The 45,089-nt window shown below is 38.1% G+C and carries 39 protein-coding genes; 13 read left to right on the top strand and 26 right to left on the bottom strand.

Translation table 11 applies throughout. The features are described 5' to 3' along the window. Positions 1–179 precede the first annotated feature (179 nt). From AC1DG9_RS05070 to AC1DG9_RS05055, 4 genes are all read right to left on the bottom strand, one after another. Positions 180–2,552 (bottom strand): ABC transporter permease, encoded by a 2,373-nt coding sequence (locus AC1DG9_RS05070; protein ID WP_172661639.1) that lies wholly within the window; start codon positions 2,550–2,552, stop codon positions 180–182. Between the two features lie 207 nt (positions 2,553–2,759). Continuing rightward, positions 2,760–3,464, bottom strand: a complete 705-nt coding sequence (locus AC1DG9_RS05065; RefSeq protein ID WP_337717343.1) for a DUF3823 domain-containing protein — start codon at positions 3,462–3,464, stop codon at positions 2,760–2,762. Between the two features lie 18 nt (positions 3,465–3,482). Then, on the bottom strand, positions 3,483–5,507 hold the full coding sequence (locus tag AC1DG9_RS05060) for a RagB/SusD family nutrient uptake outer membrane protein (RefSeq protein WP_172661641.1): 2,025 nt from the start codon (positions 5,505–5,507) through the stop codon (positions 3,483–3,485). 21 nt (positions 5,508–5,528) lie between these two features. After that, positions 5,529–8,654, bottom strand: a complete 3,126-nt coding sequence (locus AC1DG9_RS05055) for a SusC/RagA family TonB-linked outer membrane protein (protein ID WP_172661642.1) — start codon at positions 8,652–8,654, stop codon at positions 5,529–5,531. Positions 8,655–8,834: 180 nt separating this feature from the next. On the opposite strand from AC1DG9_RS05055, the gene AC1DG9_RS05050 reads away from it, so the two are divergent. Next, a complete protein-coding gene (locus AC1DG9_RS05050; protein WP_337717341.1) occupies positions 8,835–11,375 on the top strand; it encodes a Kelch repeat-containing protein in 2,541 nt (846 codons plus the stop codon). A 3-nt stretch (positions 11,376–11,378) separates the two neighbouring features. Here AC1DG9_RS05050 and AC1DG9_RS05045 read toward each other — a convergent pair whose 3' ends face one another. Both AC1DG9_RS05045 and AC1DG9_RS05040 read right to left on the bottom strand, forming a co-directional pair. Then, positions 11,379–13,610, bottom strand: coding sequence for a GH92 family glycosyl hydrolase (locus AC1DG9_RS05045; protein ID WP_337717339.1), 2,232 nt, complete (start codon positions 13,608–13,610; stop codon positions 11,379–11,381). A gap of 131 nt (positions 13,611–13,741) precedes the next feature. Further along, positions 13,742–14,290: a GNAT family N-acetyltransferase gene (locus tag AC1DG9_RS05040; RefSeq protein WP_477634368.1), complete on the bottom strand. Its 549-nt coding sequence runs from the start codon at positions 14,288–14,290 to the stop codon at positions 13,742–13,744. Between the two features lie 217 nt (positions 14,291–14,507). On the opposite strand from AC1DG9_RS05040, the gene ileS reads away from it, so the two are divergent. The 5 genes from ileS to AC1DG9_RS05015 all read left to right on the top strand — a co-directional run bounded on the left by ileS (position 14,508) and on the right by AC1DG9_RS05015 (position 20,107). Next, the gene (ileS, locus tag AC1DG9_RS05035; protein ID WP_337717337.1) at positions 14,508–17,900 is read left to right on the top strand and encodes an isoleucine--tRNA ligase; all 3,393 of its coding nucleotides are present in this window, start codon (positions 14,508–14,510) and stop codon (positions 17,898–17,900) included. A gap of 5 nt (positions 17,901–17,905) precedes the next feature. Further along, a complete protein-coding gene (locus AC1DG9_RS05030; protein WP_477634367.1) occupies positions 17,906–18,289 on the top strand; it encodes a TraR/DksA family transcriptional regulator in 384 nt (127 codons plus the stop codon). Beyond that, entirely contained in the window at positions 18,289–18,891 is a 603-nt protein-coding gene (locus AC1DG9_RS05025) for a lipoprotein signal peptidase (RefSeq protein WP_048907639.1), read from the top strand. The genes AC1DG9_RS05030 and AC1DG9_RS05025 overlap by 1 nt, the downstream gene beginning before the upstream one ends. 86 nt (positions 18,892–18,977) lie before the next feature. Next, positions 18,978–19,682: an SIMPL domain-containing protein gene (locus AC1DG9_RS05020; protein ID WP_048907640.1), complete on the top strand. Its 705-nt coding sequence runs from the start codon at positions 18,978–18,980 to the stop codon at positions 19,680–19,682. Positions 19,683–19,792: 110 nt separating this feature from the next. Next, on the top strand, positions 19,793–20,107 hold the full coding sequence (locus AC1DG9_RS05015; protein ID WP_048907641.1) for a hypothetical protein: 315 nt from the start codon (positions 19,793–19,795) through the stop codon (positions 20,105–20,107). A gap of 78 nt (positions 20,108–20,185) precedes the next feature. On the opposite strand, the gene serS is transcribed toward AC1DG9_RS05015, so the two are convergent. Further along, positions 20,186–21,457 carry a serine--tRNA ligase gene (gene serS / locus AC1DG9_RS05010; RefSeq protein WP_337717335.1) on the bottom strand — a complete coding sequence of 424 codons (1,272 nt, stop codon included), beginning with the start codon at positions 21,455–21,457 and terminating at the stop codon, positions 20,186–20,188. Between the two features lie 77 nt (positions 21,458–21,534). Here serS and rsmI point away from each other — a divergent pair, with 77 nt between their 5' ends. Genes rsmI through lnt form a run of 3 tightly spaced genes read left to right on the top strand, consistent with a single transcriptional unit; the run spans position 21,535 to position 24,569 of the window. After that, positions 21,535–22,245: a 16S rRNA (cytidine(1402)-2'-O)-methyltransferase gene (gene rsmI, locus AC1DG9_RS05005; RefSeq protein WP_337717333.1), complete on the top strand. Its 711-nt coding sequence runs from the start codon at positions 21,535–21,537 to the stop codon at positions 22,243–22,245. Positions 22,246–22,293: 48 nt separating this feature from the next. Next, positions 22,294–22,950 carry a PH domain-containing protein gene (locus AC1DG9_RS05000; protein ID WP_172661649.1) on the top strand — a complete coding sequence of 219 codons (657 nt, stop codon included), beginning with the start codon at positions 22,294–22,296 and terminating at the stop codon, positions 22,948–22,950. Then, complete coding sequence (gene lnt, locus AC1DG9_RS04995; RefSeq protein ID WP_337717331.1) at positions 22,950–24,569, top strand: apolipoprotein N-acyltransferase; 1,620 nt, start codon at positions 22,950–22,952, stop codon at positions 24,567–24,569. Before AC1DG9_RS05000 ends, lnt begins: the two co-directional genes overlap by 1 nt. Here the strand turns inward: lnt and AC1DG9_RS04990 are convergent, their stop codons facing one another. Further along, complete coding sequence (locus AC1DG9_RS04990; protein WP_288881838.1) at positions 24,570–26,210, bottom strand: NAD+ synthase; 1,641 nt, start codon at positions 26,208–26,210, stop codon at positions 24,570–24,572. It lies immediately after the preceding gene. 38 nt (positions 26,211–26,248) lie between these two features. Beyond that, positions 26,249–26,911, bottom strand: coding sequence for a porin family protein (locus tag AC1DG9_RS04985; protein ID WP_477634366.1), 663 nt, complete (start codon positions 26,909–26,911; stop codon positions 26,249–26,251). A gap of 62 nt (positions 26,912–26,973) precedes the next feature. On the opposite strand from AC1DG9_RS04985, the gene gldB reads away from it, so the two are divergent. Together gldB and AC1DG9_RS04975 are read left to right on the top strand one after the other, a co-directional pair. Next, positions 26,974–28,017, top strand: coding sequence for a gliding motility lipoprotein GldB (gldB, locus tag AC1DG9_RS04980; protein ID WP_172661653.1), 1,044 nt, complete (start codon positions 26,974–26,976; stop codon positions 28,015–28,017). Between the two features lie 6 nt (positions 28,018–28,023). Then, positions 28,024–28,815 carry a patatin-like phospholipase family protein gene (locus AC1DG9_RS04975; protein ID WP_288881834.1) on the top strand — a complete coding sequence of 264 codons (792 nt, stop codon included), beginning with the start codon at positions 28,024–28,026 and terminating at the stop codon, positions 28,813–28,815. Here AC1DG9_RS04975 and AC1DG9_RS04970 read toward each other — a convergent pair. Genes AC1DG9_RS04970 through AC1DG9_RS04940 form a run of 7 tightly spaced genes read right to left on the bottom strand, consistent with a single transcriptional unit; the run spans position 28,799 to position 35,713 of the window. Beyond that, complete coding sequence (locus AC1DG9_RS04970) at positions 28,799–29,527, bottom strand: 2-phosphosulfolactate phosphatase (RefSeq protein WP_477634365.1); 729 nt, start codon at positions 29,525–29,527, stop codon at positions 28,799–28,801. The two genes, AC1DG9_RS04975 and AC1DG9_RS04970, sit on opposite strands and share 17 nt — an antisense overlap. Before the next feature lie 16 nt (positions 29,528–29,543). Beyond that, positions 29,544–30,623, bottom strand: a complete 1,080-nt coding sequence (gcvT, locus tag AC1DG9_RS04965; protein WP_477634364.1) for a glycine cleavage system aminomethyltransferase GcvT — start codon at positions 30,621–30,623, stop codon at positions 29,544–29,546. A 40-nt stretch (positions 30,624–30,663) separates the two neighbouring features. Then, positions 30,664–31,866 carry a glycosyltransferase family 4 protein gene (locus AC1DG9_RS04960; protein WP_172661657.1) on the bottom strand — a complete coding sequence of 401 codons (1,203 nt, stop codon included), beginning with the start codon at positions 31,864–31,866 and terminating at the stop codon, positions 30,664–30,666. A gap of 18 nt (positions 31,867–31,884) precedes the next feature. Next, a complete protein-coding gene (locus AC1DG9_RS04955; protein WP_172661658.1) occupies positions 31,885–32,496 on the bottom strand; it encodes a ribonuclease HII in 612 nt (203 codons plus the stop codon). 34 nt (positions 32,497–32,530) lie between these two features. After that, a complete protein-coding gene (locus AC1DG9_RS04950; RefSeq protein WP_288881827.1) occupies positions 32,531–33,622 on the bottom strand; it encodes an ABC transporter permease in 1,092 nt (363 codons plus the stop codon). Further along, positions 33,622–34,758: a glycosyltransferase family 2 protein gene (locus AC1DG9_RS04945; RefSeq protein WP_288881824.1), complete on the bottom strand. Its 1,137-nt coding sequence runs from the start codon at positions 34,756–34,758 to the stop codon at positions 33,622–33,624. Before AC1DG9_RS04945 ends, AC1DG9_RS04950 begins: the two co-directional genes overlap by 1 nt. Beyond that, positions 34,736–35,713 (bottom strand): hypothetical protein, encoded by a 978-nt coding sequence (locus AC1DG9_RS04940; protein ID WP_172661661.1) that lies wholly within the window; start codon positions 35,711–35,713, stop codon positions 34,736–34,738. The genes AC1DG9_RS04945 and AC1DG9_RS04940 overlap by 23 nt, the downstream gene beginning before the upstream one ends. Before the next feature lie 43 nt (positions 35,714–35,756). Between AC1DG9_RS04940 and ruvC the strand changes: the two genes are divergently transcribed. Further along, positions 35,757–36,323, top strand: a complete 567-nt coding sequence (gene ruvC / locus AC1DG9_RS04935; RefSeq protein ID WP_477634363.1) for a crossover junction endodeoxyribonuclease RuvC — start codon at positions 35,757–35,759, stop codon at positions 36,321–36,323. On the opposite strand, the gene AC1DG9_RS04930 is transcribed toward ruvC, so the two are convergent. The 10 genes from AC1DG9_RS04930 to AC1DG9_RS04885 all read right to left on the bottom strand — a co-directional run bounded on the left by AC1DG9_RS04930 (position 36,313) and on the right by AC1DG9_RS04885 (position 43,408). Further along, positions 36,313–37,176 carry a DUF4349 domain-containing protein gene (locus tag AC1DG9_RS04930; RefSeq protein WP_337717327.1) on the bottom strand — a complete coding sequence of 288 codons (864 nt, stop codon included), beginning with the start codon at positions 37,174–37,176 and terminating at the stop codon, positions 36,313–36,315. The two genes, ruvC and AC1DG9_RS04930, sit on opposite strands and share 11 nt — an antisense overlap. 165 nt (positions 37,177–37,341) lie before the next feature. Beyond that, a complete protein-coding gene (locus tag AC1DG9_RS04925) occupies positions 37,342–37,557 on the bottom strand; it encodes a hypothetical protein (protein WP_172661664.1) in 216 nt (71 codons plus the stop codon). An 84-nt stretch (positions 37,558–37,641) separates the two neighbouring features. Then, the gene (gene atpG, locus AC1DG9_RS04920; RefSeq protein WP_172661665.1) at positions 37,642–38,523 is read right to left on the bottom strand and encodes an ATP synthase F1 subunit gamma; all 882 of its coding nucleotides are present in this window, start codon (positions 38,521–38,523) and stop codon (positions 37,642–37,644) included. 26 nt (positions 38,524–38,549) lie between these two features. Beyond that, positions 38,550–40,124: a F0F1 ATP synthase subunit alpha gene (gene atpA / locus AC1DG9_RS04915; RefSeq protein WP_172661666.1), complete on the bottom strand. Its 1,575-nt coding sequence runs from the start codon at positions 40,122–40,124 to the stop codon at positions 38,550–38,552. Between the two features lie 62 nt (positions 40,125–40,186). After that, complete coding sequence (gene atpH, locus AC1DG9_RS04910) at positions 40,187–40,735, bottom strand: ATP synthase F1 subunit delta (protein ID WP_172661667.1); 549 nt, start codon at positions 40,733–40,735, stop codon at positions 40,187–40,189. Between the two features lie 34 nt (positions 40,736–40,769). Next, on the bottom strand, positions 40,770–41,264 hold the full coding sequence (locus AC1DG9_RS04905) for a F0F1 ATP synthase subunit B (RefSeq protein ID WP_172661668.1): 495 nt from the start codon (positions 41,262–41,264) through the stop codon (positions 40,770–40,772). 92 nt (positions 41,265–41,356) lie between these two features. After that, a complete protein-coding gene (gene atpE / locus AC1DG9_RS04900) occupies positions 41,357–41,569 on the bottom strand; it encodes an ATP synthase F0 subunit C (protein ID WP_048907663.1) in 213 nt (70 codons plus the stop codon). 41 nt (positions 41,570–41,610) lie between these two features. Beyond that, positions 41,611–42,732 (bottom strand): F0F1 ATP synthase subunit A, encoded by a 1,122-nt coding sequence (atpB, locus tag AC1DG9_RS04895; RefSeq protein WP_172661669.1) that lies wholly within the window; start codon positions 42,730–42,732, stop codon positions 41,611–41,613. Positions 42,733–42,749: 17 nt separating this feature from the next. Next, on the bottom strand, positions 42,750–43,136 hold the full coding sequence (locus AC1DG9_RS04890) for a hypothetical protein (RefSeq protein WP_172661670.1): 387 nt from the start codon (positions 43,134–43,136) through the stop codon (positions 42,750–42,752). 53 nt (positions 43,137–43,189) lie between these two features. Then, entirely contained in the window at positions 43,190–43,408 is a 219-nt protein-coding gene (locus tag AC1DG9_RS04885) for an AtpZ/AtpI family protein (protein ID WP_172661671.1), read from the bottom strand. A 211-nt stretch (positions 43,409–43,619) separates the two neighbouring features. On the opposite strand from AC1DG9_RS04885, the gene porW reads away from it, so the two are divergent. Then, the coding region (gene porW, locus AC1DG9_RS04880) for a type IX secretion system periplasmic lipoprotein PorW/SprE (protein WP_477634362.1) at positions 43,620–45,089 on the top strand (1,470 nt) is incomplete at its 3' end.

The following is a 45,089-nucleotide window of genomic DNA, read 5'->3' as shown; positions in this document are numbered from 1 at the left end:
TATTATAAACAGAAGGTTCAAGATGGTAAAAACAAAATGAGTGTCCTGAATGCTGTTAGAAACAAAATAATCCACAGAATCTTTGCCGTCATAAAAAACCAAACCATTTATAAAAATGATTWGGTTTTGTCATAGAAATCGAGATGACGGAACAATGTTTGTTGAACTTGTTTCAGAACTTACTCATATTTTAATGCATCAACCGCATTTGCCTTTGCAACCTTGACGGTTTGAAAGCTTACTGTAAGTATGGCAATAAATACAGACAAAAATAAAGCAATTAAAAACGGCCAGGCAGTCATGGCAACTTTATAGTCATATTTCTGCAGCCACCTTACCGCAATAATATAAGCAGCTGGAATAGCAATCATATTTGATAGAATAACCAGTTTTATAAAATCCTTGTTCAATAGAACAAGAATACTTTTCAAATCGGCACCAAGAACCTTTCTGATACTGATTTCTTTACTTCTCTGCTCCGCAATATATAAAGCAAGCCCCAGCAAGCCTAAACAAGAGATAAAAATAGCAAAACAACCAAACAGATTAGAAAGCACACTGAGCAATCGCTCTGTTTTTAGCTTCTGCTGCATACCCTGATTAACGAACTGGAGATCTGCGGGATAAGAAGGATTGAGTCGAAGGCTAATGTCTTTGATAGACTGAACTGATTTGCTTAGCGATTGATCCGGATTAAGACGAAGCAGCAATACTTTGCTTTGAGCAATGTTGCAATAAAATACGGTAGGTTTTGACTTTGCACCCAGCTGTTCGTTTGTATAATCTTTAACAACACCAATTACATTTAGCGATTGATCGCCCCAGGTAATTTTAGAGCCCACCGGATTTTTAAGCCCCATCGTTCTCACGGCACTTTCATTTAGCAGTAATGATGTTGCTGTATCAGCAACAAATTTAGGTGAGAAATCCCTTCCCATCACCATAGTCGTACCTATCGTTTTTACAAAATCGAAACCTGTACTTCGATAATCTATTATAGAATTATCATTTGCCGCCTTACCTGGCCAGCTAATATCTCCGGTTATGGTGCCTCCCTGAGTAAATGAACTTGCAAATTCTGTTGCCGAAACAATCGCGCCAGCATTTTTTAGCTCCGCTTTAAAGATCTCCAGCTTCTGCAGCTTTAACCACTCGCCTTCCAGATCCAGTTGCACCAGGTTATTCTCGTTAAACCCTAACGGCTTATTTTTCATGAATTGGATTTGGGAATAGATCACAATAGCACAAACGATCATACAAATTGAGATGGTAAACTGCACCACAACAAGTATTTTGCGCATCGGCAATGAGGACTTACCTATTCCGGTAAAGCCTTTTAATACCTTTACAGGTGTAAAAGATGACAAATAAAACGCGGGATAGCTTCCTGCAAGCACACCTGTGAATAAGATTAGCGAGAGTAGTGTTACCCATGTGTAGGGTGACTTGTAATTGATTTGGATAGAGATATCCAGCAGATTATTAAAATAGGGCAGCACACCCTCTAGCAGTACAAATGCAATCAAAATACCAATTAATGAAAGCACAAGTGACTCCATTACGAACTGACCAATCAGCGTTTTTCTGGAAGCACCAAGTGCCTTGCGCACTCCTACTTCTCTTGCACGTTTTTCTGATCGTGCAGTTGAAAGGTTCATATAATTAATGCAGGCAATTAGCAGAACACAGAACGCCAGAAAAATGAACAGCCTTACCTGATCAATCCTTCCTCCAGCTGACTTACCATTTTCAAAATGATCATAAAGATGGTATTTGCCAAAGGGAAAAAGAAAAGCCTGGAGAGTAGTCTCCTTATCATTTTTCTTAATCAACTGTCTTACTCCAGCATCTGTAACCTCGAAGCTAGCTTTGTCTTTTAACTTGAATAAAGTAAAGCAGGTAATGCTTCCCCAACCATTGTCCTTCTCTCCGGGATGTTCCTGCTCAAAAAATGACCAGGGTTGCAGTGCTTCGAATTGATGGGTCATGTTCTTTGGCAGATCTTCTACTACCGCAGAGACCTTCAGGATCTTACTATTATCCCACTTTACGCTGCTGCCTAAAACGTTCACACTTCCAAATAGCCTCTTAGCCGCTGAGGCAGTAAGTAAAACCGAATTGGGTTCGCTTAAAGCTGTTTCGGGGTTTCCCTGAATAAACTTGTAATCAAATATCTTCAAAAAGCCAGGGTCAACATTTAGGGTAGTCAACTTAAAATTGTTATTGGCAGTACCAAATAATTTCGTTGACTCGCCCATAGCTATCCTACTGGCAGTTTCTACCGAGGGCAAGCTTACCAAAGCAGCACCTGCAAGCTTATTTGGGGTTGCGTCTGTTGTTAAAAGTTTCCCATTTACATTTAGGGTAAGTTTAGCAGCATATATACGGTCTATATCCTTAAATTGTTTATCATAACTCCATTCGTAACCCACATACATCAGGAGCATTAAACAACAGGTCATACCAATGGCTAACCCTCCAATGTTGATCAGAGAAAAACCTTTATTTTTCCAAAGGTTTCTTAAAGCTATTCTAAAGTTGATTAAAAACATATCCGGGGTTTTTCATCTCTTACGCCAAAGATATGCCATTCTCAGAAACAACTCCATACACCTAAATATCGGCCATTTATATTTATGCCGGCGATTTATTGTTCATTTCCGTACAATCTATGTACATAAATGTACAGTTAGGTTTTAAATAAGAAAAGCGGCTCAGGAAGCCAAAGCCCTCGCCGCTTAACTAACTAACCTAATAAATTATGGGGTTACTGTTATCTCTTTTACTGTGGTATAATTGTACTTTTTGAAATTATCATTTACCCTTACGCCTACCCTCACATAGTAAGTAGTGGCATATTTCATTGCTGCATTTGTGGTGATGGCAACTTCGGTATTTTCATTTGGGATAACGGTTACCAGACCATTTGCAGGATCGAAATTATTGTTGCCTACATACTTTGTAGTTGACACGAACAACCTGTAATCAGCAACGGTAGGTTTGGTTTGTCCGGCTGGCGCCTCATTTCTGCTAAACTTAAATTTAGCAGAGATCTTTTTGTCGGCGGTAACTACCAGATCACCCACCCATTCTACAACTACATACGGCACTACATGAAAATCGTGGGTTGTTGTACCCTTGACATCAATTTCCTCTGCTGTTACCGGATAAAAGGGACCCTCAATTGGGCTAATGCGATATTTGCCGGCAAATAACTTGTTGTTTATATAACTACCATCTTGTTTAATATTTAAAAACATGGGGGTTGGTGTACTGCTCCAGCTCAGTTCTTCCATTCTGATTCTGGTGTTCCCCTGGCCTTGTTCAGCCTGTAAACCCTGTCCTTTATCGTCAAGGATTGTTCCTTGCAATACTGCCGAAGGGGCCTCATAATCGTCAATTTTACAGGAATGCAATGCTGCCACTCCTGCAAAAAACAATAACATAAATAATATCTTTTTCATACCTGATTTCTGTAATGGTTAATACTGTTCGTTTTGTTTTAGCTTAGGATTTGCTGCAATCTCAGCACCCGGAATAGCTTCATAGTAATATTTAGTAGCCACGGTAAATCTTGAATTGCGCTCTTCCAGTCTGGCATCAAAAATATACTTGCCCTTTACATAATCTGGCGCTTCAGGAACCGATCCTTTAGCAAACAGGAAGGGATTAAGCTTTCTCCAGATTCTCGAATTAACTTCCAGATCGGCAGTTCTCCATCTCAGCATGTCCCACCAAAGCTTATGCTCAAAAGCAAGTTCCTTTCTGCGCTCTATCCTTACAAGCTGCAATCCTCTTGTTGGCGCCAGTACATATGACCCAACACCGGTTCCCGGTGCAAGTGCCGCACCTGCAGAAAGCTCGCCCTGATCTGTTAACAATACCGCTCCTGCCCGCTCACGAATGGCATTGATTTGTACAAAAGCATCATTTTGAAGGTCAACACCGTCTAAGTTATTTACACCATGCTGTGCAAGTTCTAACGCTGCTTCGGCACGGTTTAGCAATACTTCTGCATATCTGATTTCAATCCACGACTGAGTAGACTCATGGAGTTTGGTAAGCGCCGCTGAAACATTTGGATTTAGATATTTGCGTCCATGAAAACCGGTAACGGTGGCATTGTTTGAAGAAGTTGGGCCATCCAGGCCAGTAGGGTTAATTGACTGCCCAGTAGACAATACAATTGGCACCTGACTATTCCATGTTCCTGCCTGTTTTACGTTTGGATTATAAAATGGATTGGAAGAATAAGCTGCTGTTGAACCCTCTGGCACCAACTTTTGTATAGGGGTGGCCGGATCTATACTTTCGATAAATGTTCCGCGACGAAGATCGGTACGCAGTCCTTTAAAAGCCTGGCCCGGCAATAAAACTGTGCCTCTTAACCTTGGCTCGCAATTTTCAAAAAGCTGTTCTACATAATCATATACGATATAGGTTCCATCAGGCTTAGTGGTCTGTATCTCGCCACGTGAATTCTTTGGCAATCCATCAAAAAGCTCTACATAATCCAAAGTAGGATTAAAACGATCGCCATAAGTTGAAGTCATGTGTGGCGGCGAATAAACTGCATCGAAACTATGTACATTTTCTACAAAGGAATAACCTTTTGAGAAGATCGTTTCGGGACTCTCCGTGTCCAGAAAAAGTGCAGCATAATTATTTGCAGAAGCAATTTTATCTGTGGGCGACCATGTTTTTTTATAAAGAGAATACTTACCTTCAATCATTTTTGCAGCCTGAAAGCTTAATTTAAAATAATCATTGGCCTTTGCCGCCGGAATGCCATTAAGCATTATGCCATCAACAACATATTGAGTACCATATCTGGCCTTTGAACCGGCAAAAAGCGCAACGCGCGATTTAAATGCCGCAGCAATATTCTTATTTACACGTCCCTTTTGCTCACTTGCCTCATTCATGTTTGTAATGGCATAATCAAGATCTGCCAGTATAAAATCATAAACTTCCTGTTCACTGCTTCTTGGAATCTGCAATTCTTCTACGTTGGCATTTAAAGCCTGAACCTGACTTGTAATAGGTACTCCTCCGTAACGCTTTACCAAAGCAAAATATGTAAAAGCACGAATAAAACGTGCTTCAGCTATCCATTTATCAACCTTTGGCTGTGTTAGTGACGCGGCATAAGCAGGTAAATTTTCGATCAGATAGTTGGAATAGCGAATAACCTGGTAACCGCTTTTCCAGTACCCTCTGGCAGGATTTACAAAACCTCCGTTGTTTCGATTGGCATTTTCTCCGGTATTTAACATGGGTAAGGCGATTTGATTCCAGGTATTAAACCCTTCTGTGCCATCGCCGGCACTGTATTTAAAATCCTCAATAGGCATGCGGCTATAGAGAGCGGCCATATAGGCCTGCATTCCCGCATCTGTGAACAGATCCTTATCCTGTACAATATTTACAGGGGCAATGTCCAGTTTATTACAAGCGCATACTGCTCCAAAAAGAAGCATAAATGCTATATATTTTAATTGTTTCATAATCATTTGTCTGGATCCTTATTAAAAGCTAATGCTTGTTCCGAAATTAATTGTACGGCTGATTGGATAGATGTACCCATAAAGTTCTGAAGGGCGCTCGGGGTCTAATCCTTTAATCTTCGTAATGGTTAGCAGGTTGTATCCGTTGGCATATACGCGTAATCCTTGTATCCCTATTTTTGTAAGTATTTTTTTAGGAAGTGAATAACCAAGCTCAGCGCTCTTTAAACGCATATAAGCACCATTTTGAATCGCCCTGCGCGAATTGTCGTTAATAACCGTTCCCGTATAAGCGTAGTATCCTTGTACCCATTTATTGGCGGGATCATAAGGATCTGCTTTGGGATCAACAGGATGCCATCTGTCCATAAACATATCCAGCGCATTTCCATCGAAGGCCAATGGCTCTCTAAAGGCTTCAGGATAGGAAACATAAGACATCGCGCCGCCCTGGAAAAGCAGGTTCAGATCAAAACCCTTGTAATCGAAACCAAGGTTAAGCCCAAAATTTAGCAATGGATAGTTATGCCGGGCATCGTTTCCATCAGCACTGGTACTGTTTGGATTAATRGCAGTAGCAACTGGATAACGGTCCAGATCATCAAAAGTCCCGTCGCCGTTCCAATCCTCGTAAATGTAATCGCCAGGAAGTGTACCTCTACCGGTAAACTGGTTATAATTGGCAATCTGCTCAAATGATTGAAACTGTCCTACATACCCAAAGCCAAACCATACATCATTATAGCGGTTGAGTTTGTTGTTTCTCCAGTTTTCCTGTGAATTTCCTGCACGTCCAAGTTCTTCATAAATAATTTTAGTACGTGTTAACGATACATTTCCGCTGATGTTATAGCCCAGCTCTCCGAACCTATTTCTGTGACTTAATGCAAGTTCAAGCCCGCGCGTTTCATCACTATTCAGGTTTTCCTGTGGCATATTTGCACCAAATGAACCGGGTACAGTTACCAAACGGTTGCCTAAAAGTCCATCCCTGCGGCGTTTAAATGCATCAAATGTAATCCCAAGTTTGCCTTTCCACAATTCAGCATCTAACCCGATATTGGTTGTTTTAACCTCTACCCATGTGAGGTCTGGATTTGGTACTGCTCTAAAGCCAACTGAGTTAACAAAACCGCCATCAAACATATAACCCCCACCAAGTGCTTCTCTGTTTCCATTAAACGGATAATCGTAGCCCGAAAGGAACTGATACCTTACGTTTCCATCATCGCCCATAATACCATATGACGCCCTGATTTTCAGGTTATCGATAAATGACAGTGATGAATTATTTTTCATGAAAGATTCTTCAGATATGCGCCATCCAACAGAAGCACCCGGAAAGAACCCAAATTGTTTCTTATCAGAAAACCTCGAAGAACCATCATAACGAAAGCTAAACTCGGCAAGGTATTTCCCTGAAAAATCATAGTTCAATCTGCCTATTACAGCTCTGGTTGCTGTTTCAGATACACCGTCAATATTGGTATTTGCCACCTGGCCTAGTGCTTTTCCGGCAAATAGGTATTCAACAGGCAAGGCAAGATCACGCTGTGCAAAAAAATTATCGGCACTCGAAGTACCTTCTTCGTAGAGTACTAAGGCGTTTATGTTATGTTTCTTTATACTTTTTACATAATTCAACGAGAGTTGCAATAATGAGTTAGGTGTTGTGCTATACCTTCTAAGCAACTGATCGGGACCATTCTTATTATAGGCGGTATAAGAATCGCTTGCTGCATTATAATCATATACGTTATAACCTTTTCTATAATCCTTAAAATTGTTATTTCTGGCATCGTACGAGAACAATCCCCTTGCGGTTAATCCATCAAGATATGGCACCTGATAGTCTAATGAAAACTGGCTCTGTAACCAGCTGTTCTGGTCTTTTTGGTAACCCGATAAATCACTATCTGAATTTGCTCCGGGATGTTCGAAAACTGGCTTATACAGATAATCAGGATTATTATTTGCATAATAGGTTTCGTTTGGCTGTGCTCTCCATAATTGCGAAAACAGCTGCCAGGAAGGAACTTTAGGATTCATTTTATTCTCTAAAATACCGTTAAGTTTTAAAGAGGCTTTTAAACGATTAGAGATCTGGGCGTTTAAGTTAGAGCGCAGATTATACCTGTCATATTTTAAGGAATTGCTTTTCCAGATTCCTTCTTGCCTGGCATAACCAAGGTTAATGAAATAATCTATCTTAGTATCACCTGAACTGCCACTGGCACTAAGGTTTTGCTGGAACTGAGGTGCAAAATCACGCATTGTCATGTCATACCAGTTGGTACCTGTTTTTGTTCCATTACGATAAGGGGCAAAATCTTCATCGTTATACGTTAGTACAGGTCCATCAACTCTATGCATGGTCTTCTCGTTCATTAGCGTGAAACGGTCAATTACACCTACAGGCTCAGGCAATCCGATTGGTGTTTGCTGACCATAATAAGCAGCATAAGTAATTTCCGGCTTGCCAGATTTCCCTTTTTTGGTGGTTACGAGTACAACCCCATTAGCAGCTCTTACTCCATACACCGCAGCAGCTGCATCTTTTAGAACTGAAATACTCTCGATCTCATTAGGATCAAGACGAGTAATATTATCGCGCGGTACCCCATCAATAACAATTAACGGATTACCAAAGCCCCGGATATCAAATTGATTGGTAAAAACACCAGGCTCTGATGTTCTTTGTACAACACGAAGCCCGGGAACTTTACCGGTTAGCATGTTCTGTACGTTCTGTGTTTTGGTTGTTGAGATCTCGGCATTGGAAACAGAGGCAATGGATCCGGTAAGGGTGGCTTTTTTCTGTGTACCATACCCTACAACAACCACTTCTCCAAGGCTGTTACCGCTGTCAGAAAGTATAATATTTAATGGCCCGCCGCTTGTAACCTGCACTTCTTTAGGTTGAAAACCAACAAAGGAAATTAACAGAGAAGAACCTGTGGGAACAGAGATAGAAAACTCTCCGTTATTGTCGGCTGAAGTTCCTCCTGAACTTCCCTTCACTTTTATCGCGGCACCAATTAAAGGCCCGCCGGCGGCATCCGTAACCTTACCTTTTACGGTAATGTTCTGCGCATATGTATAGGTTGTAATACAACATGCGAGTAAGAAAAATAGTAGTCTTTTCATACTTAGTTTTGGTTTAATATTTGGTTTATTTAAACACTAAGTAATTTAATAGCCTTAAAAAAGGCTTAAAAATGTCTTAGTTGGAGAAAAAATCTTAGAAAAAATTTCATATTCCACATAGAAGCTATATTGGAAGGGGATTTGCCAAATTTGCTTATCTTAGCGAGACCAGATATGACTATGGGATTAAAATTCTACCTGACTTGTTTTGCCTTTCTTTTTATAACTCCGAAGATCACAAATGCACAGTATTATGGCCTTTGTTTTACGGGGCATGAGACTATACAGGAAAAAAGAACAGGACTGGACCTGACCGCTGCTGATCCACTATGTTTCAATAACACCTTTGAGCTATCGTTCGATTTTTCTTTTATGACAGGCCATACCGATTACTTTGGTTATATATTCCGAATTGTAGATCAGGAAAAACGAAACATCGACCTTATATACGATAAAAGCCTGGAGGCAAAAAACCATCTTAAGTTGGTTATAGGTGATAAGATGTCGAACATTGAGTTCGATATAAAACTAGACAAGCTGTTTAAAAACTGGTACAACATAAAGCTCAGGTTTGATCAGGAAAACCAGGAACTGGTTCTTACCGCTGATGGCAAAGTTTATCGTGAGAAAATCCCCTTAAAAAAGAATTGTTACAGAATCTGCTTTGGTGCCAATAATTATAAGGAACATGAAGTGAAGGATGTGCCGCCAATGAAGATCAAAGAGATAAAAATAACTGAGGATGACAAGCTAACACATCACTGGCCATTAAATGAATATACCGGATTAAGTGCAACAGAAAAGATTAAAGGAAAAAATGCCGGAGTAATTAATCCGAACTGGATTAGAAAAATGCACATTGAATGGGAACTCGTTAAATCTGCTGAGGTTGCAGGATCGGCAAGTGTTGCCTTTGATGCTGATCGCGAACGGGTATTTGTAGTAACTGAAAAATCCTTGCAGACTTACGATGTAAAAACGGAAAAAACAACTATCGCCGATTATAAATCCGGATTGCAGCCAATGCTTTATGGAAATCAATCTATTTATCAAAATGAACTGGGGCTATTAAATTTCTATGTAGATTTTTCACTAATGAGTGGGTTCAATTTTAGCAATAACACATGGGATAGCAAGTATACTGGCGAAAACGTACCTACAAATTTCTGGCATTTAAACAAGTTCTACTCTGCAAATGACAACAGTCTGTATTTTATTGGGGGCTATGGACATTATAACTATAAACGAGATGTTCAGCGCTATCATTTTAAAGATAAAAAACTAAGTTCGGTTAAAACAAGCGGAGATTTTACTCCACGCTACCTTGCTGCACTGGGTGCAACGAAAAACGGCGCTTACATACTTGGAGGATATGGAAGTACGACCGGTCAGCAGATTCTGAATCCAAAGAACCTCTACGACCTCAGCTTTTATGATGTTGAACACAAAACTTTCAAAAAGCTATTTGAGCTGAATCCCGGAAAGGAAGAATTCGCTTTCGCAAACTCCATGGTTATTGATGAGAAGGAACAATCTTTTTATGCCCTCACGTTTGTAAACCACATATTTAATTCTTCTTTGGCTATGATCAAGGGATCGCTTAAAAATCCTTCCTATGAATTTGTAGGCAGCCGCATTCCTTATACTTTCCACGACATATCATCGTTTGCAGACTTGTATTATTGTAAGGTTAGCAAAAAGTTTGTAGCCGTATTGCTTTATTATGATCAGAAAGCAAACAGTTCCTCCGTTAAGATCTATACTTTACATGCCCCTCCCGAAATACAACAGGCAGTGCACAATACCCCACCCCGTTTTACAATAAACTGGTATATGGTAATTTCAGGAGCGCTAATTCTGTGCATGTTATATTTAGGATACAAACGAATCAGAAACCAAAAGACATTAGCTAAGCCCTCAGTTAAAGTACCGGTAATAACCCTTAAAGAACCTGAACTGGTAAACATAAAGCAAGAAAATACTGATATGCCTGATGATATAAGAAATACCATGTTTCTGTTTGGCGACCTTCAGCTATTTGACAGAGAAGGAAAAGATATTACCAAGCTCTTTACCCCAGTAATAAAAGAGCTTTTCCTGCTAATATTATTGTTTACCGTGCGCTGGGGACGAGGCGTTAGTTCAGAAAAACTGGAAGAGATTTTATGGGCCGACAAGTCTGTTGGCAGCGCCAGGAATAACAGATCTGTTAGTATTGCAAAGCTGAAGCTGCTTCTGGAAAGCATGGATAGCTGTGAGATATCTAAAGAGACCGGTTACTGGAAAATGCTGATCGATTACGACAAGATCAGAATAGACTATAAAGAATATCTGAATATTGTTAAAAGCAAAACCGACATCAACAAAAACAAGATCATAGATCTTACAAAAATTGTATCTCGGGGTGGGTTTCTTTCAAATGCAGAATACAGCTGGCTGGATCCTTTGAAGTATGAAATTTCAAACGAGATCATCGATACTTACCTCCATATGGCGGCAAGCATGAAGATCTCGGATGATCCTGAATTTTTAATATCTTTAGCGGATTGTGTATTTAACTTTGATCCGGTAAATGAAGAAGCCATGGCAATTAAATGCCAGGCTCTTGTATTTTTAGGTAAGCACTCTCTGGCTAAATCTATATTCGAGAATTTCAATAAAGAATATAAAGCCATTTATGCAGAAAGCTTTAATAAAACCTTTCAGGAAATACTGGGGTAATGGTTATTTGCCGTAATTATAGTTTGGCTTACTTCCCATTGTAATTTTTAGTGTACCACCTTTCATAATATCGGCATGCTGTAAATAGCTTTCCTCATATTTTTTCCCGTTCAATAGAATGCTTTGGATATAAATATTCTTGTCGCTGTTGCTTACAGATTCAACAATGAATTTTTTTCCGCCCTCTAAATTAATTGTGGCTTTGTCAAATAACGGACTCCCGATGGCATAAGTTCCAGAGGCCGGAAATACAGGGTAGAACCCTAAAGACGAAAATACATACCATGCCGACATTTGTCCGCAGTCTTCATTTCCGATGATGCCATCTGGACGATCATGATACATTTCTTTTAAAATATGTCTTACCTTTTCAGCCGTTTTCCATTGCTGTCCACCGTAGTTGTACAGATAAGGAATGTGGTGCCCAGGCTCATTTCCATGAGCATACTGCCCAATCAGCCCCGTCATATCCTCCAACCCTCCCTCGTCCTGAAATGGTAGTGTAAAAAATTGATCAAGCCGCTGATTAAAGGCTTCTTTACCGCCCAGCAAACCGATTAAACCGTTTACATCCTGAGGAACAAGCCAGTTGTATTGCCAGGCATTTCCTTCTGAGTAAAGTACGTTTTTACTTTTAAACGGATCAAAGCCAGGAGTCCAGCTGCCGTCTGATAGTTTTCCTTTAAAGAATTTATCAGCCGGATCAAAGTATAGCTTATAGTTCTCAGCACGTTTTTTGAAGTTGTTATACTCATTTCCCTTTCCCATTTTTTGCGCCATTAGTGCAATACTTCCGTCCCCTATTGCATATTCCATTCCTTTGGCGGTTGAAGCTCCTTCTTTATCACTAGGTATTACCTGAAAGTTTTTAGCATACTCCAGGCCAAGTAAATTCACTTCTGAACTGTTTGTTAAAGCTTCAAAGGCCTTTTCGCCATCAAATTTTATCCCCTTAAGATAGGCCTCGGCAACAATCTGTCTGCTTGCCATACCTACCATTGTACCTGTTTCATTTCCCATAAGGTGCCAGATTGGTAAATGCCCTTGCTGATCATAAATGGCCAGCATTGAATTTATCATATCAGCAGCACGTTTAGGCTGTGTAAGTACATAGAGCGGATGAGCTGCCCGATAAGTATCCCAGGTTGAAAAAACACTGTAATTAGCGAACGAGCCACTTTTATATACCTTTTTATCGGCGCCACGATAATCGCCATTATGATCATTGAACAATGATGGGTTGATCATAGTGTGATACATCGCTGTATAAAAGATTTTCTTTTCTGTGATGTTCTTAGATTCAACCGTAAGCCTGGATAGTTCCTTGTTCCATTTATCATCTGCTTGTTTTACGATCTGCTCGAAGTTCCATTTTGGGATTTCTGCAGTGATATTATCAAGTGCATTTTCTGAACTTACAGGCGATATTCCAACCTTAAGTTCTAAAAGAGCAGGTGCCTGATCAAAATTAAAGAGCCCCTTTATTGCTTTATCAGTTGCCGCCTTATCTTTTAAAAGCGTATTGTTATTGTATAATGCAAAGTTCTTTATGGCTACTGACGATTTTATGGCAAAATAGATCCATTGATCTTTAGCCCAGCCAGATGATTTACGATAACCTTTGAATGTAAAATCATCAACCTGCTCAATATGGGTATCGGTAGACTGATCATTAATACCTTCTTTTAAATCGATGATCACATGTGCCTCTTTTCCTGCAGGAAAATGATAMCGATGATAACCTACCCTCTCGGACGCGGTTAACTCTACATTGACGCCGTTTCCCAGTTTTACCGAATAGAAACCTGGTTTTGCTTGTTCATTCTTATGGGAAAAAAGTGAAGCATAGCCACTTCCCGGAACCTTTTCCTGGCCCTTATCTGTTTTAGCACTTCCTGTATAAGGCATAATGGCAATATCAGAAAGATCGCCTATTCCGGTACCGCTTAAATGGGTTTGCGCAAAGCCTCTGATTACGCTATCCTGATAATTGTATCCCGAACACCAGTCCCAGCCTTTATAAAAATTATCGGGGCCAATTTGCACGCCTCCAAAAGGAACACTGGCTCCAATAAAAACGTGTCCGTGTGAGCCCGACCCAATAAATGGGTCTACAAAATCCGTTAACTTTTGACTGTTTTTGCTTTGTGCATTGGCTATGTCAGTTATTCCGAAAAGTGCAAGGACTATACAAATACTAAGTTTCGTTCTCGTTCTGCAATAAAAAAAATTCATGAATTCTAATTGATGGTTTATTAATAGGTTTACATTTGGTGAACTACACAAATAAAACATCGGGGATTAATTACATCATAATAAATCCTTAATTGTAATAGAATAATGAAAAATTTATACCGGTTTTTGAGTTATTCTGGCAATGTTAAAGAAAACGTAACCACATTATCTACACTATCGCCGTGCGAATTCGGATAGACTTTGTTATCTCTTTTAAAACCAGCCATCTTTAAAACTTTTACTGAACTGATATTATTTGCTGAAGGGAAAGCTGTTATTGTTTTTACTTTCAATTCTTCAAATCCATACTTTATCACAGCAGTAATAGCCTCTCTCATAAATCCTTTTCCCTGAAAATCGGGAAGCAGCTCGTAACCAATCTCTGCAATGGCATTTTCAGCATCAAAATTCCAGAGGCAGATGGTTCCGATTAAAGAAGGGTTGTCAAGTAAAGAAATTGCCCAGTAAATACTGGCATTGTTCTCTATGAGTTTTCCAATCTTATAAATGTGAGCCATGRCATCTTCTATACCAGTAGAAGGTGTTCTGCCAGTCATGGCCGCAATTTTAGGATCAGACCGCAGCATGTGAATTTGCAGGGCATCTTGGGCAGCTAATTCTCTAAGTAAAAGACGGGAGGTCTTTATTACGGGAAAAATAGAAAAATCAAGGTTTTTCATGAGTAAATAGGGATGTAGTATTATTTTAATAACTGCGAAAATGCAAATTTATTTTCTTTAAGGTACTTTTTGCGAACAAGGTAAACCGAGCAAATACCGAAACACCCGCCAGGAGCTATCAAGATGCACTAGGCTGTTTAAAARCTTTAAACAACACTTCAATTTCTCATTCTAATAACTTAACTTTGCATCCTTAATTTTTGGAGATACTTGATTGATGTATAGGGAATTTAAACAGTTAGAACTAGCGAAAATAGGAAAAGAGATACTTGATTTTTGGAAAGCGGAGAACATCTTTGAAAAAAGCATTTCGACCCGATCAAAATCAAACCCATTTACTTTTTACGAAGGGCCGCCTTCTGCAAATGGAATGCCTGGTATTCACCACGTAATGGCGCGTGCTATTAAAGATATTTTCTGCCGTTATAAAACTATTAAAGGATTTCAGGTAAAAAGAAAAGCAGGATGGGATACTCACGGACTTCCTGTAGAACTGGGAACTGAAAAGGAACTTGGCATCACCAAAGAAGATATAGGAAAGACCATTTCAATTGAAGAGTATAATGAGGCTTGCAAAAGAACCGTAATGCGTTATACAGATGTATGGAACGACCTTACCGAGAAAATGGGCTATTGGGTGGATATGGATGATCCATATATTACTTATAAGTCGAAATATATGGAATCGGTTTGGTGGCTTTTGAAACAGATCTACGATAAAGGTTTATTATATAAGGGCTATACCATCCAACCTTACTCTCCAAAAGCGGGAACAGGATTAAGCTCACATGAGGTAAATCAGCCGGGAGCTTATCGTGATGTAACCGACACTACCATAGTTGCCCAGTTTAAATCGTTACCTGACACATTACCTGCTTTCCTGACAGGGTTTGGAGATATACATTTCATGGCATGGACAACAACGCCATGGACTTTACCATCGAACACAGCGCTGACTGTAGGTCCAAAAATAGACTATGTACTGGTAAAAACCTTTAATCAATATACTTACCTTCCTGTAAATGTAATCTTAGCCAAGAACCTGGTAGGAAAACAGTTTAATAAAATATACTTTGAAAGCACTGCTGAGGAAGATTTCAGTAATTTCAAAGAGGGTGACAAAAAGATCCCTTATCAAATTTTAACGGGGTGTAAAGGCGCAGACCTGGTAGGTGTTAAATATGAACAGCTTTTACCTTATACTTTACCATACCAAAATCCTGAAAATGCTTTCCGTGTGATCTCCGGAGACTTTGTGACTACAGAAGATGGAACAGGTATTGTACATACAGCGCCCACCTTTGGTGCCGATGATGCTAAAGTAGCTAAAGAAGCCACACCTGAGGTCCCTCCGATGCTGGTTTTGGATGAGAATGGATCTCCGGTTCCATTGGTAGACTTGCAGGGAAGATTTACTGCTCACGTAGGTGATCTGGCAGGGAAATATGTAAAAAATGAATATTACAACGAAGGTGAGGCTCCTGAGAAATCAGTAGACGTAGAAATTGCTATCCGCCTGAAAGAAGAAAATAAAGCGTTTAAGGTAGAAAAGTATGTTCACAGTTACCCGCACAGCTGGAGAACTGATGAACCGTTATTATATTACCCTCTGGATTCCTGGTTCATCAAAGTAACTGACATTAAGGACAGGATGTTTGATTTGAACGAGACCATCAACTGGAAACCAAAGTCTACAGGAGAGGGCCGTTTTGGAAACTGGTTAAAAAATGCAAACGACTGGAACCTTTCGCGCTCTAGATATTGGGGAATTCCCTTGCCAATCTGGAGAACGGAAGACAAAAGAGAAGAAATATTAATTGGCTCTGTTGAAGAGTTATATAATGCCATAGAAAAGTCAATAGAAGCCGGCTTTATGAAAGAAAATCCTTTTAAAGGATTTGAGATCGGCAACATGTCTGAAACCAATTATGATCTAGTAGATCTGCATAAGAATGTAGTGGACGGAATTATATTGGTTTCACCTTCGGGAAAACCTATGAATCGTGAAAGTGACCTGATCGATGTATGGTTTGACTCTGGCGCAATGCCTTACGCGCAATGGCATTATCCTTTTGAAAATAAAGATAAAATTGATGAGCAAAAAGACTTCCCTGCTGATTTTATAGCCGAAGGAGTTGACCAGACTCGTGGATGGTTCTATACCTTACACGCTATTGGAGCACTGGTTTTTGATAAAATTGCCTATAAAAATGTAGTTTCAAATGGATTGGTACTCGACAAAAACGGGCAGAAAATGTCTAAACGCCTGGGCAATGCAGCTGATCCGTTTAAGACATTGGAAGAGTACGGCCCGGATGCTACACGCTGGTATATGATATCTAATGCAAATCCTTGGGACAACTTAAAGTTCGATATTGAAGGAATTGCAGAGGTACGCCGCAAGTTCTTTGGAACGCTTTACAATACCTATGCGTTCTTTGCCCTTTATGCAAATATTGACAAGTTTGAAATAGACCAGGATAAGCTCACTCCAGTTGCTGAACGCAGTGAGCTTGACAGATGGATTCTATCTTTACTGCAAACATTAATTGCAGAGGTGGATGAAAGCTATGCTGCTTATGAGCCTACAAAAGCTGCAAGAGCAATTCAGTCATTTGTGGATGAACACTTGAGTAACTGGTACATCCGTTTATCACGCCGCCGCTTCTGGAAGGGCGAAATGACTGCGGATAAGAAAGCTGCGTATGAAACCTTATATGCTTGCCTAACCAGTATCTCGCAACTGATGTCGCCTATAGCTCCTTTCTTTGCGGACTGGTTATTCCAGAATTTAACTGCAGGAGATGCTGCTAATAATGTTGAATCTGTACATCTTGCCCTACTTAAGGAAGCTGATCAGAGCTTGATTGACACAGAACTGAATGAACGCATGCATCTGGCACAAGACATATCGTCGATGGTATTGTCGCTGCGTAAAAAAACAAGTATCAATGTTCGTCAGCCTTTGGCTAAAATCCTAATCCCGGTACTTGATAATAAATTTGCTGAAAGGGTTGAATTAGTTAAAGAATTAATCCTATCAGAAACGAATATTAAGGATATTGAGTATATTACCGACACTGCTGGCTTCATTACCAAAAAGATCAAACCTAACTTTAAAGCGCTAGGCCCTAAGGTTGGTAAAGACATGAAAATGGTTGCCGAAGTAGTAAACAACTTGACACAGGAACAATTGAGTCAGTTTGAAAATGAAGGGAAATATCAAATTACTGGCACTAATTATGTTATCGAGTTGAGCGACGTTGAAATCATTGCTGAGGATATACCAGGATGGCAGGTAACTAATATGGGTAACTTAACTGTTGCTCTTGATGTTACGATAACTGACGAACTGAAACAGGAAGGATTATCGCGTGAACTAATTAACAGAATTCAGAATTTAAGAAAAGAACTTAATTTTGAAGTTACAGATAGAATTACTGTGACTTTACAAAACCATAATTTAGTAGCTGCAGCTGTAGCTCAAAATAAAACATACATTTGCTCGGAAATTTTAGCGGATGAGGTTAAATTAACAGAAAGTTTAGATAATGGAAACAAAATAGTAATCGATGATGTTGAATTACAAATTTCGATTGCCAAACAATAATTATTATGGAAAAAGCTACAAAAACAAGGTACTCTGACAGTGAACTTCAAGAATTTAAAGAATTGATTCAGGAAAAATTACGTATGGCCAGAGAAGAGTTTCTTGATTTAACGAACTCTCTAAGCAGTCYTAATTCTAACGGAACAGAAGATACCTCTGGCACTTACAAAACGCTTGAAGATGGTTCTGCAACTCTTGAAAAAGAACAATTAAACCAACTGGCTGCACGTCAGAAAAAATTCATTGAAAATTTAGAGGCTGCATTAGTGCGTATTGAGAATAAAACTTATGGTATCTGCAGAGAAACAGGTAAACTGATTCAGAAAGAACGTTTACGTGCTGTACCGCACGCAACTTTAAGCATGGAAGCTAAACTGAAGCAGTCGTAATGAAAGGCTATACAAAACCTTTATTAATAATTTTCCTGGTTTTGCTTGCCGATCAGGTTTTAAAAACCTGGATCAAGACCAATATGTTTATGGGTCAGGAGTTCAAGATCATTGGCAATTGGTTCATTATTCATTTTACCGAAAATAACGGGATGGCCTTTGGACTTGAGTTTGGCGGGGAGTTTGGTAAGCTTGCCTTATCATTATTCAGAATAGCAGCCGTTGCCGGTATCGGTTATGGATTACATTACCTGATCCAAAGGAAATACCATCGTGGTCTTATCTTAAACGTGGCATTGATATTTGCAGGTGCACTAGGAAATATTATAGATTCAGTACTGTATGGCGTAATATATGGTTATGCAGGATGGTTCCATGGAAGAGTGGTAGATATGTTCTATTTCCCCATCTGGGAAGGTCATTTTCCTTCGTGGTTTCCAATATGGGGCGGAGAGGACTTTATCTTTTTCAGACCGGTATTTAATATTGCAGACGCGGCCATCTCTGTTGGTGTAATCATCATACTTGTGTTCCAGAAAACTTATTTTAAGGAAGAATTTAAAGAAGAAATTGGCCCTAATAATGAGATAGTTGAAGAATAATTTTATGATTTGTGCTAATGATTTGTGGAATTGGTATGGTAATTTCATCTAACTATTAAATACACAAAAGAAAAACATTTATCATTATGAAAAAGTTATTAACCCTTGCCTTCGTTTCCTTATTAAGTATAAGCGCTATGGCTCAACAAGTAGATTTAAGAAAAAAGATTAGTGTTAGCGGTTCTGCGGAAACCGAAGTTACTCCAGACATTATTTACATCAGTATCTCTTTAAAAGAATATTTAAAAGATAACAACAGTAAGAAAAAGGTGGAGATCACTACTTTGGAAAGCCAGTTGTATGCTGCTGTTCAAAAAGCAGGTATCGACAAAGAAAACCTAACCATCAACAATTTATCAAGCTATGCTATAGTTACGGAGAAAAAGAAAAACCCTGATTATCTGGCTAGCAAACAGTATCGCTTAAAAGTATCTGATTTGAATAAATGGAATGATATCATTGGTTCTATTGATCCTAAAGGAATCGCTTATACCAACGTTGACAGTTATGATTATTCAAAAATTGAAACACTTAAAAAAGAACTAAAAATTAAAGCACTACAGGCTGCTAAAGAAAAAGCGTCTTACCTGGTTGAAGCCCTTGGGGATAAATTAGGTAGTGTAATTGACATCCAGGAAGTGAACAATGAACAATATCCACAGCCAATGTATCGTAATGTAATGATGATGAAAGCTGAAAGTGCTGATATGGCAGGCGCTGCTGCACCGGAGATTGACTTTAAAAAAATAAAACTGAACTATATAATGAATACAGTATTCGAAATTAAATAGTAGTAGTGACTACTTGAGTATACAGTTTTAAGGAAATACCTTTAAAAAACCTACCAATAACTTTTGGTAGGTTTTTTGTTATTTAGATAATATCACAAAATTCAAATCGTATGAAAAGATTAATTTACTCTTTAGTGCTAGTTTTCACATTGGCAATCAGCGCAAACACAGTTTCTGCCGCAGGAAAGACAGACAAGATTAAAACTGAGATGACTGCCGAGCAGCAAATTCAGCTAAAACAGATCACTGACCGTGTTCAGGAGATCCGTTCAATGGACAAATCTCAGTTGTCAAAAACTGAGAAGAAAGAGTTACGTAAAGAATTGAGAGGGTTGAAAAAACAAGCAAATGCGTTAGGTGGCGGTGTTTACCTTTCAGTTGGTGCAATCATCATCATTATTTTATTATTAATTCTTATTCTATAGAATACCTTATTTACATCTACCTATAAAAAAAGCTTCCCAATTGGGAAGCTTTTTTTGCTTATGAAGTTTTGATCTTATTTAATCAATGTATTCAAAACCTGTATATTTTACCAAAGCTTCAGGAATTTTAATTCCTTTTTCAGTTTGGTTATTTTCCAGAATAGCGGCAACAATACGAGGTAGCGCCAGTGCACTTCCATTTAATGTATGTGCCAATTGCGTTTTACCAGAAGCACCTTTAAATCTTAATTTAAGTCTGTTACTTTGGTATGTTTCAAAGTTAGATACTGAAGATACCTCTAGCCAGCGTTGTTGCGCAGCACTCCATACTTCCATATCGTAAGTCATTGCAGAGGTAAAGCCCATATCGCCACCACATAAACGCAATACACGATAGTGTAGACCTAGCTCCTGAAGCAACGATTGAACATACGCACTCATGTCTTCCAGAACTTCATAAGATTTATCCGGATGTACAACCTGTACTATTTCAACTTTATCGAACTGATGCAAGCGGTTTAATCCACGTACATGCGCGCCGTATGATCCTGCTTCTCTGCGAAAACACGGCGTGTATGCTGTGTTTTTTATGGGAAGCTCTTCTTCCTTTAAAATCACATCACGATAAAGGTTAGTTACAGGCACCTCGGCTGTTGGTATAAGGTATAAATTATCTACTCCCGCATGGTACATCTGTCCTTCTTTATCAGGTAACTGTCCGGTACCAAAACCTGAGGCTTCATTAACTAAATGAGGCACTTGCATTTCTCTGTATCCCTTTTCTGTTGCGTGGTCCAAAAAGAAATTAATAAGTGCTCTTTGCAAACGCGCGCCTTTGCCTTTATATACAGGAAAACCTGCGCCGGTTATTTTTGTACCAAGCTCAAAATCTATAATATCGTATTTAGCAGTCAATTCCCAGTGTGGCAGTGCACCTTCCGGTAAATCGGCAGGATTGCCGTGTTCATAAACAACTTCATTGTCTTCAGCTACACTCCCTGGTTTTACAAGGTGATGAGGTAGGTTTGGTAGCTGTACAATCAAACCATATAAGGCGTCTTCCACTTCTGTTAACTGATCTGAAAGGTTCTTATGCTCTTCCTTATTTGACGTAGTTTCTGCTTTAAGTACCTCTGCTTCTTCTTTCTTTCCGCTACGCATTAGTTCACCAATCTGTTTTGCAGCTGCATTGGCTACTGCGGAAAGGTTATCCAGCGAGGTTTGAACTTGTCTTCGTTCTTCGTCAATTTTAATAATTTCATCAACCAGTTCTGGGTGCTTAAAATTACGTACACTTAGTCCTTCTAAAACTTTCTCTCTATTTTCGCGGATATAGTTAACTTGCAGCATTATTTTATTTTTTAAACAAAGATAATAACTTAACTCGTCATTGCGAATGCAGTAGCACAATACGAGACCTAATAATTATGGAAGGTAAACTATTTCTTGTGCCCACCCCTATTGGAAATCTTGAAGACATGACCTTCAGGGCAATCCGGATTTTAAAAGAAGCTGATGTGATCCTTGCAGAGGATACCCGTACCAGCGCCCCTATGCTGAAGCATTTCGGGATTGATAAAAAAGCATATTCACATCACCAACACAATGAACATCAGGCAACCTCAGAAATCATTAAGTTTTTGAAAGAAGGTAAAATGGTAGCTTTGATATCAGATGCCGGAACACCTGCAATATCCGACCCTGGCTTCTTTTTGGTTAGGGAAGCAATAAAAAATGATTTGGCAGTAGAGTGCTTGCCTGGAGCTACGGCCTTTGTGCCTGCCCTGGTAAACTCAGGATTGCCTTCTGACGCCTTTGTTTTTGAAGGCTTTTTGCCCGTAAAAAAAGGACGACAAACACGTTTTAAAAAACTGGCTGAGGAAGAAAGGACAATAGTTTTGTATGAAAGCCCGCATCGGTTACTTAAAACACTTGAGGAATTTGCACAGTATTTGGGTGCAGATCGTCAGGCATCGGTAAGTCGTGAGTTAACCAAACTTTATGAAGAAACTGTGAGAGGTACTTTAACCGAAATTAAATCACATTTTGAAAACAATATATTAAAAGGAGAATTCGTAATTTGTATTGCGGGAGCTGAAGAAGTAAAAAAGAAAGCTAAGTATGATCGCGATAATTAGGGTTCAATTTTTGATAGCTCACTACTGAAATTATTATAAGAAAATAACATGATATTAATAGATAGATTTTTAAGTGACGAACAGGATCCTAAAGCTGTAGAAAAAGTTTTAGGTAAATTAAATGATATGTTAACCAGCAATGAGGAACTGATTTACATGGCTGTACAAAAAAAGCCGGCGGTAAATCTTTTACCTGATTGTATTGCAGTAAGTAACAAGCGTATCTTCTATTGTGAGCCTGGCAATTTTGGAATTACCATGAATTTTAAAGACATTTCCTGGAAGAGCATTAAAGAAGTTTCCTTTAAAGAAGAATTATTTGGTTCTAAATTCATTTGCGTGCCTTTACATGGCGAAAATATCATCACAGAATATATCCCTAAAGTGCAGGCCCGCAAGTTATATCAGGCTGCATATGAGCAATTAGAAAGTTTTAAAGAGCAACAAAGACAACTTGATCTGGAAGAAAGAAGATCATCCACATCGCCAGTAACTGTAAATACATTGCCCGCTCCGGAACCAGTGGAAGAAGACGAGCCACAAGCATTCTTTTCTCCACCCCCTGCTGCGCCTGCAATACCGGTAGAAGAACCAGAAGATGAAACTACATTAAAGCTAAGAAAACTAAAAAGCCTGTATGATAAACACCTTATTACGCAGGAAGAATATGAAGCTAAAAAAGCCGATATTTTAGACAGCTTATAATGAAATTCAGAAACACTGCTCTCCTTGCTTTACTAAGTGCGTTTTTAATGTGGCTGGCCTGGCCTCCTATTAAGTTTACCACTCCATTATTACTGGTTGGTCTTGTTCCATTACTTATTGCCTTAGAAAGAATTAAACAAAGCGAAAATCCTAAAAAAGGTAAGCGTATTTTCCTAACAGCAGGATTAACCTTTCTAATTTGGAATACCGCATCTATTTATTGGGTGTATAATGCCATAAGTTCAGTAAATGGCCCTGTGGTATCTTTCTTTGTTTCGCTTATCCCTTATGGCTTAGGAGCACTGCTCATGACTTTTGCTTTCTGGCTATATTACAGACTAGGCAGACTGGTAAATAAATACATTGCCTATTTGGGGCTAATATGCTTTTATATTGCAATGGAGTTTTTGCACCAGAGCTGGGATCTTTCCTTTCCATGGATGAATTTAGGGAATGGCCTATCGGGCATGCATCAGCTTGCGCAATGGTATGAATACACTGGTGTTTATGGCGGTTCATTCTGGATACTACTAAGTAACATTATTGCTTATGAGGCCTTTAAAGCACTTAAACCGGGTACTGCTATTGGCTTTGCCCGATTTAAATTTGCACTTCTGTGGGTTGTGATTATTGCAGCGCCGATTGCATTGTCCCTAACCTTATACTACGAGTACGAAGAAAAAGAGGTTCCTGTTAACGTAGTAGTTGTACAACCCAATATAGATCCTTACAAAAAATTTGGTGGTATTTCTTCAAGTGAGCAGCTTAAAATCCTTACTCATTTATCCGACTCCGTTGCTCAGCCAAGTACCGAATATTTTATATGGCCTGAAACAGCAATTTCAGATCGCTCTGATGAAGATAGAATCCGCACCAATTCTGAATTCCTGGATGCTCAGAAATTCCTTGAAAAATACAAAAATGGCAGTATTATTAGTGGCATTGAGAGTATTAAGTTCTACAACGACAAACAAACGCCTTCGGCCAGACAATATGATAATAGCACCTATGTTGATGTTTTTAATGCCGCATTACAGATAGAGAACTCTGCTAATGTACAATTCTATCACAAATCTAAATTGGTACCAGGAGTAGAGAAAATGCCTTTTCCCACAGCATTATCAGTATTAGCACCGGTTTTTGAAGGTTTTGGAGGAACAGTAGGTGGTTATGGCTGGCAAAAAGACCCTCAAGTATTTTATTCGTATGGTGGAGTAGGTGCTGTACCTGTAATTTGCTATGAATCGATCTGGGGAGGTTGGGTGGCCCAAGCTGTTAAGAATGGCGCACAGTTTATTGCTATTGTAACCAATGATGGCTGGTGGGGAAATACATCAGGAAAGGACCAGCACTTGTTATATGCCAAACTAAGAGCTATAGAAACCCGCAGGTATGTTGTAAGATCAGCCAATACGGGTATTTCTTGTTTCATTAACCAGAAAGGCGATATTATACAGCAAACCAAATGGTGGACCAGAACAGCCATTAAAGCAGATATCAATTTAAATGATGATCTTACTTTTTATGTAAGAAATGGCGATTTTATTCCTAAAATTCTATCTGTATTGGCTGGCTTGCTCGCACTAATTATTCCTTACAGAAAGTGGGTTAAAAAGTAACTAAGAAAGGTACTTTCCAACTATGGGCATTCTGCGGCCCATACCAAATGCTTTTGGAGAAACCCTTAATATCGGCGGTGTTTGATAACGCTTGAACTCTGCCGTATTTACCATTTTAATGATCCTTCTTACCAGCGCATCATCATAGCCTTGTGCAATGATTGCTGATGAACTTTGCTTTAGCTCTATATATTGAAACAGTATCTTATCAAGGATATCGTAATCAGGTAATGAATCTGAATCTTTTTGGCCTGGCCTAAGTTCTGCCGACGGTGGTTTAACAATGGAATTTTCTGGTATTACCACTCCGTCTTTATTAATATAATTAGCCAGTTGGTAAACCTGGGTTTTGTATACATCTCCAATTACGCCAATTGCGCCACACATATCACCATATAGTGTACCATACCCTACCGCGCATTCACTTTTGTTTGATGTGTTTAGAAGGATATAGCCAAACTTATTAGACATCGCCATCACAATGATCCCTCTGCATCTTGCCTGAATATTCTCTTCAGTAAGGTTAAAAGGTAATCCTTTAAAAGCAGCCGCCATCATATTGTCAAACGCATTGGCCGCCTCTTTAATTGGAATGATTTCATGCTGACAACCAATATTTCTAACAAGATCAAGTGCATCCTGAATAGAATGGTCAGACGAATATTTTGAAGGCATTAACACCGCCATTACATTTTCCGCTCCTAAAGCCCTACATGCCAGGGCGCATACAATAGCCGAATCTATACCTCCTGAAAGGCCCAACACTGCTTTTTTAAAGCCCGACTTTACAAAGTAATCTTTAATACCCAAGACTAACGCTTCGTAAATCTGCTCTATGTCGGTAATAGTTCTATGTATTTTGGGCGTATATCCTTTAATTAAATCACCTTCAACTTCATAGATCTTTAACTCTTCTTTAAAATAAGCCATTTCATCCAGAAGATTACCTTCTTTATCAAATGCCAGTGAACCGCCATCAAATACGATTTCAGTTTGCGCACCTACCTGATTAACGTACAATAAAGGAAGTTTATATTTTTTAGCATTATCTGCCAGAACCACTACCCTTTCATCATCATGGCAATATGAAAATGGCGACGCCGCAATATTAATCATCAGATCAGGGTTTTGCTTAATCAATTCATCCATCGGATTGGAAACATACAATGGATTGTTGTTGATGTTCCATAAGTCTTCGCAAATGGTTAGGGCTATTTTACGGCCCTTAAAAGTTATGCATTCGAATTGAGTGGCAGGTTCAAAATAACGGTATTCGTCGAATACATCGTAATTTGGAAGCAATGCTTTTTTTGCAATGGCTTTTACCTCTCCTTCCTCTATGAAATATGCCGCATTGTATAAATCTTTTCCTGCAAGCACCTCGTTTTTAACAGGCAAACCTACAATACAGGCAATCCCTTTACAATGAGCTGCAATTTCTTGTGCAGCAGTTTCGCACAGACCAATAAACTCATCAAATTCTAAGAAATCACGTGGTGGATAACCACAAATAGCCAGCTCAGCGAATACAACCAGGTCGGCTCCTTTATCTTTTGCCAACTGAATGTTGTCGATTATTTTTTTTGTGTTGTATTCAAAATTACCAATGTGATAGTTGAGTTGCGCCAGTGCTATATTCATGAGCTTGTAATTGTAGAAAGTACTGCTAAGTAAGTTTATTAAAAGAAAACGCCAAAATTAATACCAAGATAATGATTGCGGATATTATTATTTTTATCGGTGGTAATGTCGGTAAAGCCATTGTTATACGTTAGTCCTGCTGCAATACTTGTATTTCCACTTAGGTCAAATTCTGCTCCTGCACCTAATATCAGGCCGGCACGATATAGCTTAATTGTTTTCGAAATATTCTCATCGCGCAAGCTTGATTTTCCTGCGGCATCGGCATCCTGTTTGGCTCCGATATTAAAATCATTTGATAAACCAAATTGGCCATACCAGCGGATATCATTAATTTTAACAGTTTTTAGTTTAACTGTAAGTGGCACTTCGATATATTGAAGCTTATACTTAAGTTCATAGGGTATTTGAGTTGGAGGAGTAGTTTCTTCAGTAATTATCTGCGTGCTTTTACCATTAATTGTAGTGATGGTAACACCCGTTGCAAAACTATAGTTCTCAGCAAAATTAAAGTMCCCCATTAAACCATAGGAAAATCCAAGAGCAACTCCATTACTTTTACCCACCTGTGGTTTTACCCAACCTATTGTTGGATGAGCGGTTAATCCAAGTCTGAAACCGTAATATGGAGATAAAGAATCTTGTGCAAAAACGCTTCCTGTTACAAACAATAATAATATCGCGATAAATGTGTGTTTCATATAAATATATTTTCCTTTAATGCCTATGAAGCTTGAATAAACTTACTTTATATTTGTTTACAATGATATATAACGTAAAATTCCACCAAAGCTATCTATTTTTTCTATTTGTGTCGGCTTTTTTTTCGTCACTACTTGTTTCGTGTACCCAAAGTACTAAACCTGATGTTAGCGCAATACATTTAGATGTCAAAATTGCCCGGTTCGATAGAGATTTATATGCCGGAAAATCTAAAAATCTAAGTGAGACCAATGCGTTCCTAACAAAGAAATACGGTACTTTTTACGATGACTATGTGCATAGGATGGTTGGTAATTTTGACTATACAAATCAAGAGATCTTAACCACCCTATACCAGGATTCTGCGTACTCAGATTTAAACAAAGAGGTGGATAGTGTTTTTAAAGACATAACACCAATAGAAAAAGACTTATCTGAAACTTTTAAATACGTCCTTTACTATTATCCTAAAGCAAAAGTTCCTCAGTTTATATCATTTGTTTCTGGTTTTGCTGTGCAGACGCCAATTGGCGATAATTACATGGGCATTGGGTTGGATATGTTTATGGGAAAAAACAACCAATTTTACAAAGCCATAGTGCAAAGTGTACCAACTTACCTTTCCCGACGTTTTACTCCTGAATACATTGTTCCGCGAATAACTGAGACTTATGCACGAGAAGAACTATTTCATGAACGGGACGAAGACAGAACCTTACTTTCAAAGATGATTCATAACGGAAAAATTTTATACTTTATGGACAAGGTGCTTGATGAGAAAGTTCCGGATTCAGTTAAAATAGGATATACTCAAAAACATATAGACTGGTGTAAGACTTTTGAAAGCGACATTTGGGCCTATTATCTACAGAACAACCTATTATTTGAAACCGATTACCAGAAGATACAGGTGCTTTTGAGCGAAGGCCCTTTTACGCCCGGACTTGGAGAGAAGAACGAGTCAGCTCCTAAATTAGGTATCTGGACCGGATGGCAGATTATAAGAAAGTACATGCAGGAAAATAAAGATGTTACCTTACAGCAATTGATGGCTGAACAGGATGCTCAAAAAATATTAAATTTATCAAAGTACAAACCTAAATAATGCTAAATGACTAAAATAGGAATCGTATTATCTGGTGGCGGAATCAGAGGAATTGCACACCTGGGTGTTTTAAAGGCATTTGGAAATGCCGGCATTAAGTTTAGTCACATTAGCGGAACCAGTGCAGGTTCAATTGCAGGAGCCTTATTTGCTTCAGGCATCGATCCTGAAGATGCTTTAAATATTTTTATAAAGACCAAACTCTTAAAATTCCTTCGACCTGCGGTAGGCTCACTAGGCTTAATTAATATTGAAAATACATCAAGCTTATTTAAAGAATACTTTCCTGATGATAGAATTGAAAGCCTAAAAATCCCACTTACCATTGCTACAACTAATTTCAGCAAAGGAGAATTGGTATACTTTGACAAAGGGCCCCTGATCAGGACCATACAAGCATCTAGCTGCATTCCGGGCATATTTAAACCGATTATGATAAATAATGAGATGTATGTTGATGGCGGCATTTTAAATAACTTTCCGGTTGAACCTTTATTAAATAACTGCGATTTCATTATCGGATCGTCATGCAACCACTTAAAACCCGTTGAAAAAATCACCAAGATTACGGCGTTAATGGCAAGAGCGGGGCTGATGTCTGTAAATAAAGATATGGAAGAAAAGGCCGCCTTCTGTAATGTGCTAATCGAGCCAAAAGGAATGGGTGAGATCAGTACTTTTGACATGAAAAAAGCCGAAACTATCTATTGGCTCGCATATGAAGAAACGTTGAAAACCATTAAAAGTAACGAAAGCCTAAAGAATCTGATAAAGGTTCCGATTAAAGAACTGGAGTAGCTTTTAAAGAAACTAAAGCATCACCATCCATAACTGGAATCGCCTGACAAAGGTTTAACTGCAAGCAGAACCTTACATCTTCTTCTATATTTAATTCAGCTAGTCTGTGGCTATGGGAAGATTTATGAAGATAACTTCTAAGGTCATCTTTGGCCAGTTTATATAAGTCTTCTGCAGCTACAGAAGAATCATCGAAATGAGTAAATTCCTTACGCAATTCAGCAACTACAGCTCCGGCAAACAGGGTATCTTCCAGATTGAATTTATCTTTCCATCCTGCACAAAGTAACAAAACACTTTTATCCTGAATTTTAAGCCAGTTGCATAGGGCCTGTAGATTTAAAAAAGAGCCCATCACTACCTGATGCGCTCGTTTTCTCGCCATATGAAGGGCTTTTGTACCATTAGTAGTTGTAAGCACTACAGTTCTGCCACCAACCTTTTCAGTTGTATAGGAGAAAGGTGAATTCCCGAAGTCATATCCTTCTACCACTTGTCCGTCACGCTCTGCTGCCAGTAAAAATCCTTTATCAGAATAGTTAAGACAATCTTCTACGTTTGCTACCGGTATAATTGCAGTTGCGMCGTTATCTATTCCATACACGATGGAAGAAGTCGCTCTGAGCACATCAATAACTACCACAATGCTATCTTCAATAGCATACAGATCTAATAATGCGGGCGTTAAACAAACTTCTATACTTTTTTGCATCGACAGGATATGGCTTTTATTTATAAAAAGGGAATTTAACTACTTTGGCTTTAATTTTATTATTACGGATATTGATAAAAATCTCGGTTCCTTCTTTATCCATGCCTTTTGAAATGTATCCCATTCCTATTGCCTTTTGTAAAGACGGAGATTGAGTACCAGAAGTAACCTTACCTATTACGTTCCCTTCGGCATCCACTATTTCATAGTCATGACGAGGGATCCCCCTGTCAATCATTTCAAATCCTATTAGTTTACGCGCAATACCAGCTTCTTTTTGAGCTAATAAAGCATCAGAGTTGGTAAATTCCTTAGTGAATTTAGTGATCCATCCTAATCCTGCTTCAATTGGAGAGGTAGCGTCATCAATATCATTTCCGTATAAACAGAAACCCATTTCTAAACGCAAAGTATCACGGGCACCTAAGCCAATAGGTTTCATATTGAAAGGTTTACCTGCTTCAAAAATAGCATCCMAGATTTTATCGGCGTGTTCGTTATCAAAATAGATCTCAAAACCTCCGGCACCAGTATAACCAGTTGCAGAGATCACAACATTATCAACACCTGCAAATGTACCTTTTACGAAGTTGTAATATTCCATAGAAGCGAGATCAACATCAGTTAAACCTTGCAATGCTTCGGCCGCTTTAGGTCCTTGTATCGCAAGTAAAGATGTTTTATCAGAAATATTATGCATTTCTACACCTTTATCATTGAATTTCTGAATCCAGTTCCAGTCTTTATCTATGTTAGATGCATTAACAACCAGCATATAGGTTTTTTCATCTATACGATAAACCAACAAATCATCAACAATGCCTCCGTCTTCGTTTGGAAGGCAAGAGTATTGTACTTTTCCATCATAAAGTTTTGAAGCATCATTACTGGTAACACGTTGAATTAAGTCTAACGCATTCTCGCCCTTTAAAATAAATTCGCCCATATGGCTAACGTCAAAAACGCCAACGCCGTTTCTAACCACAGCATGTTCTGCATTTATACCGTCGTACTGAACTGGCATATTATAACCTGCAAATGGCACCATTTTAGCCCCTAAAGAGATGTGTTTATCTGTTAATGCGGTATTCTTCATATTATATATCTGTAAAAACGTGGGCAAAGGTATATAAAATTTAAGCACTTACTAACTTTTGGTAGATATTCAACATCCTTTTAGAGATGGAAAAAAAGTCGTGATCACGCTCTACCGTTTTTCTCGCATTTTCACCTATTTCACGCCATTTTTTAGGGTTGGTGATGCATTGCAGTATAGACCTGTAAAACTCGTCGGCAGTATTGGCTATAAGAATATCTTTACCATGTTCGCACTTGATTCCTTCGGCGGCCATGCTTGTTGCAATGATACATTTGCTCATGGCCATACCTTCGATAATTTTTACCCGCATCCCACTGCCAGACAACAGCGGAACTATCATAATCGCTTTAGAATTAATAAATTCTATTGCGTCAAAAATTTCACCTTCTACTACCAGGTTTTCAGAGTCATACTCAAAAAACTCTCTGGGCATGTTTTTTCCAGCGATATAAAATCGCAGCTCACTACTCAATTTTTCTATATCCGGCCATATTTCATCAAGAAACCATTCCAATCCCTCTTTATTTGGTCGCCAATCCATAGCCCCTAAATGAAACAACGTAGGAAAGCTGGTTTTAGAGGGGTCGGTAACATATTTTTTAAAGTCTAGTGCTACCGGAAAAACTTCAAGAGCTGTTTCACAACCAAACCGAAGAATACTTTGCCTGTCTTGCTCGCTTATAGCAAAAACCTGGTGAAACCTGTTCATCTGTTCGGTTTCATAAACCTTTAAACGACGCGCAAGAAATTGTAAATACATCCGTCTTGGTGTAAACTTTTCGGTTCTTGCAATACGCTCCCAAACATCAAACTCTATATTATGCGCCCTATAAACCACTTTGGCCTTACTATTCGCTTTAACAATATCCAGATAAGGCACCACAAACAGCCCCTCGAATTGAATAATATCAAATTCATTTTCCCTTAAAATATCTTCAAGCAGTTTAGCCGCCTCATCATCAAAATATCTTGAAACGTTATAAGACTGATTAGAGAAAACATTAAATAACGCTCCCCAAACATTAACCTCGGTATCCAAGCTAAAGGAATGGAATTTTATGCTGTCAAAAACAGGGTCATAAATATCATCCACATCAACTCTGTGTTTATTAGTGTTGATGCTAAATAAGGTTATTTCGAGGCCAAGTTGTAGCAACCCCTTAATAGTGTTATAAACTACTATGGGATATCCACTATTTGGCGGAAAGGGGACCCTATTTGTCAGAATTAATATTTTCAAATCACGTGAAAATACTAATTATCCTTCGTTTTCGGAAAATAGGGCCAGTTGCGGATTGCTAATTGTGAAAGTTTTACGGTGAAATGGCGACAAGCCGTGCTCTAAGGCAGCCATCCGATGTACTATTGTAGGATACCCTTTATTTTGATGCCACTGATAATGAGGATATTGGATCGATATATTTTCCATAAATTCATCTCTATGGGTTTTAGCAAGAATAGACGCTGCTGCAATATTTAAATATTTACCATCTCCTTTCACAATGCAGGTATGAGGAATGTTTGGGTATGCTTTGAAACGGTTTCCATCTATGCTCAGATATTCTGGCTTTATGGCTAACTTTTCTACTGCTCTATGCATTGCAAGAAAGGATGCATTGAGGATATTAATCTTATCTATTTCCAGGTGATCAACTTCTGCTACAGCCCAGGCAATTGCYTCCCTTTCTATAATTACCCTTAAATTACAACGCTGTTTATGAGTAAGCTTTTTAGAATCAGTTAACTCTCCGGCAATAAAATCAGGAGGTAAAATTACAGCAGCAGCAAATACTGGCCCTGCCAAACAACCTCTCCCTGCTTCATCACATCCGGCTTCTAATAATTCATTCTGGTAACAGTTCAATAGCATATTACAACAAAGTTAGTAAATTTAATAGTTGTGCCTATACAGAGATATTTTGCGACTTTACATCAAATGCATCTCTTAGTCCAATAGCTAATAAATTAAACGCATATACGGTAAGCATAATTGCAAGTCCAGGTAGAATAGCCAGATAGGCAGCATCCATAATAATATATCCGTAATGCTCCTTTATCATACCTCCCCAGCTAGCCATTGGAGGTTGTGCCCCAAAGCCTAAAAAGCTTAATCCTGTTTCTAAAAGTATTGCCGAAGCGAAATTCGCAGAAGCAACCACAAGTATTGGACCGGCAATATTAGGTAGGATGTGCTTTATGATGATTCTTGGAGTAGAATATCCAAGTGCTTTTGATGCTTCTACAAATTCTACCTCCTTTAATGCAATTACCTGTCCGCGTACCAAACGGGCAACATCTACCCAGGTAGATAACCCAACCGCTATAAATATTTGCCAGAATCCTTTACCGAGGGCAAACGAAATTGCAATGACCAGTAATAGGGATGGTAGCGACCAGATCACATTCATAAACCAGCTGATTGCAGCATCAGTTTTACCTCCAAAATAACCTGCCAAGGCCCCTAAACTAACTCCAATAAAAAGGGAAATAAGTACAGCCATTAACCCTACCGACAATGACACGCGAATTCCCAGGATCAATCTGCTTAACAGATCTCGTCCATAAACATCAGTGCCTAGCCAAAAAGTCTGCGTATAGCGGTTAGTACCTTTAACTAAAGGGAAACTTGTTTCCTCCGCTTGCTCATCATCGCCAATATATTCTCTTGCATAAACTTTGCCCTGGCTTTCACGGTAAGAAGTGATAGGTACACTCTTAAAGTCTGCCTCCTGGCCATAAAGCATCTTCTCAAAGAAATTAACTTTCCTAATGTTCTTGTTTTTACTGACAATTAAAAAATCAAAGGTTCTTCCTGGTTTTTTATTTGTAAGCTGAAGATGCATGGTATTCGCATTCGGGGTTTGATCAGGAGTAATTGCATAACCAAGAATACCCATAATGATAAGCGTAACAATAAATAACAACCCACCAAAGGCTAGTTTATTCTTTCTAAACCGTTTCCAGACTTTTCTTGAAGGGCTATTGTTTGCTTCCACTACTTTACCATTCTCCCTTTCCAGTTATATTTTCCGGAGTTGCCGGCAATACCAATATAAACGATGTATATCATGTGCAATATGTTTAACACAGGCAGCAGAAGCAATAATTTTCGCCTTCTTGCAAAACCAGTTACATCATATAAAAATAAGAATTCGACTATTATTTTTGCCAGTATTTGAAATACAGCCAATTTAAAATAGAACCCTATAAACAAACCAATACCCAGGTTCATAAGTACACTTAGGTTGAACAACCATATGCAAACACCAAGAACAATGATCGACTTGTTTTTGTATCTGGTGCTTTTTGAAGCCCAACGTTTCCTCTGCTGAATGAATTCCTTTAATGTGGGCTTCGCATGTGTATAAACGATAGCATCTCTATTCTTTAAAAATCCAACATTGTTATCAAAGCGAGCTGCTATTTTATGCAAAAGTAATTCATCATCACCAGAAGCGAGATCATCAATTCCTTTAAATCCACCTACTTCATAAAAGGCTTCCTTCTCATAGGCCAAATTGGCACCATTGCAGGTAGACGGTTGTTTGTTCCCTATGGTTGAAGCACCCAAGCCTATTAAATAAAGAAACTCCAGCGATTGTGCCCGCTCAAAGAAACTTTTTTCCTGAAAATAAGCAACAGGTGAGGAAATCATTTTATAATTTCCTGCCTCATAAAACTGGATTATCGTTTTTAACCAGTCTGGCCCCATTCTGCAATCAGCATCAGTAGTAATTATCAATGTACCGGTCGACTGTCCTATAGCTGTTTGTATCGCCTTTTTTTTATAGGAGTTTAAAGCTTGATCCTCATTAAGGCAAATTAATTTTACACCTCTGCTTGCATACGATCTTATAATTTCAGCGGTTCTGTCTGTAGAATGATCATCGATGAAGATAATTTCCGTGAGTTCCTTATTATAATTTTGAGCAAGCAGGTCATCAATAGTATTTGAAATATTTGTTTCTTCATTACGTGCGGCTACCAAAATGGACACCCTGGTTTTTCCTTCACCCTCAGAAGTCTTAAAATATATAAGGCTATGCCACCCTTTAATAAAGGCTATAACCACTATTACATATAAAATAGTTAAGAAAGAGGAGAGGTAACTAACTGCGCTGAATATTTCCAAAGAAATTAAGTTTAAAAACGAAATAAGTTCCTAATATAGCAGGAATTATAATATTTATTAGCCAGATACCAGCAGTGCACGCTATAACTGCAATATTCTGATCTGTTATGAAGCCAAAAAAGTATGATGCCGTAACACTCCTAACCCCTATATCAAAAAGATCAAGAGAAGGTAAAGTCGATTGCACAAAAAACAGAATACTCACCATCATCATGATATCAAGATAATGTAATTCAGGTATTAGCCAATAGAAAAGGATAAAGTATTGGGTACTAAACACAACGTATCTTGACAAGCAAAACAACAATATGTTTAGCAGCTCCCTTTTCTGATATCTTGCAAGAATCCCATAGAATCTTTTGTATTTACGTGTAAAACGCATGGACACCAAAATTCCATTTAACCATTTTATATTAAAATAAAAAATGATAAAAAACAAGCAGAACATTATTGAAAGGATTACCAGGGCATAAAACAAGCGGTAATCTATATTTACAAACTTGTAGATGAAAATACATAGTGCTATTGCGCCAAACACGTTGGTAAGTACCATTTGGCCTATATTCCCAACCGCCATGGCCACTACACCTACAATCCTTCTTTTAGGCGACAGGAAGAAGACCCGGCCACCATATTCTCCAATTCTGTTGGGTGTGAACACTGCCCAGGTTAATCCACAGAATACAGATTCAATAGATCTCCAAATGCTAATTTTCTCTATGCCTGAAACTAACCTTCTCCATTTTAGCGCTTCCAGCCCCCAGTTCAAAAGCATAAGAACAATAACCGTAGTCATCACCAGGATAATTTCTGATTCAGGAATTTGCTTTAATAAATTTTTAAATGAGTTTAAATTCTCATTATTTGACAGTTTGTTGTAAATGATCCAAAAGGCAAATACAACAATTGCTGTTTTAATAAAGTAGGAAAGTATTTTTTTGTACCGCGATGTCAACTTTTTTGTATTTACTATCTGCAAATATGCTTAATATTGTTTTATGTTGGCTGAAAAAAAGGAAAGGGTGATCATGGGTATAGACCCGGGAACTTCAATAATGGGATATGGAGTAGTGTTAGAGAAAGGAAGTAAAATTGAATTAATCACCATGGGGATCGTTAAAATGGATCATATGGACGATCACTTTTTGAAATTACAGCGCATTTTTGAAAAAACCATTCTCCTTTTGGATGAGTTTAAACCCGATGTTCTGGCACTTGAGGCTCCTTTTTATGGGAAAAACATTCAGGTTATGCTAAAATTAGGTCGGGCACAGGGTGTAGCAATGGCAGCTGCCCTATCCAGAAATATCCCCATTGCAGAATATGCACCCCGGAAAATCAAACAATCCATARCAGGCAACGGAAATACCAGTAAAGAACAGGTAGCCGCCATGTTACAGCGACTATTAAATTTTAAGGAAACACCCGAATTTCTAGATGCAACCGATGGTCTAGCTGTTGCTGTTTGCCATTCTTTTCAGAGGGTAAGCACCAGCGGAGCAGGTAAATCCTACTCCGGCTGGGAAGCATTTGCCAAAGACAATAAAAAACGTCTTAAGCAGTAACCTGATTTGCGTTAACTACTTTTCTTTTACGATAATATTTAAAGCCGAAATACGCTGCTGTTCCAATTAATATCCAAACCCATAAGTTCATTGCAACAAGTATAACTTCTTTAAAGATGTACCATCCGTTCTGAAAGCTTAATCCCAATCGGGTAAAGAAATTTGGACGATAGCTATACAAATCATCATTTCCAACAAGAATGCTCTTAACAGTATTGTTCTGATAAAAATTAAGGGTAATTGTACTGTACTGAACTTTACTRTCAATCATCAGATTCTCTATCTTTTTATCTACGTAATCATCTTTAAGAGATAGCGAGGTTTCTACATTATTACTTTTCTTATTGGCATGCTTATTAAGTTGTTCTACAGCCTCAACCCTATTTTCATTCTTTAATTTATTGCTCAAATAGACAATGCTTTGATCGTCCATTTTAAGCGATTGCTGATCTATAAAAACAGCAAACTTTGCTACTTTATTGGTGAACTCATCCAGCTTATCTGAAGGAACCTTTGCTATTATAAATCCTTCCGTGCGGTAGGAAGTAAGCTCCAATAATGAGTCTGTAGAATATTTTACCTTTTCTGTTTGTTGGATATTGCTTTGAACCGTGAACTCTGCAATGGTTCCTCCTTCGGCTTTTATTGCTGAGCTTAATTTCTCTTTCGTATTCTGAACGTCCTTAACCCTGAAACGCATATCTGCAGTCTTGATGATCTTTTCAGCTAGAAGTGAATCTGTTGCCTCCAGATTGGCACTTGCGGAGTCAGAATTTTCTAATTTTGAATCTTTATTACTGTTGCACGAAAACATGGCTATTGCGAATACACAATAGATTAAATATTTTTTCATAGTATTAATGATTAGGTTTTTTCCTTAATACCAAATATTAAATTAGGTAACCTAAAAATTTCAATAAATAAGATCAATTTTAATGTAAATCATATAAACGTTACAAAAAAAAACGTCCTCACCAGCTTTTGCTAATGAGGACGTTTCTAAAAAAATATTTTTATACTATGCGTCTAATATTTTGAATACACCTTTACAAGCGATTATAGAACCGATTAAAAGTATTGCCCATGAAATAATAGACAATGTGGTAGAGTCACCAGCAAAGCGTAAAAATACGCCCAAAATACCAACTAAAATCCCAACGGTCATCAACTTATAAATTGAGATCTCGTTAGCTCTTTTCATGCTTTCTGTATTGTGTTTTGGTGTCTGTTCCATTTTACTGTTTTTATGTACTGCGCAAAAATAATATTTTTTAAACTAATACAGCATATAACGCTGATCTTTTTATATCACTCAATTCTACCCATTCAAAGCAGCTGCACCACTTACAATTTCTGTAAGCTCTGTGGTAATTGCAGCCTGACGAGCCTGGTTGTACGAAAGCTTTAAAGCTTTCAACAAGTCGCCTGCATTTTCAGTTGCTTTATCCATTGATGTCATACGGGCACCATGTTCAGAAGCATGAGAATCCAATACAGCTTTGTATAATTGAATTTTAATTGACTTAGGAATTAACTGCTCAACTATTTCTTCCTGAGAAGGCTCTAAAATATAGTCTACGTTAGTAGATTTCTCTTCTGTAGCATCCTGGCCATTAGTTAATGGAATTAATTGTTCAGTAGTTAAAATTTGAACAGCAGCATTTTTAAATCTGTTGTATACCAGTTCAACTCTATCATACTCACCTTTGGCAAAGCCTACCATGATAGCATCAGTGATTTTGGTAACATTTTCGAAAGTAAGTTCAGAATACACCTCGTTATTGTTTCCAATTACGTTGTAGTTACGTTTCTCAAAGAAATCCTGAGATTTCTTACCTATAGCTACAATACTTACATTACCATTTTTCAACTGTTCGCTATACTTCTCGGCAATCAAATTATTAGTAGCTTTAATTACGTTCATATTAAACGCACCAGCTAAACCACGGTTAGAAGAAACCACAACGATCAAAACCTTGTTAGGTTCACGCTCTTGTATAAAAGGTGACGATGATCCCTCTAAACTAGCTGAAAGATTTCCTAAGATCTCTTTTAGCTTGGTAGCATAAGGACGTAACTGTATGATAGCATTAGTTGCACGCTTCAACTTAGCGGCCGAAACCATTTTCATGGCTTTGGTAATCTGCTGAGTAGATTGTACCGATGCTATTCGAATTCTTACTTCTTTTAAATTAGCCATTCTTCTTTATCTTCAGTTCAGCTTTATTAGTATTTACTTGAAAGCTCTTTAGCCACAGTTTCTAATACTCCAGTGATTGAATCATCAAACTTACCTGCTTTTAAAGCTTTTAACGTTTCTGGATGACGCAATTCTAATTGCTGTAAATATTCAGCTTCAAATTCTCTTACTTTATTTATAGGAACTGAACGCATTAAGTTTTTAGTACCGATATAAATGATAGCAACTTGTTTCTCAACAGTTACAGGAGAGAACTGACCTTGTTTCAAAATCTCAACGTTACGTGCACCTTTATCAAGAACTGATTTAGTAGCAGCATCTAGGTCTGAACCGAATTTAGAGAACGCCTCTAACTCACGGTACTGAGCCTGATCCAATTTTAATGTACCAGCAACTTTTTTCATTGACTTGATCTGAGCATTACCACCCACACGTGATACCGAGATACCTACGTTAATGGCCGGACGAATACCCGCATTGAACAAGTTACTTTCTAAGAAGATCTGACCATCAGTAATTGAAATTACGTTGGTAGGGATATATGCAGAAACGTCACCCGCTTGAGTTTCAATAATAGGCAATGCAGTTAATGAACCGCCACCTTTAACGATACCTTTTAACGATTCCGGTAAATCGTTCATCGCTTGTGCAATCTCATCATTCGAGTTGATCTTTGCAGCACGCTCTAACAAACGACTGTGAAGATAGAACACGTCACCTGGATAAGCCTCACGACCGGGTGGACGACGTAATAACAATGACACCTCACGGTATGCAACAGCTTGTTTAGATAAATCATCATAAACAATTAAAGCTGGTCTTCCAGTATCACGGAAAAACTCACCTATTGCTGCACCTGAGAAAGGAGCATAGAACTGCAATGGAGCAGGTTCAGCAGCAGAAGCAGCAACAACTACTGTATATGGCATTGCACCGTTCTCTTCAAGAGTACGAACAATGTTTGCTACAGTACTTGCTTTCTGACCGCAAGCTACATATATACAGAATACAGGATTACCTGCTTCATAAAATTCTTTTTGGTTGATAATGGTATCAATACATACGGCTGTTTTACCAATCTGACGATCACCAATAACAAGCTCACGCTGACCACGACCAATAGGAATCATCCCATCGATAGCTTTAATACCAGTTTGTAAAGGCTCAGTTACCGGCTGGCGATAAATTACACCTGGTGCTTTACGCTCAATCGGCATTTCGTAAGTTTCACCTAAAATAGGTCCTTTACCGTCGATTGGCTCACCAAGCGTATTAACAACACGTCCCAGCATACCTTCACCAACTTTAATAGAGGCAATTTTCTTAGTACGTTTAATAGTATCACCCTCTTTGATTTTGTCTGAAGGGCCCAATAGAACCACACCAACATTATCTTCTTCAAGGTTCAAAACAATACCTTGCAAGCCGGTTTCAAATTCAACTAATTCGCCCGATTGAACTTTAGTTAAACCATAAACACGGGCAATACCATCACCCACCTGCAATACGGTGCCAACTTCTTCAAGTTCTGCTTCTGATTTGAAGCCCGCCAATTGTTGCCTGATAATTGCCGATACTTCGTCTGGTCTTACCTCTACCATAATTTTATATTATTTCTTTTGTAAATTCAGTATTTATTATCTCTTATTATTTCATCTCAGGATTAAACAATTCCCTGAGCAAATTCCTTTTTAAGTTTATTTAAACCACTTGAAATACTTGCATCAAATTGTTTATCTCCAACTTTTAAAATAAAGCCGCCAATTAATTTGTCATTAACTTTTTCTTTAACAACAACTTCATTCGCACCTATTTCCTTTTTAACAATAGCTACAATTTCAGCTCTGCTTGCAGGTGTAAGTTCAACAGCTGACGTTACATCTGCAGTAACAATACCTTTAATAAAGTTGTATTGAGCAATAAAAGCTTTTGCTGTACCAAATAAAATAGCAGAACGACCTTTGCTTACAACCAATTTCATAAAGACTTTTGTAACCTGATGAACCTTAGAACCAAATATGTTTTCTAAAATCCCTGCTTTTTTATCTAAAGGAACTATAGGGTTTTTAAGGATAGCTTCTAATTCAGAATTATCATTAATTACTCGTTCTAAAAGAACCATATCATTTTTGATTTCTTCCAAAGCATTTTGCTCTGTAGAAAGATCTATTAATGATTTGGCGTATCTCGATGCTGCTTTATTTTCTGACATTTTCTTTGGTATATCTAGCTAAACAAACTATCAATTAGTTTAATTCAACATCTTTTAAAAGATTAGCAACTAAATCCTGCTGTTTTGCTTTATCTTCAAGCTGGCTACGTAATACACGCTCAGCAATCTCTAAAGATAAAGTTGAAACCTGACTCTTAAGTTCTGCTAAAGCAGCTTTCTTCTGATTTTCAATTTCAATTTTAGCTTTCTCGATTAGCTTAGTACCTTCATTATGAGCTTGTGTTTTAGCTTCATGAACAATACTATCTTTAAGGGCTTTAGCCTCTTTTAAGATATGGTCGCGCTCAGCACGGGCTTCTTTCATCAACTCCTCGTTCTGAGCAGTTAAACGAGCCATCTCATGTTTCGCAAGTTCAGCTTTATTTAAAGCCTCATCAATTGATTGCTCACGTTCATGAATAGCAGCAAGAATGGGTTTCCATGCAAATTTCTTAAGCAATATTAATAAGCAAACAAATGCGACTGCTGTCCAAAAAACTAATCCTATGGTAGGGGTTACTAATTCCATTTTATATAATACTTTTAAACTTATTCTACTTTATTAAGGCAGGTAAATAACCAATCGTTAAATACCTGCCTAAACTTTTTCAGTTTGAGTTATTAAACACCTAAGCCTAATAATGCAACTACCACACCGAATAAAGCAGCACCCTCAATAAGGGCAGCAGCGATAATCATTGCAGTCTGAATTTTTGATGCAGCTTCTGGCTGACGAGCAATACCTTCCATTGCTTTTCCACCTACCTGACCGATACCGATACCGGCACCAATTACTGCTAAACCGGCACCTATCGCCGCGATTGAACCTACCATAACTAATTTAATTTATATAATTTGTAAAAAATAGTTTCTAATTAATGATGCTCTTCTACTGCCATACCAATAAACAAAGCAGTAAGTAATGTAAATATAAAGGCTTGTAAAAATGCAACCAGTAATTCTAATACATCCATAAACAATACGAAAGCAACAGATACCGGCGCAATAGCCAATGTTTTAAAAATAAATATCAATGAGATCAAACTCAACACAATAATGTGGCCTGCAGTAATGTTAGCAAACAAACGAACCATTAATGCAAAGGGTTTAGAAATCACACCTACAACCTCAACTACAACCATAAGCGGCCATAACCAGAAAGGTACGTTAGGTAAAAAGATGTGCTTCCAGTAATATTTGTTACCATTGATATTCACAATGATCATGGTAAACAATGAAAGAACAAATGTTAACGAGATGTTACCAGTTACATTAGCGCCCCCTGGGAAAATAGGAATTAAACCTAAAACGTTATTAATCCAGATAAAGAAAAACACGGTTAACAGATAAGGCATAAACTTAGCGTGCTTATGTCCGATATTCGGCTTAGCTATATCATCTCTTACGAAAATAATGATTGGCTCAACAAACGACTGCAAACCTTTAGGTGCTTTACCAACACGTTTTTTATATGCACCGGCAACCGATATAAATATGATCAGAATAACTGCTATTGCAACAAACATTGCAGCAACATTCTTGGTGATAGAAAAATCAAGAATTTTAGATGAAGCTGCTTCATCCACCTGACCATCGGCTCCAACAATTTTAATCTTGTCTTCAACCAAACGATAAGTGTTTTTAGATCCGGTATAATCATGCTCACCATGATGAAAGTTACCAGAAGAGAAAAATTCTACACCAGCTGGAGTGTATAATATTACAGGAAGAGGAACTGAAAGGTGACCCCAAAGATGCCACATATGCGAATCCGCAATGTGTTCCATAATTACCTTGGTTGGTTCAAATTTCTTCTCACCATGTTCGGCACCATGAGCACCTTCAACATGAGCCGCAGTTACGGCAGTATCAGCAGAAACAACTGCAGTATCCCCTTGAGCAAAAACCCTAGACGAAACCGACAGAAACGCTAAAAAAAGCGTAAAAACAACAATTAACCTTTTCACTTTAAACTCAAAAACGTGGCTACAATCCATTTAGTCGCAGATTTTTACTATTTATTTTGGTGGCGCAAGTTACGTAACAAAGAGTATATTTCAAAGAAGCTGAACAATAAATATAAAGAAAAAAAATTCAGCACAAAAATCAGCCCCTTTTCCTTAGCATTTAGGCTGTAAATCAGCACAAAAGCCAAAGAAAAAAACATTTTCACGGCGATAGACCCCATAATGGCCATTATTCCAACTTCAGGATTACGTTTAAGGCCTAAATCAGCACAGAAATAAGCGATGTAGGTGATAATGGCAAAGAAGAAATATACCAGCCAAAATTTGCTGGTCAAAATCCGGGTATCAGGAAAAACAACTGGCAACAGATAGGCTATACCAGCCAAAACAATACAATAAAGTAAATAGGAAACGGTAAAACGTGCTAGGCTCAAAATCTATATTTTTTACAAAAGTAGGTATTTACCTCGGCTTAAAATAATCGACTTTAGTTTTTATTCAACTGTTTTACAACCTGATACATAGCTGCCCCAACCCCAATTAAACTAAATATAGCCGTAATAATACGCGTTTTACTCCCTCTGTATTCATCAATTTTATAGCCTATAAATGCAAAAACCCCTATTGTTGCAAGCATTTGAAAACTAATTGAAGAGTATTTAGCAAATGTCTTTAAGCCTTTTTTCTTTTCCTCAGGATCTACCATAAACTGATATATTTAAATAAAATGGGTTTTGTTAAGAAGTTATTGATGAATAAAATACTTTTGTATATATTTTGTTTTTATTAAGCATCAACTTAATCTATATTTTTTGAAAAATTACGCGATCTACAATTTAAAGATAATATTATTTAGCTTATGCCTCTGCATAATATATTCCTGCAGCTCTCAAAAAGATACCGCTTCGAGCAGAGGTATGCAGAACTTAACTGCTCGCTATAATTATATCTATAACGCTAAAGTTCTCTTAATAAATCACCAACAGGAAATTACCGAAACCTATGTTGATAATTACGACCAGATACTCCCGGTTTATTTAGGCCCGGAAACGGATAACAATGAGGTAAGCACCTCCCTGAACCTAAAACCAATGGATGATATTATTAAAAAAGCCCAAACCATCATCCTTGAAAAAAGCTACAGCAACTATATTGACGATGCTTATATATTGTTAGGGAAAGCCAACTTTTTTAATGGCAACTATTTTAACGCTACAGAATATTTTGATTATACCGCTAAAACTTACAAAGGCAATGTAAACAGCCAATTGGAAGCACTCAATTGGAAAGCGCGAAGCCTTATGCAGCTAAAAAGAATCAGTGAGGCCAATAAAGTATTAGACTCACTCGAATCTATCCTTCCGGATATTAAAAAGAAAAGCAACCTTGCCGAACCATTTGCTACACTTGCCCAAATGTGTATTTATCTGGACAACAATGCAGCCGCCATTTCCTATTTAAAAGATGCAATTAAAGCTGGTACTGGAACTGATAACAGAATACGTTGGACCTATATACTTGCTCAGCTTTATGAGCGACAAAAAAATTATCCTGATGCATTAATAAACTATAGAAAAGTAGTAAAAAGTAACGCTCCTTTCGAAATGTATTTCAACGCTAATCTTAATCAGATTAAGCTAAGAACACTTCAGGGAGGCCCACAAAAAGCAAATAAACAGGATCAATTGCTTAGGCTCTTAAAGGACGACAAAAACCTTGATTACAATGATCAGGTATATTTTCAAATCGCAGAAAGCCATGCTGCAGATGAAGAATACACTGAAGCATTAAAATACTATCAGTTATCTATTCAAAAAAGCACTACAAACCAATATCAAAAAGGTCTTAGCTATTTAAGAATCGCCGATTTAAACTTCAAAGTTTTTAAAGATTACCTTAAAGCCAAATCCTATTATGACAGCACGGTTAATACCCTTCCTAAAAATTACCCGGGATACGAGCTTATTCTTAAGAAAAACCAAAACCTGCAATACTTAACCAACAGGTATCAAATTATAAGCGTCGAAGATACCTTACAAAGCATTGCAAAATTGCCAGAGGCAGACAGGGCTGCAAAAATACAACAGCTTGCAACTCCCGTAGCCACAACTCAGCAGTCTGCAAACACCAATTCAGCTTCAACAGCAGGTTACCAACCAAACTATGGCCGTAACAACACTGCCCAGCTACAAAGCTCTTTTTATTTTAGCAATCCAGCTGCAGTAAGTATAGGATTTTCAGACTTTAAAAGAAAATGGGGAAATAGAAAGTTAGAGAACAACTGGCGTCAAAGCATTAGAACCTCGGCYCAGGAAACTTCACAGGAAATTGCGAATAACATTAATACCTCAACTGAGCCCGACGAAGCCGCTCCCGTTGTTAAAGAC

Source organism: Pedobacter sp. 05L430 (assembly GCF_056397585.1).
The sequence above is the reverse complement of the archived record's forward strand: the minus strand, read 5'-3'. Positions and strand labels throughout refer to the sequence as shown.

Bases quoted from the DNA above. Each gene is read 5' to 3' on its own strand.
- AC1DG9_RS05070 (WP_172661639.1), bottom strand. From the start codon at position 2,552: ATGTTTTTAATCAACTTTAGAATAGCTTTAAGAAACCTTTGGAAAAAT.
- AC1DG9_RS05065 (WP_337717343.1), bottom strand. From the start codon at position 3,464: ATGAAAAAGATATTATTTATGTTATTGTTTTTTGCAGGAGTGGCAGCA.
- AC1DG9_RS05060 (WP_172661641.1), bottom strand. From the start codon at position 5,507: ATGAAACAATTAAAATATATAGCATTTATGCTTCTTTTTGGAGCAGTA.
- AC1DG9_RS05050 (WP_337717341.1), top strand. From the start codon at position 8,835: ATGGGATTAAAATTCTACCTGACTTGTTTTGCCTTTCTTTTTATAACT.
- ileS (WP_337717337.1), top strand. From the start codon at position 14,508: ATGTATAGGGAATTTAAACAGTTAGAACTAGCGAAAATAGGAAAAGAG.
- AC1DG9_RS05025 (WP_048907639.1), top strand. From the start codon at position 18,289: ATGAAAGGCTATACAAAACCTTTATTAATAATTTTCCTGGTTTTGCTT.
- AC1DG9_RS05020 (WP_048907640.1), top strand. From the start codon at position 18,978: ATGAAAAAGTTATTAACCCTTGCCTTCGTTTCCTTATTAAGTATAAGC.
- AC1DG9_RS05015 (WP_048907641.1), top strand. From the start codon at position 19,793: ATGAAAAGATTAATTTACTCTTTAGTGCTAGTTTTCACATTGGCAATC.
- serS (WP_337717335.1), bottom strand. From the start codon at position 21,457: ATGCTGCAAGTTAACTATATCCGCGAAAATAGAGAGAAAGTTTTAGAA.
- rsmI (WP_337717333.1), top strand. From the start codon at position 21,535: ATGGAAGGTAAACTATTTCTTGTGCCCACCCCTATTGGAAATCTTGAA.
- AC1DG9_RS05000 (WP_172661649.1), top strand. From the start codon at position 22,294: ATGATATTAATAGATAGATTTTTAAGTGACGAACAGGATCCTAAAGCT.
- lnt (WP_337717331.1), top strand. From the start codon at position 22,950: ATGAAATTCAGAAACACTGCTCTCCTTGCTTTACTAAGTGCGTTTTTA.
- AC1DG9_RS04990 (WP_288881838.1), bottom strand. From the start codon at position 26,210: ATGAATATAGCACTGGCGCAACTCAACTATCACATTGGTAATTTTGAA.
- gldB (WP_172661653.1), top strand. From the start codon at position 26,974: ATGATATATAACGTAAAATTCCACCAAAGCTATCTATTTTTTCTATTT.
- AC1DG9_RS04975 (WP_288881834.1), top strand. From the start codon at position 28,024: ATGACTAAAATAGGAATCGTATTATCTGGTGGCGGAATCAGAGGAATT.
- AC1DG9_RS04925 (WP_172661664.1), bottom strand. From the start codon at position 37,557: ATGGAACAGACACCAAAACACAATACAGAAAGCATGAAAAGAGCTAAC.
- atpG (WP_172661665.1), bottom strand. From the start codon at position 38,523: ATGGCTAATTTAAAAGAAGTAAGAATTCGAATAGCATCGGTACAATCT.
- atpA (WP_172661666.1), bottom strand. From the start codon at position 40,124: ATGGTAGAGGTAAGACCAGACGAAGTATCGGCAATTATCAGGCAACAA.
- atpH (WP_172661667.1), bottom strand. From the start codon at position 40,735: ATGTCAGAAAATAAAGCAGCATCGAGATACGCCAAATCATTAATAGAT.
- AC1DG9_RS04905 (WP_172661668.1), bottom strand. From the start codon at position 41,264: ATGGAATTAGTAACCCCTACCATAGGATTAGTTTTTTGGACAGCAGTC.
- atpE (WP_048907663.1), bottom strand. From the start codon at position 41,569: ATGGTAGGTTCAATCGCGGCGATAGGTGCCGGTTTAGCAGTAATTGGT.
- atpB (WP_172661669.1), bottom strand. From the start codon at position 42,732: ATGGATTGTAGCCACGTTTTTGAGTTTAAAGTGAAAAGGTTAATTGTT.
- AC1DG9_RS04885 (WP_172661671.1), bottom strand. From the start codon at position 43,408: ATGGTAGATCCTGAGGAAAAGAAAAAAGGCTTAAAGACATTTGCTAAA.